Raw genomic sequence first — 57,671 nt, 5'->3', positions numbered from 1 at the left:
TGCATGGGCATCTGTCCGAGCTACGCGCCGATCTGGTGATCGTTCCGCACCATGGCAGCGCCGATGGCTCGCATGCCGGTTTCATTGCCGCGACCGGCGCGCGGCTGGCGCTGGTGTCCTCCGGGCACGGCAACCGCTTCGGCCACCCGCGTGCGGAGGTGGTGCAGCGCTGGCAGGGCAGTGGCGCCGAGCTGCTCGACACCGCGCAGGCCGGCGCGATCCGGGTCTGGCTGGGCGCCGACGGCCTGCAGGTCCGCGAGCGACGGCGCTGGCAGCCGCGGCTGTGGGATGCTGCAGAACGGCGGCGGTCGGCTGCTATCCTATCGGCCAGCGAATAGGCGGCCGCGTTGCCGGAGGAATCGAATTGTGTTGGAGCTGGTCAAGGCGGGCGGTTGGCCGATGGTGCCGTTGCTGTTGCTGGGCGTGATCGCCCTGGCGATCGTGCTGGAGCGTCTGTGGAGCCTGCGCCGCAACGAAGTGACTCCGCCAGGTCTGGGCGAAGAGGTCCGCAACTGGGCCGCGCGTGGCAAGCTGGATCCCGGCCATATCGAGTCGCTGCGTCGCAATTCGCCGCTGGGCGCCTTGCTCGCGGCCGCGCTGGACGTGCGTGGCCGCCCGCGCGAGTTGATCCGCGAACGTATCGAGGACACCGGCCGACATGTGGTGCACCGCATGGAGCGCTATCTGAATGCCTTGGGCACGATTGCCTCGGCTGGGCCGTTGCTGGGTCTGCTGGGGACCGTGGTCGGCATGATCCAGATGTTCATGGGCATCCTCGATCACGGGGTTGGCGATGTGAACCAACTGGCTGGCGGCATCGGCAAGGCGTTGGTGTGCACGGCCACCGGCATGATCATTGCGGTACCCGCATTGATGGCGCATCGCTTCTTCAAGGGCCGCATCGCCGGCTACATCATCGAGATGGAGCAGGAAGCCACGTTGTTGCTGGATACGATGGATGGACGTGCGATGCCGGTCGCTGCGGCACCGGTTGCGGCGGGTACCAAGCCCGTCATGGCAAAGGGCTGACGGATGCGCATCGGCAGTGACCGAAGCCAGGACGAGCCGCATATCGACCTGGTGCCATTGATTGACGTCATTCTTGTCCTCATCATCTTCTTCGTGGTGACCACGACTTTCGACGCACGCTCCACGCTGCAATTGCAGCTGCCGACTGCCAGCGACCAACACACCAGTGCGCCGCCACGTGCGTTGAGCGTGCTGGTCAATGCCGATGGGCGTTACTTCATCAACGACCAGGAAGTGCTGCGTTCGGATGTCGATTCGCTCAAGCAGACCATCGCGCAGATCGCCGGCGATGATCGTGAGCAGACAGTGCTGATGCGCGCCGATGCGCGTACGCCGTACCAGGCTGTCGTCACCGCGCAGGATGCCCTGGGGCAACTCGGCTTTCGGCGCATCGCGATTGCGACTGCGCCCGAAACCGGCACTTCCGGTACTACCGGCACGACAAGCAAGCACGGAACCCGCCAGTGAACATCTCCAACGACCGCCCGGCGCCAGTCTCGTCCTGGCGCACGTACCGTCGCCTGCTGGCCTTCGCCAAGCCGTATCGTCTGTTGCTGATCGCCGCGCTGATTGCCGCGCTGGTCGAAGCGGCGGGCACCACCGGCTTTCTGGCGTTGATGAAGCCGATCACCGACGAAACCTTCATCTACAAGAACGCCGAAGTCAGTCGCTGGCTGCCGGTGCAGATCATCCTGTTGTTTGTGGTGCGCGGCATTGCCGGTTACATCACCGATATGGCGATGGGCAAATCCGCACGCAGCATCGCGCGCGATCTGCGCGTCAAGGTGATGTCCAAGTATCTGCGCCTGCCGGGATCGCGGTTCGATTCCGAGCCGGTGCCGTCGATGCTGATCCGCCTGGGTTCGGACTCGGATCAAGTGGCGCAGGCGGCGGTGGATGCGGTCAAGGTGATGATCCAGCAGTCGTTGCAGGTGATCGGTGCGTTGGCACTGATGCTGTGGCATAGCTGGCAGGTCACGCTGACCATCCTGGTGCTGGCGCCGGTGCTGGCGTGGGTGATGGACAAGGTGGCGCGGCGATATCGCCGCATCAGCCACAGCATCCAGGAGAGCGGCGCGCATCTGTTGCAGGCAGCCGATCAGACCTTGTCCAGCCATCAGGAGGTCAAGATCTACGGCGCACAACAGACCGAAATGGAGCGCTACGGCGCGCTGGCCGACCGCAATCTGCGTCTGGCGATGAAGGTCGAATCCACGCGTGGCATTTCCACCGCCACGGTGCAGATGATCGGCGCGATCGGTCTGTCGGCGCTGTTGTTCGTGGCCGGTGCGCAGGCACTGGCGGGGCGGCTGACCGCAGGCGACTTCGTGGTGCTGATGACCTCGATGCTGACGATCATTCCTGGCCTCAAGCAGCTCACCAATGTGCAGAACATGGTGCAACGCGGCCTGGCCTCGGCCGAGCGCTTGTTCTCGGTGCTCGACAGCCCCGACGAGCCGGACCAAGGCGCCATCCCGCTCAAGCGTGCGAAGGGCTTGATCGAATTCCGCGATGTCACCGCGCGCTATCCGGGTCAGGTGAATCCGGCGCTGGCGGGGGTGAGTTTTGTTGCGCAGCCGGGCACGGTGACGGCGATTGTCGGGCGCTCGGGCAGCGGCAAATCCAGCCTAATCAAGCTGATTCCGCGCTTCTACGAGGCCGAGGCCGGGCAGATCCTGCTCGACGGTCATCCGGTGCAGGCGTACTCGTTGGCCGATCTGCGCCGGCAGATCGCGCTGGTCGGCCAACAGGTGATGTTGTTCGACGGCAGCATCGCCGACAACGTGGCCTATGGCGAGATGCGTAGCGCCGACGCCGGCCAGCTGGAGCGCGCGATCCAGGGCGCCAATGCGATGGAATTCGTCGCTCAGTTGCCCGAAGGCTTGCAGTCGCACGTCGGTACCAAGGGCGGGCGTCTGTCCGGCGGGCAGCGCCAGCGTCTGGCGATCGCGCGCGCGATGCTCAAGGATGCGCCGATCCTGATTCTGGACGAAGCTACCGCCGCGCTGGACAACGAGTCCGAGCGGCTGGTGCAGGATGCCTTGCACAAGCTGATGCCGGACCGCACCACGCTGGTGATCGCGCACCGCCTGTCCACCATCGAACATGCCGACCAGGTACTGGTGATGGATCAGGGCCGCATCGTCGAGCGCGGTACGCACAGTGAATTGCTGGCGCAGGGCGGGCTGTATTCGCACCTGCACGGCATGCAGTTCCGCGAACGGCAGGCATGAGCAAGCGCGGCGCCCGCACGCCGGGCTATTGGTACGACAATGCGCCGATTCCGCTATCAGCGCGCATGCTTGCGCCGGTCTATGGGGCTGCCATCGCGCTGCGACGCGCGCTGTATCGCCGCGGCTGGCGCAAGCGCCACGGCGTGCCGGTGCCGGTGATCGTGGTGGGTAACGTCACTGCCGGCGGCACCGGTAAGACGCCGCTGACGATCGCCTTGGTGACCAAATTGCAGGAAGCCGGTTGGACGCCGGGTGTTGCCAGTCGTGGCTATGGCCGCGACGAATCGGGCACGGCGCGTTGGGTCGAAGCGGACACGCCTGTGGCGCTCGGCGGCGACGAGCCGGTATTGATCGCCTGGAAAACCGGCGCGCGGGTGCGCGTGGATAGCGATCGTCTGGCCGCGGCACGCGCACTCGTCGAAGCAGGTTGCGACATCGTCGTCTGCGACGATGGGTTGCAGCATTACCGGCTTGCGCGCGATGTGGAAATCGAAGTGGTCGATGGTCAACGCCTCTACGGTAACGGGCGCCTGCTGCCGGCCGGGCCGCTACGCGAGCCTGCAGCGCGTGCGCGCGATTGCGATTTCCGTGTGGTCAATCTGGGGCAGGGCAGCGCTGCGGCGACACCGCAAACGCCTGAAGACGCCGGTTTTGGCGAGTGGCAGATGCGCCTGAGCATCGACAGCGTGCAACCGATGGATGGCAAGCGTGTGCAGCCGTTGAGCATGCTTGCCGGGCAACGCGTGCACGCGGTGGCCGGGATCGCGCATCCGGAACGCTTCTTTGCGATGCTGCGCGCGCGCGGCATTGGCGTGGTGCCGCATGCCTTCCCCGATCATCACGTGTATCGCGCTGCGGATTTCAGTTTCGGCAGCCGCTTGCCGGTGCTGATGACCGAAAAGGACGCAGTGAAGTGCAGGCCGTTTGCCGACGAGTGGTTGTACAGCGTGCCGCTCAAGGCGGAGTTGCCGGCCGCGTTCTGGGTGAGTTTGCTGGATCGTCTGGACAAGTTGGCGAGTCGGCAGGGTGTGTGAGTGCGGTTTTTCTGGCAATGGTGATCTTGGTTCGGCTGCAGGGTCCTTGCCCGCCCACCGTCGCGGGACACGCCGCAAGTACATCCATGTAGGCTCTTACGCGGCATCCATGCCGCGTAAGGTCCCGCGACGGTGGGCGGGCAAGGACCAGTCGAGATGGTCGGTGTGCATGTGCGAGCAGTGTATGCAGCGGCGTCCTAGTGATGTAGCGCATCGCTGCTCCAACCGAATACCGTTATTTCGCTCAATCACATAGATACATCATGCGATTCGGTTATTTCGTTTCTCCAATTTTTCCTGCATCCCAGAGCGCGTACGCATGACCACCACAACGCCTGCAGATTTCGTCGTCGCCATTCCCGCGCGCTATGCCTCCACGCGGTTGCCGGGCAAGCCACTGCAATTGATCGGCGATCGCCCGATGATCCAGCATGTGGCCGAGCGGGCGCTGCTCGCAGGTGCGCGCGAGGTCTGGGTGGCCACCGACGATGCGCGGATTGCCGAGGCGATCGAAGGCCTGGCCGGCGTGCATGTGGCGATGACCGGCAGCGAGCACATGTCCGGGACCGACCGGCTTGCCGAATGTGCACGGATCGCCGGCTGGGAGGTCGAGACCTGTGTGGTGAATCTGCAGGGTGACGAACCGTTTGCGCCTGCTGCCGGTATCCGCGCAGTCGCCGAGCTGCTGCTGCGCTCCGGTGCTGAAATGGCTACGCTTGCCGCGCAGGTGGATAGCGCGCACGAGCTGTTCGATCCGAATGTGGTCAAGCTGGTGCGCACGGCGCACGGCGACGCGCTGTACTTCAGCCGCGCGCCGATTCCCTGGCACCGCGACAGCTTCGCCAATCAGCGTGAGACCTTGCCCGATGCCGGTCAGTGGCTGCGCCATATCGGTATCTACGCGTACAGCGCCGGATTTCTGCAGCGTTTTGCGGCGATGCCGCCCGGCCTGCTGGAGCGCATCGAGTCGCTGGAACAATTGCGCGTGATGGAGGCAGGCTACCGCATCGCAGTGGCGTTGACGCCGGAGCAGTTTCCGCCCGGCATCGATACGCCGGACGATCTGGCGCGTGCGCAGACGCGGGTGGCGTCGGCATGAAGGTACTGATCGTGTGTCTGGGCAACATCTGCCGCTCGCCGATGGGCGAGGGCGCCTTGCGTGCGCGGCTGGACCAAGCGCGGTTGTCGCGGCGTGTCGAGGTCGATTCGGCCGGCACCGGCGACTGGCATGCCGGCGAGCCACCCGATCCGCGCGCCATTCGCTGCGCACGCGGTCATGGCGTGGATATTTCCGGATTGCGCGCCCGTCAGGTGCGTGCAGCGGACTTCGAACACTTCGATTGGGTGCTGTGTGCCGACAACAGCAATCTGCGCGATCTGCAGCGGCTTGCCCCGGCGCCGCTGCGCGACAAGGTCGCACTCTGGCTGCCGTGGGCGGGCGTTGCAGAGCGCGACGAGATCCCCGACCCCTATACCGGCGGCATGGACGATTTCGAGCGTGCCTGGCAGCTGGTCGACACCGCTGCAAGCCAGACCGTGGCCAGGCTCACCCGCAGCTAATCGGGCTTGGGCATAATTACCGGATGACTGCCCAGCTCACCCAGGAATTGCCGGAATTCCCTACCTGGCTCAACGCCAGGCCATCCACCTTGCAGGAGCATCGTGGACGCGCGCTGGTGCTGGCGTTCGTCAATGCCAGCTCGGTGTGGTGCGCCGAGCGCCTGGCCGAGCTGGCCCATTGGCAGGCGCGCAGCCCGGGGCGGTTGCAGGTGATCGTGGTGCAGGTGCCGCGTTTCGATAGCGAGCGCTTGCCGCAACGCTCGCTCAAGCAACTGCGCGGGCATGGTGTGAGTGCGCCGATCCTGCTCGACAAGGACTGGGAAACCTGGCGCCGCTTCGGTATCGAATCCTGGCCCACGCTGGTGCTGCTCGATGCCTACGGCCGCGAGCGTCAACGTCTGGTGGGCGTGACCGGCGATCTGGACAAGGCATTGGTTGCCCTGTGCGAAGGCCAGCAACCGCCGTCGGACATCGACCTGCATGGCGTGGCCGAACGCGAAGCCGAGCCGCGCCTGGAACTGCAATTTCCGACCGGCCTGGCCGCCACCGAAGACCGCCTGTATATCGCCGACACCGGCCATCACCGCGTGCTTGAATGCACGCATGGCGGGCGGGTGTTGCGCCAGTTCGGCCATGGCAATGCCGATCTGATCGACGGTGGCGTCGGCGAAGCGGCGTTTCGACGTCCGCAAGGCCTGGCGCTGGAACGCGACCAGCTCTATGTCGCCGACACCGGCAATCACGCCCTGCGCCGCATCAATCTGCGCAGCGGGCAGGTCGACACCTTGTGCGGCACCGGTCGCTCCGGCGAGCCGGTCGAGGGCCCGCTGGCGTCCTCCAGCGCGTCTGCGCTGAATTACCCGCAAGGTCTGGCCATCGCCGACAATCAGGTGTTGATCGCCATGGCTGGCGACAACCGCATCTGGAGCTATCACCTGGGTAGCGCCGCGTTGACCGCGCGCGCAGGCACCGGCTCGCTCGAAATCCGCGATGGCAGCGGCCATCTGGCCGCGTTCGCGCAACCGGCCGGATTGGCTGCGGTGCAGCAGGTGGCCTATGTCTGTGACGGGTTGGGTTCGTCGATCCGCACCATGCAATTGCGCGGCGATCTGGTGCAGACCCTGGTCGGCGGGCAGGGCACCTGGCTGTTCGGCGACCAGGATGGCCCACGCGGCACCGCCCGCCTACAGTTTCCGCAAGCGATTGCCTTGGCCGCCGATTCGCCGCTGCTGTGGATCGCCGACACCGGCAACGGCAGTCTGCGTTGCCTGCGTCTGGGAGGTGGCGAACTGACCACGGTCGAGCTGCCGCGCCGCCTGCATGGCCCGGCCGGGCTGGCGGTTGCCGCAGGTGCGGTCTGGATTGCCGAGACCGATGCCCATGCCGTCTTGCGTTACGACCTTGCAAGTGGCGAACTGAGCGATGTTTCGATAGCAGAATGAGCGCAAGGCCCCAAGCTGATTTCGATGGAAAGGCGTTTGCTGCCCAACTGAGCACCGCGCCCGGCGTCTACCGCATGTATGCGGGCGACGACACGCTGCTGTACGTGGGCAAGGCCGGCGCGCTGCGCAAGCGCGTGGGCAGCTATTTCAACGGCACGCCGAAGAACGCGCGGCTGACCTCGATGCTGTCGCAGGTGGCGCGCATGGATGTCACCGTGACCCGCAGCGAAGCCGAAGCGCTGCTGCTGGAAAACCAGCTGATCAAGTCGCTGTCGCCGCGCTACAACGTGTCGCTGCGCGACGACAAGAGTTACCCGTATGTGTTGCTGACGCGCGAAGACTGGCCGCGCATCGCGCTGCACCGCGGCCCGCGTGCGGTGCAGGGGCGCTATTTCGGCCCGTACACCGGCGTGACCGGCGTGCGCGAAACCTTGAGCCTGATGCACAAGCTGTTCAAGCTGCGCAGCTGCGAAGACAGCGTGTTCCGCAATCGCTCGCGGCCGTGTCTGCAATATCAGATCGGCCGCTGCAGCGCGCCGTGCGTGGACCTGGTCGCAGCGCCCGACTACGCAGAATCGGTACGCCGCGCCACGATGTTTCTCGAAGGCAAGAGCGACCAGCTTGGCGAAGAGATCATGCAGTCGATGCAGCAGGCCAGCGAAGCGCTGGAGTTCGAGCGCGCCGCGCGTCTGCGCGATCTGCTGTCCTCGCTGCGCAGCATGCAGAACCGCCAGTACGTGGACGGCCGCGCGGCCGACCTGGACGTGCTGGCCTGCGCCACGCAAGCCAGCCAAGCCTGCGTGCTGCTGTTGAGTTTTCGCGACGGCCGCAACCTGGGCACGCGTTCGTTCTTCCCCAAGACCAATGGCGAAGACAGCGCCGACGAGATCCTGGGTGCGTTCGTCTCGCAGTACTACGCCGAACATTCGCCGCCGCGCGAGATCCTGCTCGATCGCGAAATCCCCGATGCCGAGTTGATCGAAGCCGCGCTCAGCAGCGCCGCCGAGTACAAGGTGACGTTGAAGTGGAACGTGCGCGGCGAGCGTGCCGGCTATCTGCTGCTGGCCACGCGCAACGCGCAGCTGACCCTGGTCACCGAACTCACCAGCCAGAGCGCGCAACACGCACGCAGCGAAGCGCTGCGCGAAATGCTGGGGCTTGCCGAGCAGGTCAAGCGGGTGGAGTGCTTCGATATCAGTCACACCATGGGTGAGGCGACGGTGGCCTCGTGTGTGGTGTTCGATGCCAGCGGCCCGGTGCGCGGGCAATACCGGCGCTTCAATATTTCCGGGATCACGCCGGGCGATGACTACGCGGCGATGCGCCAGGCCATCGAGCGGCGCTTTCGGCGCGCAGTGGAAGAGAACGGTGTGCTGCCGGATGTGTTGCTGATCGACGGCGGCGCCGGCCAGCTGGCGCAGGCAAAGGGCGCGCTGGCCGATCTGGGCATCGAGAACGTGCTGCTGGTCGGCGTGGCCAAGGGCGAGGAGCGCAGGGCAGGGCACGAGGCGCTGGTCATGGCCGACGGCCGCGAGCTGCGCCCGGGTGCGGCATCGCCGGCGCTGCAGTTCATCCAGCAGGTGCGCGACGAAGCGCATCGCTTTGCGATTACCGGTCACCGCGGTCGTCGCCAGAAGGCGCGCATGACCAGCAAGCTCGAGGATATCCCCGGTATCGGCCCGCGCCGTCGGGCCAGCCTGCTCAAGCATTTCGGCGGTTTGGTCGGGCTCAAAGCCGCCGGCGAGGCCGAGATTGCACGCGTGGAAGGGGTCAATGCCGCACTCGCCGCGCGAATCTACGCTAACCTGCATGGGCTGGCGCTCCCCGATGCGGCAGGCGAGTCGAGTCCGTAATGAAGTTGACCATCCCCACGTGGCTGACACTGCTGAGGATCTTGATGATCCCGGTGTTGGTCGTGGTGTTCTACCTGCCGTACACGTGGACCAATTTTGCGTCTGCCGGCGTGTTCGGGCTGGCGGCCATCACCGACTGGCTGGATGGCTGGGTCGCACGGCGGTATCACCAGTATTCCGCTTTCGGCGCCTTCCTGGACCCGGTGGCCGACAAGCTGATGGTCGCCGTGGCGCTGTTTCTGATCGTGCAAGGCCACCCGACGCCGTGGATGGCATTCTGGGCGGCGGTGATTGTGGGCCGCGAAATCGCCGTCTCTGCGCTGCGCGAGTGGATGGCCGAGATCGGCCAGCGTGCCAAGGTGCGCGTGGCGGCGATCGGCAAGATCAAGACCACCGCGCAGATGGTCGCGCTGTTGTGCCTGCTGTATTCGGTCACGCCGGGGCAGATGCCCACGCACGAAATCTGGTTCGGCAATCTGATCTTCCGCGCCGGTTACTGGACGCTGGCGATCGCCGCGCTGCTGACATTGTGGTCTGGTTTTCAGTACCTGCAGGCCGCATGGCCAAGCCTGCGCGCCGATGAAAAAGCCGCAATCAGCAGCAAGCCAAAAAAAGTCGAAGGCAATGGTTGACAGCCCTGCTGTTCGCTGTAGAATCTCGCCTCCCAAGCGGGAATAGCTCAGTTGGTAGAGCGCAACCTTGCCAAGGTTGAGGTCGCGAGTTCGAGTCTCGTTTCCCGCTCCAGGTTTTGATGTTCGGACTTCTGCTGAAGTCCATCGCGGTTCGATCACACAGTGGGTTTTGCCTGTGGAGCATCTAGCCAAGTCTGCTGAAATCCATTCCGAGCCACGTATTTCTATAAAATGGATCTGCGTGTCCAGAGCCAGAAGCTTGGCCGCCAGAGCACGCTGTCGCAGATCGCAGCATCGACACACTGCATGCCTTGCGACGCATTTGCAGTACGCCAGGGCCGTTACCCGATACTTCTCAGTAAAGTTGCGGGGCTTATGGTTCTCAGTGGCGCCCACGCTCGCGACGGTAAACCCGTTCGGACAGTGCCTGCGGATAACGCTCTCGCAGGGAGGAGCGGTCGTGTCGTCGAAGGTGTTGCCAGGCTCATTGCAGCTAGCGAGATAACTGCCGTCATCGTAGCTTTTGAACCGTTTCAGTGGTTTTCAGCGGTCTTGTTGTCATACACAGGTCGCACGCGTTGCCTAGCATTTCGGCAACCGAGCGTGACTGGCGTCGGTTTGTGCTGGTGCGTGCCGATGCTTGTTTGGCAGGGCATGCATCGGTGCATTTGCCCATCGCGGTACCTGCCTGTGGGACCACCGACCCATGAACGAAGCCGACCTGAGCGAGTTGCTTTCGACCTTGTCCAGTCTGCCGGACGAACTGCAGCGCGTGCGAGCAGCAGCGCCTGCGCTGGCGCCGCAGTTGGATGGGGTGGACGCATTGCTGGAGCGCAGCCTGGTGCAGACACGGGCTGCGTTGGTGCAGGAAGGGACCTCGCCGGAGTTGGCCTACGATCTGATGTCAGATCTGCATAAGAGCAGTCGCCTTGCGGATAACCCGTTCGGCGATCGCGCGCATTTCATCATCGGCAATCGTCGCTCTGGCACCACGTTGCTGGCGTATCTGGTCAATGCCAGCGAGACGATCTGCAGCCTGCCGGAAAACATGTTGTGCGGAGAGCTGGCCAAGTGCGACAGCTTGCTGCGCCTCGGCAGCATGGTGCTGCCGCATCTGGGCTTGCCGCAGAGCGGGTTGTACCCGCGCTTGGGGCGCATGATCGATGAGTTGCATTGCGAGTACGCGCAGCGCTTCGGGCGGCAGCGCTGGATCGCCAAGGAATTGTTTTCGTCCAGCCGGCTCGATGTGATCGATACGATGTTCGATTTTCGCGGCAAGTTTCTGTTTCTGCATCGTCATGGGTTGGATGTGGCGTTGTCGTGCTTTCAGCGTTTCGTACGTCGTGATGGCTTGCCGGGCAATCCGCGTTCCGGCTTGTATCTGATGCAGTATCTCGACGAGTGGGTCGCCACCAACGAAGCGGCGCTGGATTTTGCCGAACGTGCGGGCGATCGCTGCTTGCAGCTGGGTTATGACGAACTTTCGCGTACGCCAGAAGTGGTCGGGGCGCGCGTGTTCGAGTTTCTTGGCGAGCCATGGTCTGAGCAGGTGCTGCCGCGCATGGCCCAACAACGCATCCGGCCGTTTATGGGCGACAACCTGACCGCGCAGCGCGGGCTTGCGATCGATGCTGGCGCGCGTGTACCGAGTTGGCATGCGTGGCCGCCGGAACTGCTGCGTAGCCTGGGGCGGCGGGCGAATCCGATGCTGGAACGCTTGGGCTACGCGCCGCTATAGATGCTGTCGAGTTGTCTGCCCGGCGATTTGTGCCAGTCGCGTAAGGCGGGCTTGGATGACCTGGTCTCACGCATCCATGGCAATGCTGTCTGGTGCATTGAGCGCGATGCCTGCCTGACGTAGCCGCGCCATGCTGTAAGCGCTGACGAAACCGCCATCGCGCATGGCGTAGTCGCGCAGTTCGCCTTCCACCTCGAAGCCATGACGCTGGTACAGCGCCACTGCTGCGGTGTTGTCCGCATAGACGGTGAGTTCGAGCCGGTGCAGTTGCATCCAGCGGTCGGCGACGTCGAGCAACGCGCTCAGCAGGCGCGTGCCGACACCACGGCCATGCCAGTCCGGCCGGACCGCCAGCGCGATGCCGCCGACGTGCGCGCGACGTACCCGTGCCTGGCTGCCCAGGCTGCCGGCACCGACGACTTGCGCGCCGTGCAGTGCGACCAGGGCCAACTGCCGCTCGTCTTCGTGCAGCAATTGCCGGCGCCATTGCTCGCCCCCGCGATACGGCAGCTCCAGCAGCTGTCGCGCCACCTCGGGGACGTTGTAGAGCGCGCACACGCCGTCGGCATGCTGCTCGCGCGCGCGTTCGATCTGGATGTGGTGCTGCATCGATGCGGGCTCGTTGGCACTGTGAAGTGCAGATGCTCGCGTAGACTCATGATGCTGCGATGACCGGGACGCGACACGCGACACCTGCCGAACTGTCACAGGCCGCCGCTAGCCTGTGCGGATGAGTGCGATTGTGTGTGTCGACGATTTGCAGACTTTGGCGCAACGCTGCCTGCCGCGCATGCTCTACGATTACGTTGCGGCGGGCAGTTGGAGCCAGACCACGCGGCAGGCCAATCGCTGCGATCTGGATGCGTTGCGGCTGCGCCAGCGCGTTGCCATCGATGTGGCGCGGCGCAGTACCACCAGCACGCTGCTGGGCGTGCCGGTGGCGATGCCATTGGCATTGGCGCCGACCGGCTTGGCCGGCCTGTTGTATCCGGATGGCGAGGTGCTGGCCGCACGCGCGGCCGAGGCATTCGGGGTGCCGTTTGTGCTGTCGACGATGAGCATCTGTTCGCTGCAACAGGTCTGCGCCAGCGTGCAGACGCCATGCTGGTTTCAGCTCTATCTGATGCGCGACCGCGGATTCTCTGCCGCGTTGATCGCGCGCGCACAAGCGTCCGGCTGCGGCGCGTTGATGCTGACGCTGGATGTGCCGTTCATGGGGCAGCGGCATGCCGATCTGCGCAATGGGTTGAGCGTGCCGCCGCGTGTGAGCCTGGCGACGCTGCGCGATTTCGCGACGCATCCGCGTTGGTGTCTGCGCATGCTCGGTAGCCGTCAGCACGGCTTCGGCAATCTTGCCGGGCAGGTGGATGGCCAGGGTGATCTCGCATCGCTGGCAGCATGGACCGCCAGTCAGTTTGATGCGGCGCTGACCTGGGACGATGTGGCCTGGGTGCGGGCGCGCTGGGATGGCCCGCTGATCGTCAAGGGCATCCTGGATGTGGACGATGCGCGGCAGGCAGTCGCTGCAGGCGCGGACGCGCTGGTGGTGAGCAATCATGGCGGGCGCCAACTCGATGGGGCGGCGTCCAGCATCCGCATGCTGCCGGGCATCGTCGCTGCGGTCGGTGGCGATGTCGAAATTCATCTGGATAGCGGTATCCGCTGCGGCCAGGACGTGCTGAAGGCGCTGGCGCTTGGCGCGCGCGGCGCTTACATCGGGCGTGCCTGGCTGTATGGGTTGGCCGCGTTGGGCCAGGCCGGTGTGACCGAGGTACTGCGGCTGATCCAGCGCGAGCTGGAGCTGAGCATGGGGCTGTGCGGCAGGCCGCAGATTGCGGATATCGACGCCAGCGTGCTGCTTCCTCGGAGCGGCTAACAAGCGTAGCAAGCAACTGTCAGGTGGGGCGTGGATGGCGCGGAGGAAGCGGAGTGTACGAGTGGTACATGTTGATTCCGAGCACCGGCCGCGTCCACCTGGCAGTCAGCGCAGTAGTTTTGTTAGCCGCTCTTAGCGCTGAGTTGTTGCTGCGTTATGTGCAGCGTTCGCCGATTGCCGCTGTAGTCACCACTCCCGCATCCAGACGCGTGCGAACGAACGCGGCGAACTGCGCAATGCCGTGCGCGATGTCCTGGCTTGCGACGTTGCTGTAGGCCAACCGCACTTGCATGCTGCAACCGCTATCGATAGCGAAGAACGACAGCGGCATCACCAGCACGCCGTACTGCCGCGCGCAGATTTCCGCGTCCTCGGCAGTGAAAGCGAACGGCAACGTCACGATCAGAAAGAAACCGCCGGCCGGCGTATTCCAGCGCACCTGTGGTGCGCACTGGCCGAGTTCGTGCTGCAGGCAATCGAGCATGCGATCGCGGTTGTGCCGATACAGCGCACGCGGCGCGGCAATCAGGCGTTGCAGGCTGCCGCCATGTTCGAGCAGCACGCCGCCGACGATGGCCTGGCCGATCTGGCTGGTGTTCAAGCTGCAGAAACTCTTGCGACGCAATAACCGCTCTTTCAATGCAGTCGCGGCGTCGGCATCGCCGAACAACTGTGCAGGCAGCACTGCAAAGCCCACTCGCACCGCCGGGCACAAGGTCTTGGAATAAGTGCCCAGATAGATCACGCAGCCGTGCCGATCCAGTGCCACCATCGGCGCGACCCGCTCGGCTTCGAAGCCGAACATGCCGTACGGGTTGTCTTCCAGGATCACGATGCCGTGTTCGGCACACACCTCCAGGATGGCCTCGCGTGCCTCACGCGATAGCAGCGTGCCGGTGGGATTGTCGAAATCCGGCACCAGATAGAGCACGCGTGCGCGCTTGCCGGCCGCCTGCAGTTGCTGCAGCGTGTGCTGTAACGCGCTGGCATCGGTGTGTGCGTCGCTGCATGCGTGCTGATTGAAAGCGACGATCTCGATACCGTGCGTGTCGGCCACGCCGGTGATGCCGATGTAGCTGGGATTGCGCGCCAGAATCACATCGCCCTTGGTTTGGCACAGTTCGGTCACGCACAACAACAAGGCCTCCTGGCAACCGGCGGTGACGATGATGCGCTCGGGCGTGGCGAGGACCTGTTCGTCATGCCGCAGCTGTGTTGCGATCAGTTCGTCGAGGATGCCCTGGGTGCGTCCGTACTGGGCGATCAACTCCAGTGCGCGTTGCGGTGCAAGGCCGTGGCGCTGCGCAAAATAGCTGGCAAAGCGCGGCAGCGTGTGCAGCCAGGCTTGCAGGTCGAAGCCGCTATCGCTGGGGCGGCCGGAGGCGAACGAGATCGCCTGCGGATAGCGCGCGGAGACCTCGTTGAGGAAGTTCATCACCTCCAGGCGATCGCCTGCGGTTGCGGTGCTAGGCGGCGGTGGCAGCTGCATCGCAGGCGCGGCGCTCAATACGCACCGCTGCGTTCGAGTTGGGCGAACAGTTCGTTGACCGAGGCGTCCTGGAATCCGCTTTCGCCATGGCGTTCGATCAGTTCGAAGCACAGGCCGGTCACGCTGTCGCGGCTGGAAAAGGCCTGTTTCAAGCCACTTCCTTCGATCACGCTGGTGTCGAAACCGAGCCCGCGCTCGCGCAGCTGGCCGGTGGTGGCGTGTACGTCGTCCACGCGCAGCGCGATGTGGGCGACGCCAACGCCGTGATGCTCGATCAGCCGCGACACCTGCGATTCCGGCTCGGTGCCCTGGCACAGCACGAAGGTGATCTCGCCCTGGCGCATCTCTGCCGAGACCATGCCGGTGTGCTTGCCGGCGATCTGCCGGCGCCCCATCAGCTCGAAACCCAAGCGGTGCTGAAAGAAGTCGACCGCTGCTTCCAGGTCCCGCACGGCGAGCGCGATGTGGTCGATGCTGTGGTAGCGCGGGGTCGGATCGGTGTGTTGCAGTGGCGAGGCAGTCATGGGGAACTCCGGACGTCTTGCGATGGGGCAGGGGGAAGGTCGGCTGGGCTGCCGACGTGGGTCGCGTTTGCGTCGGTGTCGGTCTGCAACAGCGCGGCCAGACCGGCCGGGGTGGGCGCCTGGTAGAGCTGGCGCAGGGTGAGCGCCAGCCCCAGTCGTGATGCTTGCTGAAGGAATGCGATGGCGCGCATTGAATCGCCGCCGATGGCGAAGAACGCGTCGTCGCGGCCGACCTGCGGCAGCGCCAGCAGCTCGGTCCAGAGCGTGGCGATCTGGGTCTCGGTCGCGCCGCGTGGTGCGCTGAAGGCGGCGATGGCGCGGTCGGCTGCTTGCGGCGCGGGTAAGGCACGCAGGTTGTGCTTGCCATTGATGCTCAATGGCAGTGCATCCAACTGCACATAAGCCGCTGGCACCATGTGGGCGGGCAGGCGGGCCGCCAGCCTGGCGCGCAGTGCTGCCGGAGACAGCGACTGCCGATCTACCTCGGGGCGTGCGACCAGATACGCCACCAGCACTGGCTCGGCTTGATCGGTGTTGTACAGCATGACCAAGACCTCGGCCAGCTCGCTGCAGGCTTCGCGCAATGCGGCCTCGATTTCGCCGGGGTCGACTCGGTAGCCGCGGAGCTTGAGTTGCCGGTCGCGCCGGCCGAGGAATTCCAGCGTTCCATCGCTGCGCCAACGTGCCAGGTCGCCGCTGCGGTACATGCGTTCGCCGACATTGAACGGATCGGCCACAAACGCAGCCACGCTCAATGCCGCGTGCCCGAGATAGCCGCGTGCGACAGTGCGGCCGGTGATGCAGATCTCGCCGGGTGTGCCATCCGGTACCAATCGTCCAGCGGAATCGAGCAGATAGATGCGGGTATTGGCGATGGGCAGGCCGATCGCTGGCGGAGCGTGTTCGTCTTCGCCGCACACGTGCAACGTGCTCCACACGGTGGCTTCGCTGGGGCCATAGGCGTTGAACAGGCGGCGGCCCGGTGCCCACTGTTGCGCCAGTGCGGCGGGCAGGACGTCGCCAGCGGCAATCAGGGTCTGCAAGTGTGGCAGCGGTGTGTGTGGCAGCGACTGCAGCACGGCCGGCGGCAGCACTGCGTGGGTGATCTGCGATTGCGCGAGCCATTGATGCAGTGACTCGCCGCTGCGCGCCTGTGTGGCCGGAGGCACATGCAGGCTGGCGCCGCTGGCAAGTGCGAGCAACCACTCGAACACGTGCGCATCCACGCCGTGAGGTGCCAGCTGTGCCACGCGGTCGCCGGGCCCTGCGCCGAAGGCTGCCAGCTGCGCGGCAACCAAGTTGGCGGTGCTGTGATGTTCGACCAGCACTGCTTTCGGCGCACCGCTGGAGCCGGAGGTATAGACGACGTAGGCCAGATGGTGCGGACTCAGGTCAGGTAGCGCTGGCGCTGTGGTTGCCAGGTTCTTCCAGGCTGGCGCGGGATCGTCCAGCGCGCAGACCTTCAGGTCATGCGCCGCGCCCAGTTGCTGCACGCCCGCGCTGTCAGCCAGCACCAGCAGCGGTGCACTGTCGGCGAGCAGTTGCATCAGTCGCGCCGTGGGCAGGCGTGGGTCGAGCGCCAGATAGGCGCCGCCGGCCTTGAGTGTGGCCAGAATCGCCGTCATCGCCTGCGGGCCAGGTGTGGCGATGACCGCAACCAATCGCTCCGGCGCCACACCCGCGGTGTGCAGATAGTGCGCGAGGCGGTCGGCCTGCAGATCGAGTTCGGCATAGCTCAGCCGCTGCTCGCCGCATTCCACTGCAAGGGCCTCGGGAATGCGTTGCGCCTGGATTTCGAACCACCGGTGCAGAGCATGTTCGTCGATTGGCCGTGCGGTGCTGCAGCGGTTGCGAAGCCGCGCGGCTTCTTCTGCAGGCAATAAGTCGATGTCATGCAATGGGGTGTCGGGAGCCTGTTCCAGTGCCTGTACCAGCTGCAGCAACGCGCTCTGCATGAAGCGGCACACGCGGGCTGCGCCGATCTCGGGCAAGGCCTGCGCGGTGAGGCCCAATGCAGTGCCGAAATCTTCCACCGAGATCACCAACGGCAACGGACTGCATTCGCGCGCATGCAGCAGTTGCGCGCCGCCTAGCGTGTGCTGTGCACGTGCCGGTGACTGGTGGCGGTAGTTGATCAAGCTGTTGAACAACGGTGCGGGTGCAGGCACACCGCTGCAGCGTTGCACCATGCTGAGAGAGGCATGTTCGTGCAGCAGCAGTTCGGCCAGCTGTGCGTGCAGTTGCTGCAGCGCTGTGCGTGCAGCGTCGCTGTTGCTGCGCACGCGCACTGGCAGCACGTTGATGCATGGGCCCATCAACTGCGCGTCTGCCTGACCCATGCGCCCCAGCAACACGGTGCCGAACACGGCATCGTCGGCACCGGCGGCGCGCGCCATCACCAGGCCCCAGGCCAGATGGCACAGGCTGGCCAGGCTCGCCCCGGCGGCCTTGGCCTGGGTGCGCAGGCGCTCGCTCAGCGCCGGATCCAGCGGCAGGTGATGTTCTTGAACCGGCGCGCCATCCGGATGCAGGCCGACCAGGCCGAACGGCGCGGTGGCGGTGTCCACATCGCCGAGCAGGCGACGGAAGAAGTGTTGTTGCTGCACGGCCGCTTCGGGTTGGCGGGTATGCGCCACCAACGCGCGAAACGGCGAGGGCGGCGGCAGCTGCGGCGCGTGTTCGTCCAGATGCTGCTGGATCTCGTCCATCAGCAGATCCAGCGTGGCGTGGTCGCCGACCATGTGGTGCCAGCGCAGCGCAAGTAACCAGCGTTGCGCGTGGGCGTCGTGTACCAAGGTGGCGTGCATCAGCGGTGCTTGATGCAGGTCCAGGCGATGGTGCAGCGGGGTGATGAGGTCGTCCAGCTGTGCGCTTGTCTGATCGTTGGGTTCCAGGGCGGCAGGGTCCAACACGTTCACCTGCAGTGGCGCATGCCGCAGAACCACTTGCACCGGCTCGCTCAGGCCCTCCCACAACACCGCGCTGCGCAGGATGTCGTGGCGGTCGATCACGGCCTGCAGTGCAGCTAGATAACGCTGCGCTGCTGCGCGATCGGCGAAGGCCCATTGCGCGCTGAGGATGTAGGGATCGCCTGTGCTGGCGAGCAGATGGTGGAACAGCAGGCCATGCTGGAATGGCGAGAGTGCGTAGATGTCCTGGACGTTGGCGAGGCCGCCGGGAACCTGTTCCAGCACGCGGTCGATGTCTTGTTGGGTGAGGTCGGCTAGCGGCAGGTGTTGCGGGGTGAGTTGGGTTAGGTCGGGTGTGATGCGGTTGGGTGGGACCGCCGGTGCACTGCTGGTTTCTGTGTTGCTGCGCAGACTGGCGGCAAAGCCAGCCAAGGTGGGGGAGGCGAAGAGGTTGCGCACTTCGGCGTGCAACCCATCGGCGCGCAAGCGTTCGATCAGGTGGATCGCCAGCAACGAGTGCCCGCCGAGCGCGAAGAACTGATCGTCGCGACCGACCTGATGTACGCCGAGCAACTCACACCAATGTGCTGCGATGGTGCATTCGATATGTCCTTGTGGGGGCACGAAGTCTTGCTTCGTCAAGGCGTCTTCGGTGGGCGCGGGCAGGGCGCGGCGATCGAGCTTGCCGTTGGGCGTCAGTGGCAGCGCGTCGAGGTGCACGTAAGCGGCTGGCACCATGTAGTCGGGGAGCTGCGCGGCCAGATGGGTGCGCAGCGTTTCGATCGGCAGCAGCTTAGCGGCCAGGTAGTAAGCGACCAGGTGCAGCTGGCCGGATTGATCTTTGCGTGCAAGCACAACTGCATCGCGCACATCGGAGTGCGTAGCGAGCCTTGCAGCGATCTCACCAGGTTCAATGCGCAGGCCACGGATCTTGACCTGATCGTCGTTGCGGCCGAGGTATTCGAGGACGCCATTGGCACGCCAACGTGCCAGATCACCAGTCTTGTAGAGCTGAGCATCGGATGCGGGGCGGAAAGGATCAGGAATAAAACGCTGGGCAGTGAGCTCAGGGCGATCGAGATAGCCACGTGCGACTTGCACACCGCCGATATGCAGCTCTCCCGCCACACCGATTGGCACCGGCTGCAGATGCGTATCGAGCACATAGAGCTGGGTATTGGCCACTGGGGTGCCGATGGGTGTGTTGTCGGGGGTATCTGGATTAGCCGTGCAATCCCAGAAGCTGACGTCGATGGCGGCTTCGGTCGGGCCATAAAGATTGTGCAGTTGCACGCCGGGTAGCTGGGTGCGGAAGCGCTGTACCAGTTGCCCGGGCAAAGCTTCGCCGCTGCAAATCACGCGGGTGAGTCCGCTGCAGTGTTGCGGTGCGTCGGTTGCCAGAAAGGCGTCGAGCATCGAAGGCACGAAGTGCAGCGTTGTCACTGCAGCCTCGGCGATGATTGCGCCGAGGTAAGCCGGATCCTTGTGCCCACCAGGACGCGCCAGCTGTAAACGCGCGCCACTCAACAGCGGCCAAAACAGTTCCCACACCGAGACATCGAAGCTGATCGGCGTTTTTTGCAGCACCACATCGTCTGGGCTGAGCGCATAAGTGTCCTGCATCCACAGCAGCCGATTGACCACGCCGCGATGGGTGTTCATCGCGCCCTTGGGCGTGCCAGTGGAGCCGGAGGTGTAGATCACGTAGGCCAGGTGATGCGGTTGTAATTCGGGGACGTGCGGGGCGGTGGTGGGCAACGTTGCCCACGGTGGGCTGGCGTGGTCCAGAACGCAGATGGGCAGCCCTGCCAGACGCTGCATGCTGTCCAGTGCATTGGTATCGAGTGGTGGCAGGCGCTCCGTTGCGTTGGGGTTTAGCAGCGACACGCAACCTAGTGCATCGGTAGCAAACAGCGACACGTGATCGCGCGCATGGGCATCGACGAGCAGGGCAAGCGGTTGGCTGTCGGCGAGCATGTCGGTCAGGCGCTGGGCGGGGTAGTCCGGATCCAGCGGGACGTAGGCGCCACCGGCCTTCAGGATGGCGAGCAAGCCGACTACCAACGCCGTGCTGCGCTGCGCGCAAATCGCCACGCAGACATCGGGGCCGACGCCCAGTTGGCGCAGATGGTGAGCCAGCTGATTGGCCTGTGCTTCGAGCGCGGCGTAGTCAAGTTGCTGGTCGTCTTGCGCGACGGCGATGGCATGTGGAGTGCGCTGCACCTGCTGTGCGATCACCTCGTGCAAGAGCGTGGCGGGGTAGACCACCGGCGCGGGCTGGAACTCGACCAGCAGTTGTTGGCGCTCGCGTGGATCGAGCAATGCGACAGTGTCCAGTGGCGCGTCACTGTCGGCGACCATGGCGCGCAGGAGAGCGTGCAGATAGCCGACGATGCGGGTGGCAGTGGCGGCGTCGAAGACTGCGGTGGCATAACTCAGCGTCCCGTTGATGCTGACGCCCTGGCTGCCATCGGCGAGCTGCCCGACTGAAGTGCCGCCACTGTGCAATTGCAAGGCAAGATCGAAACGCGCGGCGTTGGCCGGAATCTGCAGCGATTGCGGATTCAGCGCGAACCAAGGGTCGTTTGTCATCTCTGACGACTCACCAGGTTCGTCCGTGGTTCCCGGATGATTGGCATGCTCGTCGACAGCAGTGGGCCACACGCCAGCAATCGCGTCTTGCTCCCATGCCATCAGCGTCTGCACCAGCGGCGTATGCGCACTGCTGCGTACGGGCTGCACGGCCTGGACTACCTGCTCGAATGGCAGATCCTGATGCGCCTGCGCAGCGAGTACGTGCTGTTTTACATGCGCCAACAGCGCAGCAGTGCTCAAGCTTGCTGGGGTATCGAAACGGATCGCCAGCGTGTTGACGAAGAACCCGATCAGCGGCTCCAGCTCGGCGCGCGTACGCCCGGCGACCGGGATGCCGATCAACACGCAATCCTGCCGGCACAATCGCGACAACAGCGCACCCCATGCCGCCAGCACGGTCATGAACACCGTGCAGCCATGGCGGCGCGCCAGCATTTCCAGTGCCTGGCCAAGGTCGGCGTCGAAGGCAACAGGAACTTCAGCGCCGCTGAAATCCTGCTGGGGCGGACGCGGACGATCCAACGGCAGATCAAGCAGGGTGGGTACGTCGGCGAGCTGGCGTTGCCAGTACTCGACTTGCTGCTGACGGCGCGCTCCTTGCAGCCACTGGCGCTGCCAGGCGGCGTAGTCGGGATACTGGATCGGCAGCGGTGGTAAAGGGTTTGGCAGGCCACCTAGGCAACTGACGTACAGGACTGCCAGTTCGTGCAGCAGCACACCGACCGACCAGCCATCCGAGGCGCTGTGATGCTGAGTGATCAGCAGGGCATGTTCATCGGCCGACAATTGCAGCAGACGAAAACGGATCGGGGCATCGCGATCGAGCTGGAACGGCGTGTTAGCCTCATGCACGATCCACTGCTGCAGCGCGGCGTCTGCGTCAGAGTGATCTGTGAGCGTGCGATCAGTGAGCAGGTGCTCGTGCAGTAGCAAAGCTTGTTCGGGCGGTAGTAACACGACATGTACCTGTTCGCCACGCACCTTTTCGACATGCGCTTGCTCGGCAGAACGCGGCGCCGGAATCAGACCGCTGGGTAGTGTGGCATCGGCGATATCGCTGCTTTGGTGCGGCACGCGGCTCTGCCGAAAACAACTGCGCAACGCCTCATGCCGTGCGACCAGCGCGTGCAGCGCCGCACGCAGGGCACCGCGATCCAACGCGCCGTGCAGACGCAAACCCATTGGCATGATGTACGTCGCGCTGGGGCCTTCCAGCTGATCCAGAAACCACAGCCGCTGCTGGGCGAAGGACAGCGGCAATGGCTGATCGCGCGGCAGGCGTGGGATCGGTGTAGAGACATCCTCCTCAGCGTCTTGCAGCGCGAGCGCCAGGTCGCATAGCACCGGGTGGGAAAACAACAGCGCTACCGGTACGTGCCGTGCAAGCGCGGTCTGCAGGCGGGCGCACACGCGCATGGCCAGTAACGAGTGGCCGCCGAGTTCGAAGAAGTGATCATGCCGGCCAACATGCGGCAGCCCGAGTAGCTCACTCCATAACGCGGCCAGCAGATATTCATTAGGGCCTTGTGGCGTTGCATAGCCGGCCGCTGCGACTGCAGCGCGATCGGGCGCAGGCAACGCGCGACGGTCGACTTTTCCGCTGGCGGTGAGTGGCAGGCAGTGCAAGCGCACGACCGCCGATGGCAGCATGTGCTCGGGCAGGTGCTTGGCTAGCGCCTCACGCAGCGTTGCCGGATCCAACGCGTCGTCGATGCCATTGTCACTGCTCTCGCTTGGCTTCGTCGCTGCAACGACATACGCCACCAACTGCTTGTCGGCTGCGCCTTGCTGACGTGCGATCACCACCGCGTCGGCCACTCCAGCGCAGCCGCGCAGTGCCATTTCAATCTCGCCGGGTTCGATGCGGAAGCCGCGTACTTTCAGCTGCTGATCGCAGCGGCCCAGGAAGTCCAGGCTGCCGTCCTCGCGCCAACGCGCCAGATCGCCGCTTCGATACAACCGACCACCGGGCACGAACGGATCTTCGCTAAAGCGTTCTTCCGTGAGGACCGGCTGATTGAGATAACCGCGTGCCACGCCTGGCCCGCCGATGTAGAGCTCGCCAGGCACGCCGATCGGCACCAATTGGCGTTGATCGTCCAATAGATAAATCCGCGTGCTGGCGATCGGGCGCCCAATCGGCACTGCAGTTACCGGTGCCTTGGCAAAGCGATGACAGGTGCTGAAGGTGGTTGCCTCGGTCGGCCCGTATGCGTTGATCAACTGGCAGTGCGGCAAGGCTCGATTTACACGCTCGACAGCCGCTCGCGACAGCACATCGCCGCCGGCCAACAGCTGTCGCAGGCTGTGCAACTGGCTCAGTTGCGCAGCACCAAGCAGTTCGAACAGCCCAGCGGTCAGCCACAACGTGCTGACCTGATGCTGTTGGACCTGCGCACAGATCACGTCCAGGTTCAGCGGGCTGGGCGGTGCAAGCACCAATCGCGCACCATTGAGCAGCGCACCCCATAGCTCGAACGTTGAAGCATCGAAAGCCAGCGGTGCTGCGAGGAGGAAGCATTGCGACACATCGCAGTCGGCGTAGTCAGGCGCGCACACCAGTCGCACCACATTGCGCTGCTCGACCATCACGCCCTTGGGCGTGCCGGTAGAGCCGGAGGTATAGAGCACGTAGGCCAGGTGATGCGGCTGTAGCTCAGGCACAGCAGGTGCAGTGGTGGGCAACGAGGCCCAGGCAGGATCGATCTGATCCAGCTGACACACCGCCAACGCATCGGGCAGCGGCAAGCGATGCAGAGACTGAGCATCTGCAAGCACAGCCACTGGGCGAGCATCGTCCAGCAACGCGTGCAATCGCTGCGGCGGTGCCTTAGCATCCAACGGCAAATAAGCACCGCCTGCTTTGAGAATGGCGAGCAAGCCGATCACCAACGCGGGGCTGCGCACGGCGCTGATCGCAACCAGACAATCGGGGCCAACGCCCAGTGCACGCAGATGATGTGCCAGACGATTGGCCTGCAGATCCAACTCGCCGTAACTCAACTGTGTATCGCCGCACACCAGCGCAGTCGCTTGCGGCGCGCGTGCGGCCTGCTCGGCGAACAACGTTGCCATGCCACGTTGCGGAAACTGCGTGTGGCTGCAGTTGAACGCTTGCAGCAAGCGATCGCGCTCACTGCTTTTCAGCAGTTGCGCCTGGCCCACGATGGCAGCCGGCTGCGCGGTCATCGCACGCAATACGTCTTGAAAATGCGTGGCGAAACGTTGCGCACTCCGCACATCGAACAACGCGGTGGCGTAGTTGAGCTGGCCGACCAAGCCGTCGCCTGCTGGCCCCACAGTTAGCCCAAGCTCGAACTTGGCGGTGGTGTTGGCCACCGGCATCGGCTCGATCTTGAGTCCATCCCACTGGGTCATTGCCAGCGTGTCTTCCCAAGAAAAAATCGTCTGCACCAGCGGTGGATACGCGGTGCTGCGCAGCGGCCGCAGCGCCTCGACCACCTGTTCGAACGGCAGGTCCTGATGCGCCTGCGCGTCCAGCACGGTCTGGCGGATCTGTGCCAGCAATGCGGTCGCATCCAGGCTGCCAGGTGCGTCGAAGCGGATCGCCAGCGTATTGACGAAGAACCCGATCAGCGGTTCCAGTTCCACCCGCGTGCGCCCCGCCACCGGGATGCCGACCAGCACGCAGTCCTGGCGACACAGCCGCGACAACAGTGCACCCCAGGCCGCGAGCAAGGTCATGAACAAGGTGCAGCCATTGCGGCGCGACAACGCTTCAAGATCACGCGTCAGCTCGGCATCCAGTTCGAAGCGGAGCTCTGCGCCGATGCCGTCCTGCTGCGCTGGCCGCTGGCGGTCCAGCGGTAGATCGAGCAGCGTCGGTGCGTCGGCGAGCTGGCCTTGCCAATAGTCGAGTTGCTGCTGGCGGCGTGGCCCCTGCAACCATTCGCGCTGCCAGACGGCGTAGTCCGGATACTGGATCGGCAGCGGCGGCAATGGATCGGGTTGGCCGTGGCGGCAGCTGGCATACAGCGTGGACAGTTCCTGCAGCAGCACGCCCACCGACCAGCCGTCCGAGCAACTGTGGTGCTGGGTGATCAGCAGTACATGCTCGGTTGCGCCCAATTGCAGCAGACGGAAGCGGATCGGCGCCTCCCGATCCAGCTGAAACGGAGTCTGGGCTTCCTGTTCCAGCCACTGCCGCACGGCCGCTTCGGAGGCGTCGGCGCTGAGGTCGTGCAACGCGTGCTCGGTCAGCACCAACGCGTGTACCGGCTCCAGTAGCGCAACGTGCGCGTCGCCGTCACTGGTCACGAAACAGCTGCGCAGCGCATCGTGTCTGGCCAGCAACATTTGCAGTGCCGCGATCAGCGCGGCGCGATCCAGTGCGCCGTGCAGGCGAAGACCTATCGGCATCAGATACGTGGCAGCAGGCCCCTGTAACTGATCCAGAAACCACAGCCGCTGCTGGGCAAAGGACAAGGGAAGCCGCTGCTTGCGTGCATGCCTTTGGATCGGTGCCAGCGCCTGTACGGTGCCGGCATCCAGAGCGCGCGCCAGCGTATGCAGCACCGGATGCGCGAACAGCAACGCCACAGGCATGTGGCGACCCAAGCTTGCCTGCACCCGCGCACTCAAGCGCATCGCTAGCAACGAGTGCCCACCCAGTGCGAAGAAATCGTCATAGCGGCCAATGCGCGGCAGCCCCAACAGCTCGGCCCACAGGCCTGCCAGGCTGACTTCGGTGGCGCCTTCGGGCGCGCGATAGGCGTGGGTGGCGAACGCATTGTTGTCCGGTGCCGGCAACGCGTTGCGATCCAGCTTGCCGTTGCGCGTCAACGGCAGGCTGTGCAGACGCACGAACGCGGCGGGTACCAGATAGTCGGGCAGCCGCATTGCCAACGCCGCGCGCAGCGTTGCAGGAACAAGCTCGCTGTCTTTCGCGTTCGTCGTTGCGGTGACATAAGCCACCAGCACCTTGCCGTTGCCGGCCGGGCCATCTTCGCGTGCGATCACGGCCGCTTCGGCCACGCCGCTGCACTGGCGCAACGCTGCTTCGACCTCGCCCGGCTCGACGCGGAAACCGCGGATCTTGACCTGCTGGTCGCCACGGCCGAGAAACTCCAGGCTACCGTCGGCCAGCCAACGCCCCAGATCGCCGCTACGGTAGATCCGCCCGCCTGGATGGAACGGGTCGGCGAGGAAGCGCTCGGCAGTGAGCTGCGGCCGGTTGAGATAACCGTGCGCCACGCCAATGCCGCCGATGCACAGCTCGCCCGGCACACCGATCGGCACCGGCTGCAGTTCGCCATCGAGCAGGTAGATGCGGGCATTGCCGATCGGCCTTCCCAGCGGTGGCCGTTGCCCGTCCAGCGGCCGGCGCAGCACGCAGGTGGTGGCGAAGGTGGTGGCCTCGGTGGGGCCATAGCAATGCAGCAACTGCCCGGGCGGGTGTTGGCGCAGCACGTGATCGATGGCGCTCGAATCCACTGCATCGCCGCCCATCATCAACAGGCGTAGCTGCCCGATGACATCGCCCAACGCGCGTGCATGCTGCTGAAACAGACCTGCGGTGAGATGCAGCACGCTGATCGCTTCGCGACGCATCAGCTGTGCCAGCGCGTCGGCCTGCAAGGTCTGCGCGTGATCGACGACCACCAGGCGCGCGCCATGCAGCAGCGGCGCCCAAACTTCCAGCGTGCTGATGTCGAAAGCGGGATTGCCGACCCAGGCAACGCGGTCCTGCTCGATGAAATTGCCGCAGGCCGGATTGCAGGCCAGGTTGATCACTGCACGTTGGGTGATCTGCACACCTTTGGGCCGGCCGCTGGAGCCGGAGGTGTACATCACATAGGCCAGTGCTGCGGCGCTTGCCGGACGTGGCGAGACGCTGGTGACCGCAGCGGCATCGGCATCAAGATCGACCGCATGCAATTGCAGCGTCGCCGCCAGTGCGGCTTGCGGCGCGCGTCCGGCAGCATGCAGCAGATGTCGCGCTGCGCAGTCATCGAGAATGCTGGCGCTGCGTGTCCACGGCGCGTCCGGATCCAGCGGCACATAGACGGCACCGGCTTTCAGAATGGCCAACTGCGCCAGCACCAGTTCCGCACTGCGAGGTAGCCACATGGCCACCAGCTCACCGGGGCCGACGCCGGCAGCGCGCAACTGCCGGGCCAGCGCAGTGGCCTGCGCGTCCAGCGTGGCGTAATCGATCTGGCGCGCGCCATCGACCACCGCGATGGCGGCAGGGCTGCGCTGCGCCTGACGCTCGAACAGTGCGGCCAGCGCAGTGTCGTCGGGGCAGGGCGCGTCGGTCTGGTTGAAGCTGTGCAGCACCTGCCGGCGTTCGTCTGGCGGCAGCACATCGAGCTGGGTCAGCGCTGTGTCCGGCGATCGCTCCAGCGCAGCGGCCAGCGCCTGCAATGCCGACTCCATGAAGGCGCACAGCCGCTCCGGTGCCAGCGGCGCGACGCTTTGCGCGCTCAGCTCCAGCGTGCGGCCATCGTCCCCTACCGACAGCGCCAGCGGGTAATGCGTGCGTTCCTCGGCGCTCAGCAAGGCGCCGTCTTGCGGAGGCGCGGCCACCGCGTTGGAGCCGGCGTTGTGACGATAGTTGAGCAACGCGGTGAACAGCGGCGCAGGAGCCGGCACCGCACTGCAACGCTGTGCCAGCGCGAGCGAGGCGTGTTCGTGGCGCAGCAGTGCGCTCAGTTCGGCATGGGTGTGCTGCAGCGCCGCTGCCACGCCAGTGTGTTGCTGCAGCCGCAGACGCAACGGCAAGGTGTTGATGAACAGGCCCAGAGTGCTGGCATCGGGCTGGTCCATGCGGCCGAACAACACGGTGCCGAACACCGGCTCGGCGCAACCGCTGCTGCGTGCCACCACCAACCCCCAGGCGAGATGGCACAGGCTGGCCAGACTGATACCGTGTTGGCTGGCAAGTTGCCGCAGGCGTGCGCTCAGCGCTGGCGGCAACGCGTGTTCGTAGCTGCTCACCACACCAGTGGCGTCGAGCAGACCGAACGGCGCACATGGCGTGTCCAGATCGCCTAGACGTGCGCGGAAAAATGCTTCGTGCGCAGCTTGCGGTAGTCCCAGGCGCGCTTGTGCGACAAGGTTGCGGAACGGTTGCGGCGGCGGGAATTCGCCGCCGCGCCCAGCCAGCAGCGCCTGGATTTCGGACTGGATGGTTTCCAGCGTGGTGTGGTCGCCGATCAGATGGTGTTGCAACAACAGCAGATGCCAGCGTTGGCTATCCGGGTCGGCAACCACGCTGGCATGCAGCAACGGTGCACGGCGCAGATCCAGCTGGCGCGGCTGCGGGTGCGCGGCGAGCTGTTCTTCGAACGATTGCTGTGAATCGAAGCTGGAGCAATCCAACGCTTCGAGCGGCAACGATGCATGGCGATAGACCACTTGTACCGGCTCGCTCAGGCCTTCCCACAGCACTGCGCTGCGCAGGATGTCGTGGCGATCGATCACGCGCTGCAGTGCGGCCAGGTAAGCGTCCAGCCCGGCGCGGTCGGCAAAGCGCAGGCGCAGGCGTAGCAGATACGGATCGCCATCGGGCGCGAGCAGGTGATGGAACAGCAGGCCGTCCTGCAGCGGCGATAGCGCGTACAAATCCTGCAGGTTGGCTAGGCCGCCGGGCACGTGTTCGAGCACGCGATCGATGTCTTGCTGGGTGAGCTCGGCAAGTGGCAACTGCTGCGGCGTGAGCTTGGTCAGCTCAGGGGTGATGTGGTTGGGTGGCACCACCAGCGCGGCGCTGTTGTCGCCGTGCAGGCTGGCGGCGAAACCGGCCAGGGTGGGCGCGGTAAACAGGTGGCGCACCTGCGCATGCAGCCCATCGGCACGCAGACGCTCTACCAGGCGGATCGCCAACAACGAGTGACCGCCGAGTGCAAAGAACTGATCGTCGCGGCCTACTTGCTGCACACCGAGCAATGCGCACCAGTGCGCGGCGATGGCGCATTCGGTCGGTCCCTGTGGCGGGACGAACGCACGCGCGGCCAGGGCATCGTCGGTGGGGGCGGGCAGGGCGCGGCGATCGAGCTTGCCGTTGGCCGTCAGTGGCAGCGCGTCCAGTAGCACGTACGCGGCCGGCAGCATGTAGTCGGGCAATTGCGCGGTCAGTGCGGCACGCAGCTGGGCCGGTGCGAGCGTGTCGGCGTCAGTATCGGGCTGCGCGGTGATGTAGGCGACCAAGCGTTTTTCTGTCGCGCCGCTGCCGGTGGCGATCACTGCGGCTTCGGCCACGCCAGGGCAGGCGGCGAGCCGCGCGGCGATCTCGCCGGGCTCGATGCGGAAGCCGCAGATCTTGACCTGGTCGTCGGCGCGCCCGCGAAATTCCAGACGGCCATCGGCCCGCCAGCGCGCCAGATCGCCGCTGCGGTAACAACGTTCGGCCGGCTCGAACGGATCGTCGATAAACCGTTCCGCGCTCAGCACCGGCTGATGCAGATAACCACGCGCAACACCGTGCCCGCCGATGTACAACTCGCCGACGCAGCCGTGCGGCACCAGCTGCTGGAAGGCGTCGAGCAGATACACGCGGGTATTGGCGATCGGCCGGCCGATGTCGGCGGGGTGATCGCCATCGGCCAACAGGCCGGAGGTGGCCACGACCGTTGTTTCGGTGGGCCCGTAGTTGTTGCTCAGGCGCAGGCCGGCCGGCAACCGCGGTAGCCGCCGCAGTTGGTCGCCACCGATCAACAGCTGCTGCAATGACGGCGGCAGCGCGCCTTGTTCCAGCGCCAGTTCGGCGATGGGCGTGACCAGAAAACCGCTGTGCAATGGCTGCTGCCGCCACCAGTCGAGCAAAGCCTGCGGGTCGCGCGCGGTGGTCGCTGGCGGCAGGTGCAAGGTGGCGCCGCTGCACAAGGCCGGCCACAGTTCCCAGGCATTGGCGTCGAAGCCGATTGCCGCTGTGGCGGCAGTGTGCTGTCCTGCAGTCAGGCCGAAGCTCTGCTGATGCCAGTGCACCAGATTTGCAAGCGCGCGATGTTCCACCATCACGCCCTTCGGTGTGCCGGTGGAGCCGGAGGTATAGATCACGTAGGCCAGATGCTGCGGCTGCGCAAGCGCGAGCGCTTCGTCCAGCATCGAAGCCTCTGCCCAGGCAGGCGCGGCGTCATCCATCCGGCAGATCGGCAGATCGGTGGGCGGCATCAAATGCGACAGCGTGACGCTGTCTGCCAGCAACACGCTGGGCCGGCAATCGGCGAGCAGGAATGCCAGGCGCTCGCCTGGATCTTCCGGGTCCAGCGGCACATACGCGGCTCCGGCCAGCAGGCTGGCCAGCAGGCCAACGACCTGCTGCGGGCTGCGCCGCAAACACACCGCGACACGCGCATCCGGCATCACGCCGAGCCTGCGCAGATACCGTGCGAGCTGTGTTGCCTGCGCTTGCAGCTGCGCGTAGCTCAGCTGCTGCTCGCCTTGCACCAGCGCAAGTGCATCCGGTGTGGCTGCAGCTTGTGCCGTGAACCAGTGCACCACACTGCCGGCCGGTACCGTCATGTGGGTCTGATTACGATCGTGCAGCAACTGTCGGCGCTCGGCAGGCGACAGCAGTTCGATCGTTGCCAGTGCGCGCCGCTCGTCGTCCAACATGCCGCGCAGCAGCGCTTCGAAATAGCCCACCAGCCGCGCGATTGTCGATGCATCGAACAAGGCGGTGGCATAGCTGAGCCGCCCACATATCCCTTGCGGGGTCGCCGCCAGGGTCAGGGTCAGATCGAATTTTGCGCTGCGCTCGGCCAGCGTCAGTGGCTGCGGTTGGAGTGCTGCCCACGCGCCTTGTTCCGGCGCAGAGTGCGATTCCTCCCACGCAAACATCACCTGCACCAGCGGGGTATAGCCGGCATCGCGCAACGGTTGCAGATGTTCGACCAACTGCTCGAACGGCAGCTCCTGATGGTCCTGCGCGGCCAGCACATTGCGGCGTACCTGGGCCAGCAGCGTGGCGGTGTCTGTGGTGAGGTCCACATCCACGCGCACCGGCAAGGTGTTGACGAAAAAACCCACCAGCGGCTCCAGCGCCGCACGCGTGCGGCCGGCGAACGGACTGCCGATCAATACGCTGGATTGCCGGCACAGCCGTGCCAGCAGCGCGCCCCAGCCGGCCACCAAGGTCATGAAACGCGTGCAGCCATGCCGCCGCGACAGGGCGTCCAACGCATCGCTGAACTCAGCGTCGAACGCAAACCTGAGTTCGCCGCCATCGCTGTTGACCAGTGGCGGGCGCGGGCGATCCACTGGCAGGTCGATCAGGGTCGGTGCATCGGCCAGCTGCGCGCGCCAGTAGTCGACCTGGCGTTTGCCTTCGCCCGCGCCAAGCCACTGGCCTTGCCAGGCGGCGTAGTCGGCGTAGTCGATCGCAAGCGCCGGTAGCGGGTTCGGCCGGCGTGCGTGGAAGGCGTTGTAAAGCGCAGCCAGTTCGCGCTGCAGCACTGCTTCGGACCAGGCATCGGAAGCGCTGTGATGTGTCGTGCTGAGCAGCACATGTGCATCGTCTGCCCGCTTCAGCAGGCGGAAACGGATCAGTGGGCCTTGTTCGAGTTGGAACGGCGTACTGGCTTCGTGGTCCAGCCAGTGCTTCAGCGCTGCATCGGCCTGCACAGCATCAAGCGTGGACAGATCATGTTCGTTGAGCTGCAGTGCCTGCTCGGCCGGCAACCATTGCATCCGCACCTGCTCGCCGTCGGGCACAAAGCGGCTGCGCAGTGGTCCATGGCGCGCCAGCAATGCCTGCAGTGCTTCGATCAGTGCGGTGCGGTCCAGCGTGCCTTGCAGACGTAGCCCGGCGCACATCAGGTAACTCGTGCCGGAGCCATGCAACTGCTCCAGAAACCACAGCCGCTGCTGCGCGAACGAGGCCGGCAGCAGGCCGCTGTGGTCGGTTGGCACCAAGGTGTCCAGCACCGGTGCGGGGGCGAGGTGCTGTTGCTGCGCCAGCGCGAGCAAGCGTTCCAGTGCGTCGGTGTCCAGAGCGTCCAGCGCGGTGGACTTATCGTGCGACATGATCCATCTCCGTAAGTGCACTCAGTTGCGCCAGCGCGTCGGGCGCCAGGCGTTGCAGCTGTGCCAGCGCGAGCCTGCGGCTGAAGGCGGCCAGGGTCGGGAACTCGAACACCGCCGACAGCGGCAACCGCACCTGCGCCTGTTCGCTCAACTGCGCCAGCAAGCGCACCGCCAGCAGCGATTGCCCGCCCAGCGCGAAGAAGTCGTCGTCGCGGCCCACCTGCGGCAGCCCGAGCAGCCGGCACCAATGCGCGGCCACCAGGCATTCGGTGGGGCCGCTCGGCGCGCTGTATGGGCGCAGCGCAAACGCCTGGCCGTCCGGCGCCGGCAGGGCCTTGCGATCGAGCTTGCCGTTGGCGGTCAGCGGCAGCTTGGGTAGCACCACCCAGGCCGACGGCAGCATGTGCTCGGGCAATGCGCGGTCGAGTGCGGCACGCAGCGTGGCAGGCCGTAAAGCCCCGGCATCGGCATCGGCATCGACATCGGGCAGCGCGGTGAGATAGGCCACCAGCCGCGTCAGGCCCGGGCTGTCTTCGCGTGCCAGCACCACCGCTTCACGCACCCCGGGGGCCGCGAGCAGACGCGATTCGATCTCGCTCAGCTCCACCCGCAAGCCGCGGATCTTGACCTGGTGATCGTTGCGTCCCAGGTACTGCAGGTTGCCATCGGGCAGCCAGCGCGCCAGGTCGCCGGTCTTGTAGCGGCGCGCGTGGTGCACGTCGAAATGGTCGTCGGCGATGAAGCGCTCGGCACTGAGCTCAGGCAGATTCCAATACCCGCGCGCCACCTGCACGCCACCGATATGCAGCTCGCCGGGCACGCCGACCGGCACCGGCTGGCCATGGGTATCGAGCACGTACAAGCGGGTATTGGCGATCGGCCGGCCGATCGGCACCAGCCCGGGGTGCAGCTGCGGATCGCACTGCCAATGACTGACTTCAATCGCCGCCTCAGTTGGACCATAGAGGTTGTGCAATTCAACATGCGGCAGCGCCTGTAGACAGCGCCGCTGCAAGGCATCGCTCAGCGCCTCGCCACTGCACAGCAGCCAGCGCAGGCTGGGGCAACGTGGCGGTTCGGCTTGATCGAGAAACAGCTGCAGCATCGACGGAACGAAGTGCGCCTGGGTGATACCGCGTTGTTGGATCAAACTGGCCAGATACTGCGGATCCTGATGCCCCTGCGGGCGCGCAAGCACCAGGCGTGCGCCGGCCTGCAGCGGCGAGAAGATCTCCCATAGCGAGATATCGAAACCGAACGGCGTCTTCTGCAGCGCCCGATCATGCGGCCCCAGCGGGAACATGGTTTGATGCCACTGCAGTCGGTTGACCACGCCGCGATGTGCGTTCATCACTCCCTTCGGCTGGCCGGTGGAGCCGGAGGTGTAGATCACGTAAGCCAGGCAGTCTGGATGCAGGTCGGGCAGCTGCGGTGCGCTAGCGGGCTGCGCGTTCCACGGCAGCTCTGGTGCATCCAGACGACAGTAAGTGACTTCGGGAAGTTGCGGGATTCTTGCCAGGCCATAGCCGTCGCAGAGCACCGCCAGCGGTTGGCTGTCGGCCAGCATGTAGGCCAGTCGCTCGCTCGGATACTCCGGATCCAATGGCACATACGCAGCGCCGGCCTTGAGAATGCCGAGCAGGCCGATCACCAGCTCAGGGCTGCGCTGCAGACACAGCGCCACGCGACATTCCGGGCCCACGCCGAGGCTGCGCAGGTGATGGGCCAACTGGTTGGCCTGGGCCTCCAATTCGGCGTAACTCAACGAGCGTGCATCCAGTTCCACCGCGATGGCATCGGGCGTGAGCCGTACCTGCGCTTCGAACAGCTGGTGCAGGCAGATGCCGGGGACAAACGCGGTGACGCTGGCATTGAAGCTTTCCAGTACCTGCGTTTGCTCTTCTTCGGGCAACACTGGCAATCGCTGCACCGGCGTCTGCGGCGCATGCTCCAACGCATCGACCAGGCCGCTCAGAGCGGTGGCCAGATAGCTGCACAACCGTTGTGGGTTCAGCGCTGCACAGACTTGCGCGGTCAGCGCCAGGCCATGCCCATCGTCTTCCACGGCCAGATGCATCGGATAGTGCGTGCGCTCCTCGCCGCCGCGCAGAGCAGCATCGCCGCCGTCGCGATTGTGCCGGTAGTTGAACAAGGCGGTGAACAGCGGCGCCGGTGCCGGCACCGCGCTGCAACGCTGCGCCAGTGCCAGCGAGGCGTGTTCGTGACGCAGTAACGCGGCCAGATCGGCGTGCGTGCGGCGCACGGCCGCTTCGGCGCCGATCGGCTCGGCCAGCGCGATGCGTAGCGGCAGGGTATTGATAAACGGTCCGAGTGCTCCAGCTGCGGTCTGCCCCATGCGGCCGAACAGCACGCTGCCGAACACCGCGTCGGTGCAGCCGCTGGTGCGGGCCACGACCAATGCCCAGGCCAGATGGCACACGCTTGCAAGACTGACACCCAATCGTTGCGCCGCTTGGCGCAGTCGTGCAACCAATGCAGCATCCAGCACCATCGTGTGTTCGCCGGGCGCGGTATCGGCCGCCTGCAACAGGCCGAATGGCGCGCACGGCGTATCCAGATCGCCCAGGCGCTCGCGGAAAAACGCTTCGTGCGCGGCTTGCGGCAATCCCAGACGCGCTTGTGCCACAAGGTTGCGGAACGGTTGCGGCGGCGGGAGCTCAGCGCCGTGTCCGGCTTGCAGCGCCTGGATCTCGGACTGGATGGTTTCCAGCGTGGTGTGATCGCCGATCAGATGGTGTTGCAACAGCAGCAGATGCCAACGTTGACCATCAGGATCGGCAACTACGCTGGCGTGCAGCAGCGGTGCGCGGCGCAGATCCAACTGGCGCAGTTGTGGGCGCGTGGCTAGTTGCTCTTCGAACGGTTGTCGTGGATCGAAGCTGCAGCAATCCAGTGCGTCGATCGCGAGCGTTGCGCGGCGATAGACCACTTGTACCGGTTCGCTCAGGCCTTCCCACAGCACCGCACTGCGCAGGATGTCATGGCGGTCGATCACGGTTTGCAGTGCGGTCAGATAGGCGTCCAACCCGGCGCGATCGTTAAAGCGCAGCCGCAGGCGTAATAGGTAAGGATCGCCATCGGTGGCAAGCAGGTGATGGAACAGCAGGCCGTCCTGCAACGGCGAGAGTGCGTAGATGTCCTGGACGTTGGCAAGGCCGCCGGGAACCTGTTCCAGCACGCGGTCGATGTCTTGCTGGGTGAGGTCGGCTAGCGGCAGGTGTTGCGGGGTGAGTTGGGTTAGGTCGGGGGTGATGCGGTTGGGTGGGATGACTAGCGTGGTGTTGGTAGTTGTCGTGTTGTGCAGGCTTGCGGCAAAACCGGACAGGGTGGGGCTGGCGAAGAGGTTGCGCACTTCGGCGTGCAACCCATCGGCGCGCAAGCGTTCGATCAGATGGATCGCCAGCAACGAGTGCCCGCCGAGAGCGAAGAACTGATCGTCGCGACCGACGTGTTGCACTCCGAGGAGCTCGCACCAATGTGCTGCAATGATGTTCTCGGTTGGTCCTTGCGGAGGCACGAAGTCGCGTGTTCCCAAGGCGGCTTCGGTTGGCGCGGGCAGGGCGCGGCGATCGAGCTTGCCGTTGGGCGTCAGTGGCAGCGCCTCCAGGTGCACGTAAGCCGCTGGCACCATGTAGTCGGGGAGTTGCGCGGAGAGATGGCTTCGCAGTGTTTCGATCGGCAGCAGCTTGGCGGCCAGGTAGTAAGCGACCAGGCGCAGCTGTCCGGATTGATCTTTGCGTGCAAGCACGACTGCATCGCGCACATCGGAGTGCGTAGCGAGCCTTGCAGCGATCTCACCAGGTTCAATGCGCAGGCCACGGATCTTGACCTGATCGTCGTTGCGGCCGAGGTATTCGAGGACGCCATCGGCACGCCAGCGCGCAAGGTCACCCGTCTTGTAGAGCTGCGCATCGGGTGCGGGGCGGAAAGGATCGGGAATGAAACGCTGGGCAGTGAGCTCAGGGCGATCGAGATAGCCGCGCGCGACTTGCACACCGCCGATATGTAGCTCTCCCGCCACGCCGATTGGCACTGGCTGCAGATGCGTATCGAGCACATAGAGCTGCGTGTTGGCGACTGGGGTGCCGATCGGTGTGTTGTCGGGGATATCGGGATTAGCGTTGCAATCCCAGAAGCTGACGTCGATGGCGGCTTCGGTCGGGCCATAAAGATTGTGCAGTTGCACGCCGGGCAGCTGTCTGCGGAAGCGCTGTACCAGTTGCCCGGGCAAAGCTTCGCCGCTGCAAATCACGCGGGTGAGTCCGCTGCAGTGCTGCGGTGCGTCGGTTGCCAGAAATGCGTCGAGCATCGAAGGCACGAAGTGCAGCGTTGTCACTGCAGCCTCGGCGATGGTTGCGCCGAGGTAAGCCGGATCCTTGTGCCCACCAGGACGCGCCAGCTGCAAACGCGCGCCACTCAACAGCGGCCAAAACAGTTCCCACACCGAGACATCGAAGCTGATCGGCGTTTTTTGCAGCACCACATCGTCTGGGGTGAGCGCATAGGTGTCCTGCATCCACAGCAGCCGATTGACCACGCCGCGATGGGTGTTCATCGCGCCCTTGGGCGTGCCGGTGGAGCCGGAGGTGTAGATCACGTAGGCCAGGTGGTCGTGTTCTAGCGCTGGCACGTGCGGGGTGGTCGTGGGCTGGTGGTCCCAGGGCGTATTGGGCTGATCCAGCTGATAAACTGCCAATGTGCTCGGCAGTCCTTTGCAGAGCAGCACGCTGTCCGCTAGCTCAGTATCAAGCAGCGAGACGCGGTGCAGCGCGTCGCTAGCCAGTAGCGGGAGGTGTTCGCACGCATACGCATCGACAAGCAGGGCGAGCGGTTGGCTGTCGGCGAGCATGTCGGCCAAACGCTGGGCCGGGTACTCCGGATCCAGCGGCACATAGGCGCCGCCGGCTTTCAAAATCGCGAGCAGCCCGACCACCAACATTGGGCTGCGCTGCGCGCAAATCGCCACGCGTACATCAGGGCCAACGCCGAGTTGGCGCAGATGGTGGGCAAGCTGATTGGCCTGCGCATCCAGCGCGGCATAGTCCAACTGCAGTTGGTCCTGGGCCACCGCGATGGCGTGCGGCGTGCGCTGGACTTGCTGCTCGATCAGCTCATGCAACAACGTGCAGGGATAAACGACAGCAGCCGGCTGGAAGTCGACCAACAACTGCTGGCGTTCGTGCGCATCCAGTAATGCCACGGTGTCCAGTGGCACGGTGCTGTCGGCAGCCATGGCGCGCAGCAAGCTTTGCAGATAGCCAACGATGCGGTTGGCAGTCGCGGCATCGAACACGGCAGTGGCATAGCTCAGCGTGCCTTGCACACAGGATTCGGCGAGATTGCCGCTGTGTCGCTGTCCCACTGGCTCGTCACCACTGCGCAACTGCAAGGTGAGATCGAAGCGGGCGGCCTTGGCGGGAATCTGCAGCCGTTGCGGATCCAGTGCGGCCCAGGGATCGTCCGCGATTTTTGGATGGTCAGCATCTGCACCAGAGACGTGTGGAACCACGCCAGCCACTGCGTCCTGCTCCCAGGCCAACAACGTCTGCACTAACGGTGTATGCGCACTGCTGCGTACGGGTTGTACGGCCTGCACCACCTGCTCGAACGGCACATCCTGATGCGCCTGCGCATCGAGTACTTGCTGGCGCACCTGCGCCAACAGCGCGGCAGTACTCACGCTTGCGGGGGCATCGAAACGGATCGCCAGCGTGTTGACGAAGAAACCGATCAGCGGCTCCAGCTCGGCGCGCGTGCGCCCGGCAACCGGGATGCCGACCAGCACGCAGTCCTGGCGACATAAACGCGACAACAGCGCGCCCCACGCCGCCAGCACGGTCATGAACACGGTGCAGCCATGGCGGCGCGCCAAAGTCTCCAGTGCGTGGCTGAGATCGGCATCGAAGTGGATGGCGACCTCGGCACCGCTGAAATCCTGCTGCGGCGGGCGTGGGCGATCCAGCGGCAGATCGAGCAAGCTGGGGGCGCCTGCAAGCTGACGTTGCCAATAATCGAGTTGCTGCTGCCGACGTTGCCCTTCCAGCCACTGACGCTGCCAGGTGGCGTAGTCGGGATACTGGATCGGCAGTGGCGGCAGCGGGTCTGGCTGGCCGCGCAGGCAACTTGCATACAGCGCAGACAGCTCATGCAACAACACACCCACCGACCAGCCGTCCGAGGCACTGTGATGCTGGGTGATCAGCAATGCATGTTCATCGAGTGAGAGCTGCAGCAGACGGAAACGGATCGGTGCATCGCGATCGAGCTGGAACGGCGTGCTGGCCTCATACGCGATCCAGCATCGTAGTTCGGCGTCTGGATCGAAGTGATTGTTGAGTGCGTGATCTGTAAGCAGTTGCTCGTGCAGCACCAAGGCTTGTTCGGGCGGCAGTAGTTCGATATGCACCTGTTCGCTATGAACTCTCTCTGCTTGGACCTGCTCGGCCAGACACGACGTGGGCAGCAGACAAGTGGATAGCGGAGCGGTTGCGATATCGCCGTTTTCTTGCGGCAAGCGGCGTTGCCTGAAGCAACTGCGCAAGGCTTCGTGCCGCGCAACAAGCGCATGCAGCGCCGCTCGCAGCGCACCACGATCCAGCGCACCGCGCAGACGCAGGCCCATCGGCATGATGTAAGTGGCGCTAGGGCCTTCCAGTTGATCCAGGAACCACAGCCGCTGCTGCGCGAAAGACAGCGGCAACGGCTGGTCGCGCGGCAGGTGCGGGATTGCGCCTAGCGCATCGCCAGCACTGCCCTGTAACGCGATTGCTAGTTCACATAACACCGGATGCGCAAACAGCAGCGCCATCGGCACCTGCCGCATCAGTGCGGTCTGCAGCCGGCCACAGACGCGCATGGCCAGCAACGAATGCCCGCCGAGTGCAAAAAAATGATCGTGCCGGCCTACCTGCGGCAACCCAAGTAGCTCGGCCCACACTGTGGCCAGCAGACACTCGTTTGCGCCTTGCGGCGGCACATAGCCGGCTGCCGCGACTGCAGCACGATCCGGCGCCGGCAAGGCACGTCGATCCAGTTTGCCGCTGGCAGTCAGCGGTAACTGCTGTAACCGCACAAATGCCGACGGCAGCATGTGCTCGGGCAGTTTTTGGGCCAGCGCGGCGCGCAAGGTGGCGGGAGCCAGTGCGTCGATATCGCAGCCATTGCTGTCGCTTGGCTGCGGTGAAGCGATGACATATGCCACCAATTGTTTATCAGCCGCACCTTCCTGTCGCGCAACGACCACCGCGTCGGCCACCCCGGTGCACCTGCGTAACGCCGCCTCGATCTCGCCAGGCTCGATACGGAAACCACGCACCTTCAGCTGTTGATCGACACGACCCAGAAAGTCCAGGCTGCCATCCTCGCGCCACCGCGCCAGATCGCCGCTTCGATACAGCCGACCACCTGGCAAAAACGGATCTTCTCCAAAACGCTCAGCGGTCAATGACGACTGATTGAGATAACCACGGGCCACGCCCGGGCCACCGATGTAGATCTCACCAGGCACACCGATCGGCACAAGCTCGCGCTGGTCATCCAACAGATAGATCCGCGTACCGGCGATCGGGCGCCCAATCGGTACCGAGGTCACCGCTGCCTCGTCGAAGCGATGACAGCTACTGAAGGTGGTCGCCTCGGTTGGCCCGTACGCGTTGATCAACTGGCAGTGCGGCAAGGCTTGGTTGACACGTTCGACAGCGGCACGCGACAGCACATCCCCGCCAGCCAATAGCTGGCGCAGGCTGTGCAACTGGCTCAGCTGCACAGGATCAAGCAGCTCGAACAGGCCAGCGGTCAGCCATAAGGTGGTCACCCGATGCTGCTGCACCTGTGCACAGATCGCATCCAGATCCAGCGTGCCGGGCGGGGCAAGCACCAACTGTGCGCCATTGAGCAACGCCCCCCATAGCTCGAACGTGGACGCATCGAAGGCCAGCGGCGCGGCAAGCAGGAAACGCTGCGAAGCATCGCAATCAACATAGTCGGGCGCACACACCAGGCGCACGACGTTGCGTTGCTCGACCATCACGCCCTTGGGCACGCCGGTGGAGCCGGAGGTATACAGCACGTAGGCCAGATGATGCGGCTGCAGCGCTGGCACATCGGGTGCGGTGCCAGGGAAATCGCCCCACGCGGGATTGACCTGATCCAGCCGACACACCGGCAACGTATCGGGCAGCGGCAAACGACGCAACGCATCTGCATCGGCGAGCACAGCACATGGACGCGCATCATCCAGCAACGTACTCAAACGCTGTGAAGGCGCATCGGCATCCAGCGGCAGATACGCACCTCCGGCCTTGAGGATCGCCAGCAAGCCGATCACCAACGCAGGGCTGCGTGCCGCACTGATCGCAACCAGACAATCCGGGCCAACGCCAAGCGCACACAGACGATGCGCAAGACGATTGGCCTGAAGATCCAGCTCGGCATAACTCAGACGTGTCTCGCCACACACAAGCGCGGTCGCCTGCGGCGCGCGCGCGGCCTGCTCGGCAAACAACACTGCCATGCCACGTTGCGGAAACCGCGTGTGACTGCAATTGAATGTCTGTAACAAGCGACGGCGCTCGCTCGCTGGCAAGAGCGGCAATAACGCTACAGGGCTATGCTGTGCCTCGCCACGTTCAAGAGCCGTTAGCAGACATCTCAGACGTGCACCGACGCGCAAGGCCTGCCGCCGTGTCGAATGCGAGCTATGCAATCCGCAACGAAATCGCTTGCGTAACTGGCAGATCTGCAATTGCAGCTGCGGTGTCGCAGTTGCGCCAACAATCACCGCACTGTCGTTCGTTACACCGATCTCGATCAACGTCGGCCATGCATGTGCAACGTCACCACGTTGCGCCTTTTTCGATTGCGCATCCTCCTGGCCTGCAGTATGGAGTGCACGTTCATCCAATGCGCCGTGCACCTGTTCGCAGATCGCACTGCAGGTGTCGTGCACGCGTGGATGCAATGTCAGCTGGCGTGTGCGGTCTGAATAGCGCAGCCTGATCTGCAAGGGCACTTGCTCGCAGGTCCGTGCTAAGTAGATCGCCACTGCAGCGAGCAGACGTTCCAGCCGCTCGGCCTCTGTCGACCTTGGCAAGGCCTGCCAGCGTGACCAGACAAATGCACTTGCAGTCTCCTCAGGCGCGCACTGCGCCTGCGAAGTGTCAGGGTGGGGGAGCATCGAGTTGCCTGGCTCGATGGCAGGCCGCGATGAAGCAGTGGCGGCGCCGATCACTACTGCTTCGGAGTCAGAAGTCACGTTGAAAACCGCAAAGCACAGCGCTACTGAGGTTGGACACAAGATATCCATCGCAAAACTGCGGAGGTTCGGACGTCCTTGCGTGACGGATGAGTCTCCTTGTGTGCGGCTCACCATAGGCGCGATTCGAGAAGGATTTATTACATTCGCGCGGATTTATTGTTTAGCTGGATAATCTAACTATTATCAATGTTCCATTTACTTTGGTTATGAAGTTAATTTAACGAATTACTTCTCCCGATGCTTTTCAAGCCGATGTGATCCGTGTTGCGTCATTCGCTTTGTTGTATGGCAAGCGCCTTACCCCATGTGGACCCGGTCGATGTAGGTGTGTGAATTGCATCGCATAAACTTGCAGCTCGTCTCGGATAGAGCAGGCGCTGTCGGCGCGGCGCGCCTCGACCGGCCAAACGACAGGCCGGACATTGGACCCCTTGCAGATGCGCCGTCATCGGGCTGCTAGGCTATGAATGAGAAGCAGATGTGTGAGATTCAATCAGACCTGCGCGCCTGATCCAGTAGGCAGGCTCGATCTCGCAGAGGTGCGCGCTGTCAGACCTGTCGCGTGGACATCGCGTCCGGCGGTTGCAGGCGCCAGCGCACTGTGGCGCGCCCGATCACTCCTCTTGGCGTCTACGCCAAATAAGGCTACAATAGCGTCCGTTCCAAGGCAGGGACAGCGAAAAACCTGTTGCAACACAATAGGTTGGACGCATGCAACTAGCGTGCAGTTGCTGTCTTGAGACGAACAGGCCCCGTTTGCGGGGCCTTGTTGTTGCATAGCAAGTGTTGTGGAATGCGATGTTCGGCCTGGTGGTAGAGTGGTTATGCAGCGGACTGCAAATCCGCGTACGCCGGTTCAATTCCGGCCCAGGCCTCCACATCGCACGCTGTTCTAGTCGCATCTAAGTGCCGGTTCGCAAGCGGGTGGCTCCGCAAGAAACAGCGAGCTGGTGGTGTGAAAGGGCTAGCGTAATGATGTGACAAGCTGTACAATTTCGCTCCACGCGGGAATAGCTCAGTTGGTAGAGCGCAACCTTGCCAAGGTTGAGGTCGCGAGTTCGAGTCTCGTTTCCCGCTCCAAATATTGATCTACAGACTTCCACTGGCATCTGTAGGTCGTTGAAAAGAGGAGCTTCGGCTCCTTTTTTCATTCCGGCAAACGCCACGGACATCCACCAACAGCCAGCGTTTTTGAGGCCAAAATTGAGGCCAAAGAATGTGGGTGGTGCCGGTTCCGGGTTGTTGCTGGGGTTGGATCGGGATGACCAGCAGCATTGAGCCTAAGTCTCATGACTTAGGAGTTTAATGATGGCACTCTCTGATCTGACCGTGCGGCAAGCCAAGGCCGCCGAGAAAACCTACAGCATCCCTGACACTGACGGCCTCGGCCTTGTAGTCGCCCCCACCGGCGGCAAATCGTGGCATCTGCGCTACTACTGGCTCGGCAAGCAAAAGCGCATCTCTTTGGGCAACTACCCCGAGGTCGGCCTGCGCGAAGCACGCACCTTGCGTGATGAAGCCCGAGCGCTCGTGGCGAAGGGCATCAATCCCCATGCTGACCGCAAACAGAAGCGACGCGCTATCAAGCTAGCCTCGGACTACACGTTCAAGGCCGTCTTCGATGCCTGGGTCGAGCATCGCGCGAAGGAACTCAAAGAAGGCAGAAACAGCACGCTGTCGCAGATCCAGAGAATCTTCGGAAAGGACGTGCTGCCCAGCCTTGAGAGGATGTCGATCTACGACATTCGCCGACCTCAACTCCTGGGCGTCTTGGCGAGGATCGAGCGGCGCAAGGCTTTCACCACTGCCGAGAAGGTCCGCACTTGGCTGAGCCAGTTGTTCCGCTACGCCCTGGTCATTGTCGAGGGCATGGAGGCCAATCCGGCCACAGACCTCGACGTGGTGGCCGAGCCCAAGCCGCCGGTGAGCCACAACCCCTACCTGCGTCTGCCCGAACTGCCCGACTTCCTCCAGAAGCTCAGGCTCTACAACCCGCGTGGCTGGCAAACGCAACTCGGCATTCGACTGCTGTTCCTGACCGGGGTGCGCACCGGCGAACTGCGACTGGCTACACCGGACCAGTTCGACCTCGACCGCGGTCTGTGGATTATTCCGCCGCAGATCGTCAAGCAGCTTCAGGACGAGATGCGCAAGGCCGGCAAGCGCCCGCATGACATACCGCCTTACATCGTGCCTCTGTCTGTCCAGGCGGTCGAGATCGTGCGCTACCTCCTGGGCGTAATGCGGCCTGCCCAGACGCATCTGCTGGCGCACCGCAGCGAACTCAAGAAGCGCATCAGTGAGAACACCCTCAACGCTGCCTTGAAACGAATGGGCTACGACGCCCAACTGACCGGCCATGGCATTCGGGGAACGATTTCTACGGCGCTCAACGAGATCGGCTATCCCAAGATTTGGGTGGACGCGCAGCTTTCGCACTCCGATCCGAACAAGGTGAGTTCGGCCTACAACCACGCCAAGTATGTCGAGCCGCGCCGCCGGATGATGCAGGATTGGGCCGACCGTCTTGACCTGCTCGAACAGGGCAAAGTGGAAGCTGCCAGTACACATCTAACCATCCATATCGAAGGGGTGCCAGCGATGGCGGAAGGGCCGGCGGCCATCGCCGATGTTTCTGCTAAAGCCGCCGTGTCGCCCACGCCGATCATTGTGATGCCAAGTACTGAGGGAACCACCTTCCAGCGGCTGTCGCAGGTGCCTCCGCCCCCCACTCGGACGCCGGAACCGGAAGCATCCGCAATCCAGCGCGAGCGCAAGGAAATGCTGGCCATGTACGAGTCGCCTAGCTGCCTGCCGGTGCCGCTGTTCGGCAAGCTGGCCGGTAAGTCTAAGGACCAGATCAATCGCGAACTGAAGGCAGGCAAGCTACTGTCCATCGGCCTGGGTAATCGAGGGCAGCGTGTTCCCGATTGGCAACTGGTGCCACTCAAGCACAAGCTGACCCAGGTCCTCATGAATCAGTGCCAAGGAGCGGACTCGTGGGACCTGTTCCGAATGCTGACCCGACCGCACACGGATCTTGGTGATCGCGCAGCGATTGATGTAGTCACGCCGACCAACGTGGTCGCGATCGTTCGGACCATCATGGGCGACCAGTCTTTCGAAAAGGTGCGAACGCTGCAAAGCAGTGAATCAGTAGGGGAGCCCGCACAGCAGCAACCTCTTCACCAGATTTCGGACCAAGAAGCGCGGGAGCGGCCGAGTTCGCCTTCGCTGTAACCTCTTTGCCGAGAGCAGCGATGCACGACAACGCCATAAACGGTCTATCAAATCACGCTCCTTTCTTCACCAAGAGCGGTTGTTTTCCGTGGACATCGCTACCCGTGACGCTCGCTCGACAAGCCTTTTAACTGCAGGTGATAGAGCATTTGCCGATCGAAAAAGACAGGTGTAAACCCATTGAGGAGTGCCGAGGATCTGACGCATGACGATACCTCGATTGCGGGCCCTGACTATGTAGCTCTGCGGCGCAATACCGATGCCATAGCCAGCCGCAACGAGTACCGTCAGAAGATCGAAGGATGTGACTGCAATGCGGCATAGATGAGCGCTTCCATCATCCGTTTCTGCCTCCGTATCAAGCCCTTCAACACAAGGATCCGGATGCCAACAAATCAGGGGGTAACTGAGTGATACCTGTAATGAAATAGCATGCTGTGCCAGCAGTGGGGACCGAGCGGGCAAAGCGATGGCTAATCGGTCGCGCCACAGTGGCAGGACGGCCAGGGCAAGGGTGGATACCGGCCAACCGATGCCTAGATCGTAGGTTCCTCCGAGGATGCTAGTCGTGAGCACGTCCTGGGTGACCTCTTGCAGTAGCACAGGTGTTTCAGGCTCTTCTGTTCGCTGAAGCGCAAGGAGATCAGCCAACTCTGGGGACAGCACTGCTGGAGCGACGGCAACTCTGATGAATTGCGAGCAACAATTCTGGTTCATGGTCTGCCCCTCCGGAGTATGTAAGGAAAAAGTCACCAAACATCATGCATAGATTTAAGTTTAACGTGGTTTAGTTAAGCTTATTGCGTAACGCTTTTGCCGATGCAGAAGCGCACAATGAAACCAGGACGCCCAGTGGGCGCCACCACCTATGAAGCCGAGCCGGCGATAGCTTTCGGCAAGGCAGAACGCGCCGCACGTGTTGCGCGTCAGATATCGCAAGAAGAGCTTGCTACTCGCGCCGGCATTGAGCGCTCTCACATGGGAAAGATCGAGCGGGGGCAACACATGCCTACACTAGCGTTGATTTTGCGGGTATCCATCGCATTGAACGACAGTGCAGCCAACCTAATGACTGCTGCTGAAAGCATTCTGTACGCTGACTCAGAAGGGTGAAGTGTTCGATTTGATTGCGACGATTATCTAATTTCTATCTTTCAAACGTGTTGTGAAGCGATCCACAGAGATTGAAGGCGCAGCACTGGCAGCTTTCAGCATGTACGTCGTAATCACCGCTGATTGATTTGCCAATGGACGGATGACGATATCAGAATGCTTGCACGGTTCCAGCTTCGCGCCAGATGCGAGGCCAATCCCGTAACCAGCCGCAACGAGAGCTAGCATAACGTCGAGCGAAGCTGCGCGCTCGATGACGTTCGGTTTCTCATCCAAGCCTCGCAACAGCTTGGTAAAGGCCTTATCGTAGCCCTCATAGGCTTGGTGGTTCCACATGATCAATGGGGCGCGGAGAAGTTCTTCGATAGGCACTTCTTTGAAGGCGAGTAGCGGATGACGGGCTGGTATCACTGCAACCATTCGTGCATGCCAAATGGGTTCAGCAACAATGCCATCGCCAACCTCTTCTGTGTGTGTGAACCCAATGGTGAAGTCTCCCGACCTTAGTCCATGGAGGAGCTCAGAGAGCGTGACTTCTGTGAGACGAATTTCAACATCAGGCTCCTCCTCGCGACAACGTGCAAGGAGGTCAGACAATCTGGAATCGATCGCTCCGTGAGATACTGCAATCCGCATACTTACCCGGAAGCCCGCGGAAACCGCCTTCACATTTTCTCGGGCTTGATCCAAAGTGGTAAATAAACGGCGTACGTCCAGAAGAAATGCTTTGCCGGCATCGGTCAGCCGCGTTCCTCTTCGATCACGGTTGAACAGTAAAGCGCCCAAGTCGTCTTCCAGTTCCTTGATAGTCCTGGATAAAGGAGATTGTTCGATATGGAGGCGTTCAGCTGCTCTTGTGAAGTGCAGTTCCTCGGCCAAAACCACAAAGCAGCGCAGATGTCGCAGCTCCATCCGCAAGACTCCTTAACAGTCACAATCATCTGTGCCAACAGCAGAGGGCAAGGTTGGTTCGGTTGCTGGCTCGTATAATCGCGTAGGTTGGCGATGAATTTCCTGACGCAATTCATGATATGTCGACGAGATGCGCATCAACTCAAGATAGGATATCTAGTATAAATACCATTGAAATGCTGGCGCTGAGCAATCAAACAAGTCGACATGCAAACTGCGCATCTCTCAATGTCTTCTAAACCCACTCACTTCGGAAGCTGAACTGCTTGATTAACATAGAGGGCTTGACTCAGGCTGCCCATAGCACATCCGTACTATTGAACCCAGCAAATCAGGTGGCTATTCTTTCGAATCATCTTCACGACTGGCGCATCTGGACCATAGCGATACCACGCTGCAAAATATAGAATTACAAGAATCGTGATCAAGAAACTGATCATCAGCCAGTCTTCGATTTTCTTCAGCCATTCAGATGAAAATGAGGAAAAAGTTTTTCCCTCGGCAAGAGTCATCTCTTCAGGTAACTCATACAGTGCAGCAAGTTCTTCGTTTCGTGGCGCCATGGTCACACCGCATAAAGTGAGCAATAGTGCATAATTCAACCAGTTGGGGAATTGCCTAGGAGGAAGGCCTCAAAGGATTTCGACCTCGCTCTCCTGAAGCCAGCCAGCAGCAACAACGTTTCGCTTGGCGAGTGCAGGCTGGGGTGTGTATACGACAATCGCCAGGCTCTTTTCAGCCCGACTACATGTCACGTAAAGCAGCCTACGAGTACGTGCTAGTGCGTTGTCCTTGCCGTCACGCTCGTTGTCCCGGTCAGTCTTTGTTGGTTCTTTTACACCCAGCAATTTGTCGTAGCTGAATAAGAAGCCGCCTGCCTCCTCATCGTTGATGACGACCATGACTCGTGGAAACTCCAGCCCCTTTACCCCTTGATGTGTACCGTAGGGTGAAAGGCCATCCGCATAACTCGCAAAGGCTGCAAGCTCCGAAAATGGACGCTCAAGGAATAGCTGGTAGGCGTAGTTGGTCATCGCGTTCGTATCTTCAGGATCTGGAGCCTCACTAGGGGCTCCCAGCACCATAGCCCCAACCAGATTATCAGGCACATCAAGCAGTTGGGTTTGCAACAGAAGCGTTGCGACCTCGCTCAGTGTTGGATCGTTTTTTTCGAAAAGAGAGAGCAGGGCATGCGTCGCGTCCTCTACACGTTGCATGTGGGCCGATTGATCCCCTGTTGATTGCATTGCATCCTTGCTGAGCAACGGAGAGCGAGAGCGTACGGCTTCAAGCACAAGGAAGTGATCGTCCTTTGCGGTAAGAATGGGAAGAACGCCTTCGCTGAAAACGCGAAGTGCGGGCAATGTTCCATCCAGCAAGCCTGTTTGAAGGTGCTCAACCCCGTATAGGGGCGTGAACAGCTTTTCGAACCCCATCCGCCGTCCAGCCATCTTATGTTCGAGGATCAAGGTTTTTCGGCCCGCAGAACCGGTAGCCCATTCGCCGTCGTCAGTGATTGCAGCCATCGACTGAGCGATGCCTTCCTCAAGATTTGGTGCCTGTTCTTGGCTTTGACTAATGCAGTACATGCGCACCACACCTTCAATGGCATCGGGCTTGGGGGTCTGCTGATGAGTGTCTGCAGTGCTTCGAATCACGTTGATAAGGTCTACAACCCTACGAGGACAGCGGCGATTAACGACCTTTTCAGGTTTCAACCAGTCATCCGGTATCGCTTTGTCAAGGCGCGTTACTCCATGGCCGTAAATCTGTTGCATGGTGTCGCCGAGTAGCCCCAAGCAGAAGCGAGTCTTCGCCAATTGCTGGACCTTCAGAAAAGCCTCCATTACTGGAGCGTGGGTGTCCTGACTTTCGTCGATCAATACGACTGGGTAGCGGTCTACTAGAACATCCAGCAAAGGGCGTTCAGGAACGAATGCTGCAGTTAACTTGATGATCTTATCGTGATTGAGTGCTTGCCGCTCTCTGTTGTCGCCAATGGGGCTGTAGATAAACTTCGTAATCTCGTCGAGATTCTCAAGTCTGCGTCTCTTGCTTTGTAGCTTCCGTCTGTTTGCTCGAGATGTTTTATTGTCGCCTCTCGAACGTGCTAGCTCGCCCTCGATCTTCTCAATGTCCTGGGGAAGTTTGATCCTTAGCCATTCTCTGATCTCATTGTCGAATCCTTGGATTAGGCGCCAGGCGAACGCGTGAATGGTTGAGACTTCCACGAGTGGATCAAACTCTAGCCTCCGAAGAATCTCATCACAGGCTGAGTTTGTGTAGGTGATCACCGCAATGCGTCTGCCCTCGAATGTCAGGCGTTCTCGCTCGCGACCTTTGAGTTCGCGGATAGCTTCGACGAGTGAGTGGGTTTTTCCTGAGCCAGCACCTGCGTATAGAAAAAAACTCTTCGGGTCTGCCAGATTCAGGCAAGCCTGCATAGTGTCGTCGGCATCTGCGATAACTGCCTCGCTCATGGCGTCACCTCCGCGCACTCGGGTGGAATTACCAGCAGCTCTATTTGCTTGCTTCGCAATTTCGACTCAAGCCAGTTGAGGCCTTCACTGATGTATTCAGGGATTTCAAGGTTGGGGAAGTTCTTGTCGCCCAAAACGAGCAACACAAACTCTGCTTTCTTTCCTTCGCGTAATTCGTTGAAAAAACCTTCTCCGACGGCTTCCGATGTTTGCGCTTCATTCAAAACTTTTACGAAGGCCTTCATCATACCAGTGCCGTTTGTTTTTTCCGCAAAGTGACCGGCGTTGCTAAGCACAAAGCTGTCTTCAAAGGTATTTGGTAGGGTTTGTATTGCTTTACCAGTAGCGGGCAGGTGGGTGGAAATAGGAGTTTGATAGGCGATGCGCACCGAGTACAGGTCGTCGATCTGGTGCTCTTTTTGATTCGCTGGCAGCTCAAGCAGCTCATCCACTGTACTGCCCAGATGCATCAGTTTCATCCAGCTCCGCAATGTCGGATTGTTCGTAATCTGATCTGCGTTTCTTTGCACCGGTTTTGCCGCTTTATTCAACCCTGCATCGAGGTCTGTAATAACCAGAGTGAGGATGCCAAGCGCGTCAATTAAAGGCCTTAGTCGGTGTGCGTGACTGCCACCGATATCAAGGGTTGTGATGTAGCAGCGGTCAAGGAATGGAAACTTATTCCGCAAGAAATGCGGCAGCATCATTCGCTCTGCTGAGCCCTCTACCAAGATGGCGGCGTCGGCGAAGAATATGTCTGCGTGCTGTGCCCGTAGGTACCTGGTTACGAACTCCTTCGTCTTTGTTCCATCGCCGAACACGTTAGAGAGGTTAGACACCGTCGACACCGGTACGCCGATGCCATACATCCCTGCTGGGAGTCGCCTGAAATACCTAAGATTCTGGTACTCCACTTCATGAGTTACATGGCTGGAGTGCGTACTCACCAAAAGCTGAGTCTTCAGATTTGGGTAGCGTTCAAGCAAAGCGTCTCGGCATAGAACTTGGTAGGCGTGCCGTACGAACACTTGCTGCACTTGAACATGAAGGTGGGCTTCAGGCTCTTCAATGAGCACGAGGTGGATGGGCTCGACGCGGTCTATTACCTCCGCGCTGGCGGCCCTGGTTTTTCTTAGCCACTCATCCCTAAAACCCATCAGCCGGAAAATCATGGATATCAGGTTTTGATATCCCAACCCGTTAGCGGTCTCAGGTAAATGAAGAGGAGGGGCTCCCGGGGCGCCCTGAATTGAATCCAACTCAAAAAGGACGGCAGCTTCATGGTTCATGCCGTCGGTTGCTGCTAGGCGACTTGCGACTTTGATGCGTGGGTCATTGCGGCCAGGGTAGCCCAATCCCTCGACCTCTTTAATAGCAGATTCGAAGCTGCTACTTAGCCTGGTATCGAATGCCGACTGGGCTGCTTCTATCGCCCGCAACGCTTCGAGATCTGAGATATCTGGGCTGTCACCTGGATCTAGGTGTCGGGAGTAATAGGATCTGAGTTGTTCCGAGAGTTTTCGGGCACCGCTGGGTCTAGTGTTATCGCCTTGATTGTCGTCCGAATGGTCGCCGAATCCCCGCTGTGCATTGATCTCGTGTACTCGAATTAATCCACTGAGGGGATTGCTTTCCAGAGGCAGGGAGGTAGGACTCAATTGCTGCATTTGAGCCATTCGAGTCGACTTGTGAGGCTTCTTAAGTTGTTGCGGATCTAGGCGATACCAACGAACCTTGAATTTATCTCCCAGCCTACGGTTCAAGTAATCATGGAGGCTCTGTGGCCATAGCGTCAGCGGGCTACCAAGCGGCTCCTCCTTCCCTAAAGCATCCTCAAGCTCTGCAACCCTCGCGCGCTCCTTGCGATAGTCCGTGTACAGCATATTCATATCATCTGGTTCAAGCAGGAAACGCATTCCCACAAGCCCCCCGCGCCACGCAAAGCTGGGAATGAGATCGCGGATGAAGTGGAACTCTCCTTGATCTGCCGACACCCAGATATCCAGACTAGGGAAGCTCTGAACAACTCTTCTATGATTTTCCGATCAACATCCGAAGCAATCTCCGTCACGCGCAAGTGCTTGATTTTCAGCGTTGGCGACCTTGGCGATCAAGCGAAATCCCAAGTTCTCTCGCAGCGCTGCGAGTTGTTCAGACCTTTCCTAGGGAGCCAGTCGGCCCAGTCCTTGGCTGTAGGAATTTCAAAGTTTGCTGGTGGGTTCTCCCACTCCTTACCAATCTCGTCAAGCTTTGCGAAATGACAAAGAGTCAGATCCTGGAGCCGAAAAGCAGATCCCTTCGAAACCAAAAATCTCCGGAGTGCCAGCATGGCAGATGATTTGCCGCTGTTGTTTGCACCTACAAGCAGCGTGGTCTCATTAGCGAAGTCAATTCGCACAGAAAGCAGCTTTCGGAAGTTAGATATCTCTACGTGCTGAATGCGCATGGATCGTCCTTGAAAGCCTGAAGAGTGTCAGTTTGCTATCAATATAGCTAGCTGCCTATAACAATCAAAGAGAGACCTGATTAGCCCTGACCTTCAGCCGCTAGTCGCAGGATCTGCGCGGGGCTTTGTGGATGCTGCTGTTGCCCTTGCCACTCTAAAGTATACGGATGAAGCCTCGTAATCCTTATCCGACCGACATTTCCGAAGACGAATGGGCCTTTGCTGCGCCGTATTTGACACTAATGGATGCGCAGGCGCCACAGCGTAAGTAAGCGTTAGACGCGATGTTCAACGCACTGCGCTGGATCGCACTGGCCGGCGCACCATAGTGATTGCTTCCCAACGATTTCCACCTTGGGAGGCGGTGTATCAGCAACCCCAAAGTTGGCTGCAGAGTTCACTTTCCTGCGGGCGAACATACAAAGGTTGCGTGTTCACTTCCCACTGGCCGATGCGTAGGAACCCAATCGCACAGAAAGGCAATGCGCGATCCACATCGCGAACAGGAGCGTGGTGGTATTCCCGCAAAGTCTCAGAAGCATGTTTCTGAGTCAGCGGGCGATGCCCGTCAAGGTCTATAGCCCCACTTCGCGATGATGGCTTCCAAGATGGCTTGATTCGGTGCAGTCGCGCCTGGACATGTCGTCAGATATACCCGGCGTGCCGCCGCCGTGGCCGGCGGGTTGAAGGCCGGGCTCCATACCTGGATGGCGTGGAAGGTTGCGATCGGCGCTGCACATTCAGGAGACGGAGTGCCGAAGCCGGACATGCTGGACATGCAAAGAAAGACCGAGCAAGGATCAGGCGCCTGGGCGCGAGCTGGGGCGCTCAGGCCAAGGCCTAAAGCCGCAGCCAGTGCGAAAGTGGCGGCAGTGGTGCGTGGCTTCATGACAAGTACCTCCCTGGTAGTGGTTGAAATGACGTGCTCGCTTAGATGTGGTGATGATGGCACGCTTTTACTTTGGCTGGGACGCCGTGCCTGGCGGCAGCGCTCTTTCCCAGCGTGACAGGGTGCCGAAGAACACGGCTCATCGCGTGACCAAGCCGAATTGCATTCCAGGGCTCCCGCCAACTCCACGCTCCCCGCCACGGCCTCTGTCCATCTGATCAAGCCGAGGGGGCAAGGACGTCCATAGTTTTTGCAGCAGGCTCTCTACATACCTGACGCGCATCTGTGGCGTACCCGTTTCACTGGGCTGTAGGGGCATGTACCGGTCTTGGTCACCCACACCGTTACGGCTCCCGCTCAGGTATGCTCTGGCGTCGTCAAAACTCAAGGTATTCCCATGGAAGGGCTGAAAAGTGTGACGCAGGGCCTGTTAACCGCTACGGCCTACTGTCTGGCGTTTCAACTGTCTTGGCACTGCTCACTGGATCAGTGGTACCTGCCAGCTGGCCTTCGGATCGCAGCGTTGCTGCTCGCCCCTTCTCGCTTGCTACCCTGGATACTGATGGGCGATGTCGCGGCATTGCTGATGATTCGGGTTCCTGCGATCAGCAGTGTCGGTGTCAATCCTACCTGGGCCTACGCAAGCCCCTGGATCCTGGTCCCGGCCATTGCCCTGGTCCCTATTGCTATTCGGGCAAGGTGTGGGGCAGTACATCGCGCAGGAGCGTCACTGATCCCGATGCTTCTGGTCACGGCAGTCTGGGGCGCGCTCTGCACTCTGGGGACTAACATCATGCTCGATGGACCTTCGTCGGCAATCAGCGGCGTCAAGTTCGCCCGTTTCGCTGTAGGTGACTACCTCGGAATGTTGATGGTGGTCCTGCCGGTGCTTCTATGGATGCGCCGCCACGACGAAGAGACGCCCAGCCGCCTGACGCCTCATTGCGCACTGGCGGTTCTGGCGACTGCATTGATCTTTGCATTAGCAACACTACCGCAAAGCAATGTTGCACGGTTGGGCTTAATGTCGTTGCTGATCGTTCCTGCCGTTCTACTCACCTGGCTGCATGGCTGGCGGGGCGCGGCCATCGGCGTTGTGCTGGCGAATACTGCTCTGGCATTTTCACTGCGAAATACGGGTGTGCTGGGGGCCTATGACTCAATAGGCTTTGTTGTGCAGGTGATGCTCGCAACAACGGCTACGGGACTATTCGTGCTGGGCGCGCGTATCTCCAGCACCCTTGCCGAAGCGCGCCTGCGTCTGCGGGGCGAGCAACAAGCGTTGGATACGGCAAAACTGAGCTACCTTTGGGCTGAGCGGGAATTGCGCGAGCACGTGATCGAGTACGTCGACATTGAGGTACAGATGAACCGACTACGCCGCGACATCGAAAGTCATCTCAAGTCACGCGGACAACATGAAGCCGCCATGCGGATGATTCGCACGGGCTCTATCCAATCGAAGATGCTGCACGAGTACATCAATGCTTTGTACCCGCTGGAGATCGAGACGCATGGGCTCTATCACGTTTTCCGTTCGCCAGGCTTCGCCAGTTCCAGTCACACAGAAATCCACCCAGTCATGCTTCGCGGCAATCCCATGCAATTGTCTGTTGGGCTGCAGCTTGCCGTCTACAGATGCACCCAGCAGGCGATTGCCTGTCTGCCTCCAGCAAGGCGTCATACCATCAAGGCCAGGGTCGGGAAGCTGCGCGGGCTGCAGGGCATCGCTATATCAATTTACGGGGATAAGCCACAGAGCAAGCCTGCCAGTCGGACCGCTCTTGAGAACACAGCAGAGTTGTCCAGCAGGGTGCGCTCGTATGGTGGCACCTGCCGGCGCCACCATACGGGCAAGATCAGCTTCTTTGTTTCCGAACCAACAGGGACACGATCAATTTTTAGGTACGATGAGCCAGCTGTTACCACGCGCGAGTGTCTGTAGCAGCACCGTCATACCGTCTCCTTCATATACGACTGTTCCGCTCGGAAGTGAACCAGCCGCCAGGATCTTGGTGCGGTCTGCATCGATACCAACCGGCATGACCCAACGGGTACCGTCGATCCACCCGATTGCAGTTCGGACATCGCCACTAGGGCCATTGACTTGCAGATAGCGGATTCCGTCTCGCTCGAACGTATACACGTGCAAGGTGCTGACAGCCGAGAGATCAGTAGCAGAGGGACGACTGGCCCCCAGCCCTGTTGTCGCAGCAGCAGCAGGGCTATGACCGACATCCGGACAGCATGCCGCCGCACTGTATGACAGTGCCAGTCCTAGCAGTCCCACAGCTACTTTTGCCGTACGTTGGAAGTTACGCATCACATGTCCTTTCCCCTCGAAGAGGGAGTGCTCGCCTGCGGTCCAGGCAGCTGCGACGGTACGCGATCCAGAGCTTTCCTCGGTTGACAAATATCGTGCGGACTCGACCGGGCACGCCATTGCAGAGGGTGAGGAATTGCCGTTCCCTGATGTCAGATTTTTCCTACCCAGGCAACCTTGTCCCTTGAGGTGGCGGCCGCTAGACGATGAGAGGACGGTCTGGAGGGGAGCAGGTAGTGGCAATCTGCCTTGACCTATGCCAGAGTTCGACCCAACCTGCCTCAATAGCACATAAGGATAATGGCCCTAGCAGGCGCTCATCTCCGCACCCCCGGCGGCGTCTTTCTCGTCGCTGTGCCTGTGTCTGAACAAAAATTCTCTCGCTTCATGATTGCGTTACGGGCTTGACTCCCCACCACCTGCCTGGGCTGCCTATCGCCTTCCGGGCTGTGCCCTCTATATCCCTCGTTTTGCTATCCCCGCCATCCATCTGCACCCAACAAGACCGACGAGTCCCGCCATGAATGACCGCTCACGCCGCTCACGCCTTTCATTTTCACGTCTCGCCGCAGGCTTGTTGCTTGCGGCCGGTCTTAGTGCTGGGCCCGCGAATGCAGTGGGTTTGGGTGTGCTCGTCAATGATCAAACGTCGCTGGCGAAGGCCTTGCAGGAGTACGGAGAGCAGGCTAAGCGATGGACCGAGACTCTCAAGCAGTATCAGCAGCAGCTGGATCACTATCAGCAGCAGCTCATCAAGATTCCGCGGTTGGATCTAGGGACGTCCAGCATGGCTGACAACTTTGCCGAACGTCCAGAAGACTATGGCCTGGAAGACGACTGTCCGGGTGCCCCAAAGACTGGCCTCGCAGGGGTGCTCCAGCAATTCAAGTCTCTCGCCCCCAACATGAACGGAAATATGGTGGAGGAGCAAATGAAGGTCTGCACACGCATGGTGCTGGCAAAAAATGCCAAATACAACGAGTCGGTACGCATGCTCAAGCGCCTTATAGAACGCAACAACAAGTTTAAAGCGATTGAGGCGCAGCGCGACCTAGGTGGCACCAGCCAGGGAGCGCTTGCTGCCAACGATAACGAAGTTCAGCGTTTCGTAGCACAAAACGCCATGGACCTGGACTACTGGAATGCCCAGATGACGGCATATGACAGCTATATCGTCGGGCTCAAGGAAGATCAGTCGCGATTGGCCAGAAAAGCTTTGGATGGTGACCAAAATAGCTGGCTCAAACCGCTGGGACAGCTCGTGCAGGCCGCAACGCTGAAAGCCGCGTTATCCAATTGATCGCTACACCACGACAGACAGGCAGAAGGTAATGGACGCAATTCTCCACGGAGCGATGAACTGGTTGCAGCCTTTGGCGGATATCGGCCTCGGTGAGTTCGTTTTCTTCAAACTGGTCAACGACTACTTCAGCAACGAGATTCAAGAGTTCGGCTTGGAGTTGATGAGCCGCGCTATGAGGTGGGTCAGTACGATGGCTTTGACAGTGACCACTCTGTGGGTACTGATTCTGGGCTATCGCATCGCAACCGGGCAGTCGCGTGAAAGTGCAATGGCGACAATGATCAAGGCCGGTAAGGTCGCGATCATCATCAGCCTTGCTTCGGCTGTCGGGGTCAATGGCGCAATGCTGCACCAGACCATGACCCAAAACCTGGACAAGGAGATCCACGGCCTGTTCACGGGTGATAAGGACAGCACCGCCTCCGATGCGATCGACGAAAATCTTGCCTACACGCAGGTAGCCCTCACCGCGTTGGATGCGGTGCGCGTCGACGCCACCGATCCGGAGGCACTGGAGAAGAAAGGCCGCGCTATCTTGATGGCGGGCTTCGGCACCGCCAGCCCGCCGATGGCAGCTGGGGCGATGCTGCTGTTGTTCAAGTTCACCATGGCCTTCTTGATCGGGATCGGGCCAATTTTCATCTTGGCTCTGATCTTCGATCAGACCAAGGACCTGTTCAAGAAGTGGTTGTTCTACGTGATCGGCACGCTGTTCTCGATGGCAATGCTGTCGGTGGTCACGGCGATGGTGCTGAAATTCACGGCAAAAGTGGCTGCGGCCTACTGGGCTGCCCGACTCATCACATTGGGCAATGCAGAAGGACTATCTAGCCAAGCCCTACAACAGGGCGGTATCGGACTGGTCATGACCTTGTTGATCATAAGCGTTCCAACATTGGCGGCTGCAATTTGGCAGGGTAATATGGGAACGTTCATGGCATATTCAGCATTTGATCGTGGCGGCTCAGCAAGTCCTGGACCACAGGGGCAACCGGCCGGGTCCTATATGCCGCAGCAGATTGGAAGAGACAATAACAGACCTTCTAGCGAACTCAGCGGCGGGAACGTTGGCAACGGCAATCTAACGCGAAATCCAGATCAAGGCATAACCTCACAGCCATCTGGGTCACGTGGCTTAGCTGGTCCTAAAGATAGTAGCTTCAGTTAAGAAATATAGGTTTACTCGCGATGAGAATTTTTTTCTATGTGTGCGTTTTATCTTTAGTTTTCTCGGTGACTGCCAGAGCAGAGCAAGGCTGCCCACCTGGCCAGTATCCCATCGGAGGTCAGGGAGTAGCAGCATGCGCGCCCATCCCGCAAGGAAATGCTCAGCAGCCGGCGGAACCTCGCCCTCTTGGCAAGTGGATTAAAACATGGGGTGCTGTTGCAATGGGATCACTGGACTTGGAGCGGAATTTCGGGGTGACTACCGGAAAGCTTTCAAAAACGGAAGCGGAGAGTGATGCACTCGCTCGCTGCGCAAAGCACGGCGAAAAAGATTGTAAAATCGGCTTATCTTATCGAAATCAATGTATTGCCATTGGGGAACCACAGATTAATGGTAAACCCAACTTGGTAGGAAATGTACAATTCTTTGCAGATCAAACAATTGAAAAGGCATCTGCATCCGCACAGACAGCTTGCGAGCGCAGAAATCCGGAAAATCAGTGCAAAGTAATTTATAGCGCATGCTCGGAACCAATATTTAAATATCATTGAGACGCACCAACCCATACTGTTTCAATGTAGCGTCGGCACAGATCTTTGCGCGGGTCTGCCCCATC

At 61.9% G+C, this 57,671-nt stretch carries 28 protein-coding genes, 3 tRNA genes, 1 other RNA gene and 2 pseudogenes (1 of these 34 only partly in view); 22 read left to right on the top strand and 12 right to left on the bottom strand.

The window, feature by feature from the left end; all coding sequences use genetic code 11:
- From NMB96_RS18105 to NMB96_RS18050, 12 genes and pseudogenes are all read left to right on the top strand, one after another.
- Positions 1-473 (top strand): annotated as a pseudogene (locus NMB96_RS18105) (DNA internalization-related competence protein ComEC/Rec2) (its annotated part extends 2,095 nt beyond the left edge of the window); the annotation flags it as partial.
- Positions 367-1,029: a MotA/TolQ/ExbB proton channel family protein gene (locus tag NMB96_RS18100; RefSeq protein WP_023904085.1), complete on the top strand. Its 663-nt coding sequence runs from the start codon at positions 367-369 to the stop codon at positions 1,027-1,029. The pseudogene NMB96_RS18105 and the gene NMB96_RS18100, both read left to right, overlap by 107 nt.
- 3 nt (positions 1,030-1,032) lie before the next feature.
- Complete coding sequence (locus tag NMB96_RS18095) at positions 1,033-1,497, top strand: ExbD/TolR family protein (RefSeq protein ID WP_006449594.1); 465 nt, start codon at positions 1,033-1,035, stop codon at positions 1,495-1,497.
- Positions 1,494-3,263: a lipid A export permease/ATP-binding protein MsbA gene (msbA, locus tag NMB96_RS18090; protein WP_023904084.1), complete on the top strand. Its 1,770-nt coding sequence runs from the start codon at positions 1,494-1,496 to the stop codon at positions 3,261-3,263. The genes NMB96_RS18095 and msbA overlap by 4 nt, the downstream gene beginning before the upstream one ends.
- Positions 3,260-4,297, top strand: coding sequence for a tetraacyldisaccharide 4'-kinase (gene lpxK, locus NMB96_RS18085; protein ID WP_023904083.1), 1,038 nt, complete (start codon positions 3,260-3,262; stop codon positions 4,295-4,297). Before msbA ends, lpxK begins: the two co-directional genes overlap by 4 nt.
- A gap of 319 nt (positions 4,298-4,616) precedes the next feature.
- Positions 4,617-5,396 carry a 3-deoxy-manno-octulosonate cytidylyltransferase gene (gene kdsB, locus NMB96_RS18080; RefSeq protein ID WP_023904082.1) on the top strand — a complete coding sequence of 260 codons (780 nt, stop codon included), beginning with the start codon at positions 4,617-4,619 and terminating at the stop codon, positions 5,394-5,396.
- Positions 5,393-5,857, top strand: a complete 465-nt coding sequence (locus tag NMB96_RS18075; protein WP_023904081.1) for a low molecular weight protein-tyrosine-phosphatase — start codon at positions 5,393-5,395, stop codon at positions 5,855-5,857. Before kdsB ends, NMB96_RS18075 begins: the two co-directional genes overlap by 4 nt.
- A 23-nt stretch (positions 5,858-5,880) precedes the next feature.
- A complete protein-coding gene (locus NMB96_RS18070; protein ID WP_043889226.1) occupies positions 5,881-7,299 on the top strand; it encodes a nhl repeat protein in 1,419 nt (472 codons plus the stop codon).
- On the top strand, positions 7,296-9,152 hold the full coding sequence (gene uvrC, locus NMB96_RS18065; RefSeq protein ID WP_023904079.1) for an excinuclease ABC subunit UvrC: 1,857 nt from the start codon (positions 7,296-7,298) through the stop codon (positions 9,150-9,152). The genes NMB96_RS18070 and uvrC overlap by 4 nt, the downstream gene beginning before the upstream one ends.
- Positions 9,152-9,784: a CDP-diacylglycerol--glycerol-3-phosphate 3-phosphatidyltransferase gene (gene pgsA / locus NMB96_RS18060; protein ID WP_023904078.1), complete on the top strand. Its 633-nt coding sequence runs from the start codon at positions 9,152-9,154 to the stop codon at positions 9,782-9,784. Before uvrC ends, pgsA begins: the two co-directional genes overlap by 1 nt.
- Before the next feature lie 36 nt (positions 9,785-9,820).
- A tRNA-Gly gene (locus tag NMB96_RS18055) sits at positions 9,821-9,896 on the top strand.
- A gap of 594 nt (positions 9,897-10,490) precedes the next feature.
- The gene (locus tag NMB96_RS18050; protein WP_255085364.1) at positions 10,491-11,522 is read left to right on the top strand and encodes a sulfotransferase family protein; all 1,032 of its coding nucleotides are present in this window, start codon (positions 10,491-10,493) and stop codon (positions 11,520-11,522) included.
- A 66-nt stretch (positions 11,523-11,588) separates the two neighbouring features.
- Here the strand turns inward: NMB96_RS18050 and NMB96_RS18045 are convergent, their stop codons facing one another.
- Positions 11,589-12,131, bottom strand: coding sequence for a GNAT family N-acetyltransferase (locus NMB96_RS18045; protein ID WP_255085363.1), 543 nt, complete (start codon positions 12,129-12,131; stop codon positions 11,589-11,591).
- 133 nt (positions 12,132-12,264) lie between these two features.
- Between NMB96_RS18045 and NMB96_RS18040 the strand changes: the two genes are divergently transcribed.
- On the top strand, positions 12,265-13,398 hold the full coding sequence (locus NMB96_RS18040; RefSeq protein ID WP_303623037.1) for an alpha-hydroxy acid oxidase: 1,134 nt from the start codon (positions 12,265-12,267) through the stop codon (positions 13,396-13,398).
- Here NMB96_RS18040 and NMB96_RS18035 read toward each other — a convergent pair.
- From NMB96_RS18035 to NMB96_RS18015, 5 genes are all read right to left on the bottom strand, one after another.
- Positions 13,393-13,468: non-coding RNA, sX9 sRNA (locus tag NMB96_RS18035), on the bottom strand. The two genes, NMB96_RS18040 and NMB96_RS18035, sit on opposite strands and share 6 nt — an antisense overlap.
- Positions 13,469-13,552: 84 nt before the next feature.
- Positions 13,553-14,905, bottom strand: a complete 1,353-nt coding sequence (locus NMB96_RS18030; protein WP_255085362.1) for an aminotransferase-like domain-containing protein — start codon at positions 14,903-14,905, stop codon at positions 13,553-13,555.
- A complete protein-coding gene (locus NMB96_RS18025; protein WP_023904073.1) occupies positions 14,902-15,411 on the bottom strand; it encodes a VOC family protein in 510 nt (169 codons plus the stop codon). The genes NMB96_RS18030 and NMB96_RS18025 overlap by 4 nt, the downstream gene beginning before the upstream one ends.
- Positions 15,408-31,904: a non-ribosomal peptide synthetase gene (locus NMB96_RS18020; RefSeq protein ID WP_255085361.1), complete on the bottom strand. Its 16,497-nt coding sequence runs from the start codon at positions 31,902-31,904 to the stop codon at positions 15,408-15,410. Before NMB96_RS18020 ends, NMB96_RS18025 begins: the two co-directional genes overlap by 4 nt.
- Entirely contained in the window at positions 31,891-40,437 is an 8,547-nt protein-coding gene (locus NMB96_RS18015; RefSeq protein WP_255085360.1) for a non-ribosomal peptide synthetase, read from the bottom strand. The genes NMB96_RS18020 and NMB96_RS18015 overlap by 14 nt, the downstream gene beginning before the upstream one ends.
- Before the next feature lie 1,548 nt (positions 40,438-41,985).
- Here NMB96_RS18015 and NMB96_RS18010 point away from each other — a divergent pair.
- From NMB96_RS18010 to NMB96_RS18000, 3 genes are all read left to right on the top strand, one after another.
- A tRNA-Cys gene (locus tag NMB96_RS18010) sits at positions 41,986-42,059 on the top strand.
- 126 nt (positions 42,060-42,185) lie between these two features.
- Positions 42,186-42,261 (top strand) — tRNA-Gly (locus NMB96_RS18005).
- Positions 42,262-42,486: 225 nt separating this feature from the next.
- Entirely contained in the window at positions 42,487-44,421 is a 1,935-nt protein-coding gene (locus NMB96_RS18000) for a tyrosine-type recombinase/integrase (protein WP_168952379.1), read from the top strand.
- A gap of 66 nt (positions 44,422-44,487) precedes the next feature.
- Here NMB96_RS18000 and NMB96_RS17995 read toward each other — a convergent pair whose 3' ends face one another.
- Entirely contained in the window at positions 44,488-45,138 is a 651-nt protein-coding gene (locus NMB96_RS17995) for a LysR substrate-binding domain-containing protein (protein ID WP_080683261.1), read from the bottom strand.
- A 102-nt stretch (positions 45,139-45,240) separates the two neighbouring features.
- Here NMB96_RS17995 and NMB96_RS17990 point away from each other — a divergent pair, with 102 nt between their 5' ends.
- Positions 45,241-45,534, top strand: a complete 294-nt coding sequence (locus NMB96_RS17990) for a helix-turn-helix domain-containing protein (RefSeq protein ID WP_033482809.1) — start codon at positions 45,241-45,243, stop codon at positions 45,532-45,534.
- Positions 45,535-45,561: 27 nt separating this feature from the next.
- Here the strand turns inward: NMB96_RS17990 and NMB96_RS17985 are convergent, their stop codons facing one another.
- From NMB96_RS17985 to NMB96_RS17965, 5 genes are all read right to left on the bottom strand, one after another.
- The gene (locus NMB96_RS17985; protein ID WP_057417721.1) at positions 45,562-46,446 is read right to left on the bottom strand and encodes a LysR family transcriptional regulator; all 885 of its coding nucleotides are present in this window, start codon (positions 46,444-46,446) and stop codon (positions 45,562-45,564) included.
- Between the two features lie 314 nt (positions 46,447-46,760).
- Positions 46,761-47,009 (bottom strand): hypothetical protein, encoded by a 249-nt coding sequence (locus NMB96_RS17980; protein ID WP_233362323.1) that lies wholly within the window; start codon positions 47,007-47,009, stop codon positions 46,761-46,763.
- Between the two features lie 69 nt (positions 47,010-47,078).
- Positions 47,079-48,926 carry a UvrD-helicase domain-containing protein gene (locus tag NMB96_RS17975; RefSeq protein WP_168952378.1) on the bottom strand — a complete coding sequence of 616 codons (1,848 nt, stop codon included), beginning with the start codon at positions 48,924-48,926 and terminating at the stop codon, positions 47,079-47,081.
- Positions 48,923-50,920 carry an ATP-dependent nuclease gene (locus tag NMB96_RS17970; protein ID WP_255085359.1) on the bottom strand — a complete coding sequence of 666 codons (1,998 nt, stop codon included), beginning with the start codon at positions 50,918-50,920 and terminating at the stop codon, positions 48,923-48,925. Before NMB96_RS17970 ends, NMB96_RS17975 begins: the two co-directional genes overlap by 4 nt.
- A gap of 116 nt (positions 50,921-51,036) precedes the next feature.
- On the bottom strand, positions 51,037-51,372 hold the full coding sequence (locus NMB96_RS17965) for an AAA family ATPase (protein WP_255085358.1): 336 nt from the start codon (positions 51,370-51,372) through the stop codon (positions 51,037-51,039).
- A 167-nt stretch (positions 51,373-51,539) separates the two neighbouring features.
- On the opposite strand from NMB96_RS17965, the pseudogene NMB96_RS17960 reads away from it, so the two are divergent.
- The 5 genes and pseudogenes from NMB96_RS17960 to NMB96_RS17940 form a co-directional block, all read left to right on the top strand.
- Positions 51,540-51,760: pseudogene (locus tag NMB96_RS17960) on the top strand (transposase); the annotation flags it as partial.
- An 898-nt stretch (positions 51,761-52,658) separates the two neighbouring features.
- Positions 52,659-54,206 carry an MASE1 domain-containing protein gene (locus tag NMB96_RS17955; protein WP_180313559.1) on the top strand — a complete coding sequence of 516 codons (1,548 nt, stop codon included), beginning with the start codon at positions 52,659-52,661 and terminating at the stop codon, positions 54,204-54,206.
- A gap of 1,030 nt (positions 54,207-55,236) precedes the next feature.
- Complete coding sequence (locus NMB96_RS17950) at positions 55,237-55,884, top strand: hypothetical protein (RefSeq protein WP_042774121.1); 648 nt, start codon at positions 55,237-55,239, stop codon at positions 55,882-55,884.
- A 31-nt stretch (positions 55,885-55,915) separates the two neighbouring features.
- Positions 55,916-57,055: a TrbL/VirB6 family protein gene (locus NMB96_RS17945; protein ID WP_046833649.1), complete on the top strand. Its 1,140-nt coding sequence runs from the start codon at positions 55,916-55,918 to the stop codon at positions 57,053-57,055.
- Between the two features lie 20 nt (positions 57,056-57,075).
- Positions 57,076-57,606 carry a DUF4189 domain-containing protein gene (locus tag NMB96_RS17940; RefSeq protein ID WP_180334232.1) on the top strand — a complete coding sequence of 177 codons (531 nt, stop codon included), beginning with the start codon at positions 57,076-57,078 and terminating at the stop codon, positions 57,604-57,606.
- Positions 57,607-57,671 lie beyond the last annotated feature (65 nt).

Source organism: Xanthomonas hortorum, from assembly GCF_024339125.1.
Taxonomy (GTDB): Bacteria; Pseudomonadota; Gammaproteobacteria; order Xanthomonadales; family Xanthomonadaceae; genus Xanthomonas; species Xanthomonas hortorum.
Note: the sequence above shows the minus strand (reverse complement) of the source record. Positions and strands in the feature narration are given on the sequence as shown.

What these genes read in the sequence shown, in the direction of transcription:
- NMB96_RS18095 (WP_006449594.1), top strand. Translation starts at nt 1,033, where the DNA reads ATGCGCATCGGCAGTGACCGAAGCCAGGACGAGCCGCATATCGACCTG.
- lpxK (WP_023904083.1), top strand. Translation starts at nt 3,260, where the DNA reads ATGAGCAAGCGCGGCGCCCGCACGCCGGGCTATTGGTACGACAATGCG.
- kdsB (WP_023904082.1), top strand. Translation starts at nt 4,617, where the DNA reads ATGACCACCACAACGCCTGCAGATTTCGTCGTCGCCATTCCCGCGCGC.
- NMB96_RS18075 (WP_023904081.1), top strand. Translation starts at nt 5,393, where the DNA reads ATGAAGGTACTGATCGTGTGTCTGGGCAACATCTGCCGCTCGCCGATG.
- NMB96_RS18070 (WP_043889226.1), top strand. Translation starts at nt 5,881, where the DNA reads ATGACTGCCCAGCTCACCCAGGAATTGCCGGAATTCCCTACCTGGCTC.
- uvrC (WP_023904079.1), top strand. Translation starts at nt 7,296, where the DNA reads ATGAGCGCAAGGCCCCAAGCTGATTTCGATGGAAAGGCGTTTGCTGCC.
- pgsA (WP_023904078.1), top strand. Translation starts at nt 9,152, where the DNA reads ATGAAGTTGACCATCCCCACGTGGCTGACACTGCTGAGGATCTTGATG.
- NMB96_RS18050 (WP_255085364.1), top strand. Translation starts at nt 10,491, where the DNA reads ATGAACGAAGCCGACCTGAGCGAGTTGCTTTCGACCTTGTCCAGTCTG.
- NMB96_RS18045 (WP_255085363.1), bottom strand. Translation starts at nt 12,131, where the DNA reads ATGCAGCACCACATCCAGATCGAACGCGCGCGCGAGCAGCATGCCGAC.
- NMB96_RS18025 (WP_023904073.1), bottom strand. Translation starts at nt 15,411, where the DNA reads ATGACTGCCTCGCCACTGCAACACACCGATCCGACCCCGCGCTACCAC.
- NMB96_RS18020 (WP_255085361.1), bottom strand. Translation starts at nt 31,904, where the DNA reads ATGTCGCACGATAAGTCCACCGCGCTGGACGCTCTGGACACCGACGCA.
- NMB96_RS18015 (WP_255085360.1), bottom strand. Translation starts at nt 40,437, where the DNA reads ATGGCAGTGTTGTTTGCCGAGCAGGCCGCGCGCGCGCCGCAGGCGACC.
- NMB96_RS18000 (WP_168952379.1), top strand. Translation starts at nt 42,487, where the DNA reads ATGATGGCACTCTCTGATCTGACCGTGCGGCAAGCCAAGGCCGCCGAG.
- NMB96_RS17995 (WP_080683261.1), bottom strand. Translation starts at nt 45,138, where the DNA reads ATGAACCAGAATTGTTGCTCGCAATTCATCAGAGTTGCCGTCGCTCCA.
- NMB96_RS17990 (WP_033482809.1), top strand. Translation starts at nt 45,241, where the DNA reads ATGCAGAAGCGCACAATGAAACCAGGACGCCCAGTGGGCGCCACCACC.
- NMB96_RS17985 (WP_057417721.1), bottom strand. Translation starts at nt 46,446, where the DNA reads ATGGAGCTGCGACATCTGCGCTGCTTTGTGGTTTTGGCCGAGGAACTG.
- NMB96_RS17980 (WP_233362323.1), bottom strand. Translation starts at nt 47,009, where the DNA reads ATGGCGCCACGAAACGAAGAACTTGCTGCACTGTATGAGTTACCTGAA.
- NMB96_RS17975 (WP_168952378.1), bottom strand. Translation starts at nt 48,926, where the DNA reads ATGAGCGAGGCAGTTATCGCAGATGCCGACGACACTATGCAGGCTTGC.
- NMB96_RS17965 (WP_255085358.1), bottom strand. Translation starts at nt 51,372, where the DNA reads ATGCGCATTCAGCACGTAGAGATATCTAACTTCCGAAAGCTGCTTTCT.
- NMB96_RS17955 (WP_180313559.1), top strand. Translation starts at nt 52,659, where the DNA reads ATGGAAGGGCTGAAAAGTGTGACGCAGGGCCTGTTAACCGCTACGGCC.
- NMB96_RS17945 (WP_046833649.1), top strand. Translation starts at nt 55,916, where the DNA reads ATGGACGCAATTCTCCACGGAGCGATGAACTGGTTGCAGCCTTTGGCG.
- NMB96_RS17940 (WP_180334232.1), top strand. Translation starts at nt 57,076, where the DNA reads ATGAGAATTTTTTTCTATGTGTGCGTTTTATCTTTAGTTTTCTCGGTG.